60 protein-coding genes and 1 pseudogene (1 of these 61 only partly in view) are annotated in these 55257 nt (G+C 73.7%); 39 read left to right on the top strand and 22 right to left on the bottom strand.

What is annotated here, in order from left to right; translation table 11 throughout:
- The first annotated feature begins 89 nt into the window (after positions 1-89).
- The gene (locus tag OG344_RS24860) at positions 90-215 is read left to right on the top strand and encodes a hypothetical protein (RefSeq protein ID WP_327045692.1); all 126 of its coding nucleotides are present in this window, start codon (positions 90-92) and stop codon (positions 213-215) included.
- 385 nt (positions 216-600) lie between these two features.
- Here OG344_RS24860 and OG344_RS24855 read toward each other — a convergent pair whose 3' ends face one another.
- A complete protein-coding gene (locus OG344_RS24855; protein ID WP_405085147.1) occupies positions 601-795 on the bottom strand; it encodes a CsbD family protein in 195 nt (64 codons plus the stop codon).
- Between the two features lie 169 nt (positions 796-964).
- Here OG344_RS24855 and OG344_RS24850 point away from each other — a divergent pair, with 169 nt between their 5' ends.
- The 5 genes from OG344_RS24850 (at position 965) to OG344_RS24830 (ending at position 5186) form a co-directional block, all read left to right on the top strand.
- Positions 965-1420, top strand: coding sequence for an SPW repeat protein (locus tag OG344_RS24850; RefSeq protein WP_327045690.1), 456 nt, complete (start codon positions 965-967; stop codon positions 1418-1420).
- 122 nt (positions 1421-1542) lie between these two features.
- Positions 1543-2517: a glutathione S-transferase family protein gene (locus tag OG344_RS24845; RefSeq protein ID WP_405085146.1), complete on the top strand. Its 975-nt coding sequence runs from the start codon at positions 1543-1545 to the stop codon at positions 2515-2517.
- 206 nt (positions 2518-2723) lie between these two features.
- A complete protein-coding gene (locus tag OG344_RS24840; RefSeq protein ID WP_405085145.1) occupies positions 2724-3638 on the top strand; it encodes a TerC family protein in 915 nt (304 codons plus the stop codon).
- 76 nt (positions 3639-3714) lie between these two features.
- Entirely contained in the window at positions 3715-4542 is an 828-nt protein-coding gene (locus OG344_RS24835; RefSeq protein WP_405085144.1) for a metallophosphoesterase family protein, read from the top strand.
- Entirely contained in the window at positions 4539-5186 is a 648-nt protein-coding gene (locus OG344_RS24830; protein WP_405085143.1) for a 4'-phosphopantetheinyl transferase, read from the top strand. The genes OG344_RS24835 and OG344_RS24830 overlap by 4 nt, the downstream gene beginning before the upstream one ends.
- A gap of 10 nt (positions 5187-5196) precedes the next feature.
- Here OG344_RS24830 and OG344_RS24825 read toward each other — a convergent pair whose 3' ends face one another.
- The 3 genes from OG344_RS24825 to OG344_RS24815 all read right to left on the bottom strand — a co-directional run bounded on the left by OG344_RS24825 (position 5197) and on the right by OG344_RS24815 (position 7094).
- On the bottom strand, positions 5197-5667 hold the full coding sequence (locus OG344_RS24825; protein ID WP_405085142.1) for a DUF6194 family protein: 471 nt from the start codon (positions 5665-5667) through the stop codon (positions 5197-5199).
- A gap of 125 nt (positions 5668-5792) precedes the next feature.
- Positions 5793-6680 (bottom strand): universal stress protein, encoded by an 888-nt coding sequence (locus tag OG344_RS24820; RefSeq protein WP_405085141.1) that lies wholly within the window; start codon positions 6678-6680, stop codon positions 5793-5795.
- A 129-nt stretch (positions 6681-6809) separates the two neighbouring features.
- On the bottom strand, positions 6810-7094 hold the full coding sequence (locus OG344_RS24815; protein WP_405089168.1) for a cellulose binding domain-containing protein: 285 nt from the start codon (positions 7092-7094) through the stop codon (positions 6810-6812).
- 13 nt (positions 7095-7107) lie between these two features.
- Between OG344_RS24815 and OG344_RS24810 the strand changes: the two genes are divergently transcribed.
- Positions 7108-7299: a hypothetical protein gene (locus OG344_RS24810; RefSeq protein WP_405089167.1), complete on the top strand. Its 192-nt coding sequence runs from the start codon at positions 7108-7110 to the stop codon at positions 7297-7299.
- 1269 nt (positions 7300-8568) lie between these two features.
- Here OG344_RS24810 and OG344_RS24805 read toward each other — a convergent pair.
- Positions 8569-8778 (bottom strand): hypothetical protein, encoded by a 210-nt coding sequence (locus OG344_RS24805; RefSeq protein ID WP_204287436.1) that lies wholly within the window; start codon positions 8776-8778, stop codon positions 8569-8571.
- A 121-nt stretch (positions 8779-8899) separates the two neighbouring features.
- Positions 8900-9604 carry a hypothetical protein gene (locus OG344_RS24800; protein ID WP_405085140.1) on the bottom strand — a complete coding sequence of 235 codons (705 nt, stop codon included), beginning with the start codon at positions 9602-9604 and terminating at the stop codon, positions 8900-8902.
- Positions 9605-9621: 17 nt separating this feature from the next.
- Between OG344_RS24800 and OG344_RS24795 the strand changes: the two genes are divergently transcribed.
- Positions 9622-9789, top strand: coding sequence for a hypothetical protein (locus OG344_RS24795; RefSeq protein ID WP_165900726.1), 168 nt, complete (start codon positions 9622-9624; stop codon positions 9787-9789).
- On the opposite strand, the gene OG344_RS24790 is transcribed toward OG344_RS24795, so the two are convergent.
- Together OG344_RS24790 and OG344_RS24785 are read right to left on the bottom strand one after the other, a co-directional pair.
- Positions 9774-10538: a sulfite exporter TauE/SafE family protein gene (locus OG344_RS24790; protein ID WP_327045679.1), complete on the bottom strand. Its 765-nt coding sequence runs from the start codon at positions 10536-10538 to the stop codon at positions 9774-9776. The two genes, OG344_RS24795 and OG344_RS24790, sit on opposite strands and share 16 nt — an antisense overlap.
- A 37-nt stretch (positions 10539-10575) precedes the next feature.
- Entirely contained in the window at positions 10576-11019 is a 444-nt protein-coding gene (locus OG344_RS24785; RefSeq protein WP_405085139.1) for a protein-tyrosine phosphatase family protein, read from the bottom strand.
- Positions 11020-11333: 314 nt separating this feature from the next.
- On the opposite strand from OG344_RS24785, the gene OG344_RS24780 reads away from it, so the two are divergent.
- Positions 11334-12353: an alcohol dehydrogenase catalytic domain-containing protein gene (locus tag OG344_RS24780; protein ID WP_405085138.1), complete on the top strand. Its 1020-nt coding sequence runs from the start codon at positions 11334-11336 to the stop codon at positions 12351-12353.
- A gap of 94 nt (positions 12354-12447) precedes the next feature.
- Entirely contained in the window at positions 12448-12708 is a 261-nt protein-coding gene (locus tag OG344_RS24775; RefSeq protein ID WP_327045676.1) for a GntR family transcriptional regulator, read from the top strand.
- Here the strand turns inward: OG344_RS24775 and OG344_RS24770 are convergent.
- Positions 12705-13556 (bottom strand): helix-turn-helix transcriptional regulator, encoded by an 852-nt coding sequence (locus OG344_RS24770; RefSeq protein ID WP_327045675.1) that lies wholly within the window; start codon positions 13554-13556, stop codon positions 12705-12707. The two genes, OG344_RS24775 and OG344_RS24770, sit on opposite strands and share 4 nt — an antisense overlap.
- 113 nt (positions 13557-13669) lie before the next feature.
- Between OG344_RS24770 and OG344_RS24765 the strand changes: the two genes are divergently transcribed.
- The gene (locus OG344_RS24765) at positions 13670-14545 is read left to right on the top strand and encodes an NmrA/HSCARG family protein (protein WP_327045674.1); all 876 of its coding nucleotides are present in this window, start codon (positions 13670-13672) and stop codon (positions 14543-14545) included.
- A 42-nt stretch (positions 14546-14587) separates the two neighbouring features.
- Here the strand turns inward: OG344_RS24765 and OG344_RS24760 are convergent, their stop codons facing one another.
- From OG344_RS24760 to OG344_RS24750, 3 genes are read right to left on the bottom strand one after another with little or no spacing between them, the layout of a single operon-like run.
- Positions 14588-15181, bottom strand: coding sequence for a GNAT family N-acetyltransferase (locus OG344_RS24760; protein ID WP_405085137.1), 594 nt, complete (start codon positions 15179-15181; stop codon positions 14588-14590).
- Positions 15178-16650 (bottom strand): APC family permease, encoded by a 1473-nt coding sequence (locus OG344_RS24755; RefSeq protein ID WP_405085136.1) that lies wholly within the window; start codon positions 16648-16650, stop codon positions 15178-15180. The genes OG344_RS24760 and OG344_RS24755 overlap by 4 nt, the downstream gene beginning before the upstream one ends.
- A gap of 34 nt (positions 16651-16684) precedes the next feature.
- Positions 16685-17326, bottom strand: coding sequence for a GPP34 family phosphoprotein (locus OG344_RS24750; RefSeq protein ID WP_405085135.1), 642 nt, complete (start codon positions 17324-17326; stop codon positions 16685-16687).
- Positions 17327-17580: 254 nt separating this feature from the next.
- On the opposite strand from OG344_RS24750, the gene OG344_RS24745 reads away from it, so the two are divergent.
- Complete coding sequence (locus OG344_RS24745; protein ID WP_405085134.1) at positions 17581-18120, top strand: hypothetical protein; 540 nt, start codon at positions 17581-17583, stop codon at positions 18118-18120.
- 89 nt (positions 18121-18209) lie between these two features.
- On the opposite strand, the gene OG344_RS24740 is transcribed toward OG344_RS24745, so the two are convergent.
- On the bottom strand, positions 18210-19073 hold the full coding sequence (locus OG344_RS24740) for an SDR family oxidoreductase (protein WP_405085133.1): 864 nt from the start codon (positions 19071-19073) through the stop codon (positions 18210-18212).
- 135 nt (positions 19074-19208) lie between these two features.
- On the opposite strand from OG344_RS24740, the gene OG344_RS24735 reads away from it, so the two are divergent.
- From OG344_RS24735 to OG344_RS24705, 7 genes and pseudogenes are all read left to right on the top strand, one after another.
- Positions 19209-20885 carry a pentapeptide repeat-containing protein gene (locus OG344_RS24735; RefSeq protein WP_405085132.1) on the top strand — a complete coding sequence of 559 codons (1677 nt, stop codon included), beginning with the start codon at positions 19209-19211 and terminating at the stop codon, positions 20883-20885.
- Between the two features lie 29 nt (positions 20886-20914).
- A complete protein-coding gene (locus tag OG344_RS24730) occupies positions 20915-21799 on the top strand; it encodes an ABC transporter substrate-binding protein (protein WP_405085131.1) in 885 nt (294 codons plus the stop codon).
- Complete coding sequence (locus OG344_RS24725; protein WP_405085130.1) at positions 21790-22707, top strand: amino acid ABC transporter permease; 918 nt, start codon at positions 21790-21792, stop codon at positions 22705-22707. The genes OG344_RS24730 and OG344_RS24725 overlap by 10 nt, the downstream gene beginning before the upstream one ends.
- 29 nt (positions 22708-22736) lie before the next feature.
- Positions 22737-23489, top strand: a complete 753-nt coding sequence (locus tag OG344_RS24720; RefSeq protein ID WP_405089166.1) for an amino acid ABC transporter ATP-binding protein — start codon at positions 22737-22739, stop codon at positions 23487-23489.
- Positions 23486-25201 (top strand): amidohydrolase family protein, encoded by a 1716-nt coding sequence (locus tag OG344_RS24715; protein WP_405085129.1) that lies wholly within the window; start codon positions 23486-23488, stop codon positions 25199-25201. Before OG344_RS24720 ends, OG344_RS24715 begins: the two co-directional genes overlap by 4 nt.
- Entirely contained in the window at positions 25198-26100 is a 903-nt protein-coding gene (locus tag OG344_RS24710) for a serine hydrolase (protein ID WP_405085128.1), read from the top strand. Before OG344_RS24715 ends, OG344_RS24710 begins: the two co-directional genes overlap by 4 nt.
- A gap of 53 nt (positions 26101-26153) precedes the next feature.
- Positions 26154-27023 (top strand): annotated as a pseudogene (locus OG344_RS24705) (LysR family transcriptional regulator); the annotation flags it as partial.
- 93 nt (positions 27024-27116) lie between these two features.
- Here the strand turns inward: OG344_RS24705 and OG344_RS24700 are convergent.
- Positions 27117-27584, bottom strand: coding sequence for an SPW repeat protein (locus tag OG344_RS24700; RefSeq protein WP_405085127.1), 468 nt, complete (start codon positions 27582-27584; stop codon positions 27117-27119).
- Positions 27585-27796: 212 nt separating this feature from the next.
- Here OG344_RS24700 and OG344_RS24695 point away from each other — a divergent pair, with 212 nt between their 5' ends.
- A complete protein-coding gene (locus OG344_RS24695) occupies positions 27797-28651 on the top strand; it encodes a DMT family transporter (protein ID WP_405085126.1) in 855 nt (284 codons plus the stop codon).
- Here the strand turns inward: OG344_RS24695 and OG344_RS24690 are convergent.
- Positions 28584-29900: an MGDG synthase family glycosyltransferase gene (locus OG344_RS24690; RefSeq protein ID WP_405085125.1), complete on the bottom strand. Its 1317-nt coding sequence runs from the start codon at positions 29898-29900 to the stop codon at positions 28584-28586. The genes OG344_RS24695 and OG344_RS24690 overlap by 68 nt on opposite strands.
- 124 nt (positions 29901-30024) lie before the next feature.
- Between OG344_RS24690 and OG344_RS24685 the strand changes: the two genes are divergently transcribed.
- From OG344_RS24685 to hpnH, 7 genes are all read left to right on the top strand, one after another.
- Positions 30025-30735 carry a polysaccharide deacetylase family protein gene (locus OG344_RS24685; protein WP_405085124.1) on the top strand — a complete coding sequence of 237 codons (711 nt, stop codon included), beginning with the start codon at positions 30025-30027 and terminating at the stop codon, positions 30733-30735.
- Between the two features lie 208 nt (positions 30736-30943).
- Entirely contained in the window at positions 30944-31795 is an 852-nt protein-coding gene (gene hpnC / locus OG344_RS24680) for a squalene synthase HpnC (protein WP_405085123.1), read from the top strand.
- Positions 31770-32873 (top strand): phytoene/squalene synthase family protein, encoded by a 1104-nt coding sequence (locus OG344_RS24675; RefSeq protein WP_405085122.1) that lies wholly within the window; start codon positions 31770-31772, stop codon positions 32871-32873. The genes hpnC and OG344_RS24675 overlap by 26 nt, the downstream gene beginning before the upstream one ends.
- Positions 32870-34291 (top strand): hydroxysqualene dehydroxylase HpnE, encoded by a 1422-nt coding sequence (gene hpnE, locus OG344_RS24670; RefSeq protein WP_405085121.1) that lies wholly within the window; start codon positions 32870-32872, stop codon positions 34289-34291. The genes OG344_RS24675 and hpnE overlap by 4 nt, the downstream gene beginning before the upstream one ends.
- A complete protein-coding gene (gene shc / locus OG344_RS24665; protein WP_405085120.1) occupies positions 34288-36207 on the top strand; it encodes a squalene--hopene cyclase in 1920 nt (639 codons plus the stop codon). The genes hpnE and shc overlap by 4 nt, the downstream gene beginning before the upstream one ends.
- Positions 36204-37739: a 4-hydroxy-3-methylbut-2-enyl diphosphate reductase gene (gene ispH, locus OG344_RS24660; protein WP_405085119.1), complete on the top strand. Its 1536-nt coding sequence runs from the start codon at positions 36204-36206 to the stop codon at positions 37737-37739. The genes shc and ispH overlap by 4 nt, the downstream gene beginning before the upstream one ends.
- On the top strand, positions 37739-38743 hold the full coding sequence (gene hpnH / locus OG344_RS24655) for an adenosyl-hopene transferase HpnH (RefSeq protein ID WP_405085118.1): 1005 nt from the start codon (positions 37739-37741) through the stop codon (positions 38741-38743). The genes ispH and hpnH overlap by 1 nt, the downstream gene beginning before the upstream one ends.
- Here the strand turns inward: hpnH and OG344_RS24650 are convergent.
- On the bottom strand, positions 38740-39495 hold the full coding sequence (locus OG344_RS24650) for an SDR family NAD(P)-dependent oxidoreductase (RefSeq protein WP_405085117.1): 756 nt from the start codon (positions 39493-39495) through the stop codon (positions 38740-38742). The genes hpnH and OG344_RS24650 overlap by 4 nt on opposite strands.
- Before the next feature lie 213 nt (positions 39496-39708).
- Here OG344_RS24650 and OG344_RS24645 point away from each other — a divergent pair, with 213 nt between their 5' ends.
- From OG344_RS24645 to ligD, 6 genes are all read left to right on the top strand, one after another.
- Complete coding sequence (locus OG344_RS24645; RefSeq protein WP_405085116.1) at positions 39709-40257, top strand: hypothetical protein; 549 nt, start codon at positions 39709-39711, stop codon at positions 40255-40257.
- Positions 40254-40778 (top strand): hypothetical protein, encoded by a 525-nt coding sequence (locus OG344_RS24640; RefSeq protein ID WP_405085115.1) that lies wholly within the window; start codon positions 40254-40256, stop codon positions 40776-40778. The genes OG344_RS24645 and OG344_RS24640 overlap by 4 nt, the downstream gene beginning before the upstream one ends.
- A gap of 35 nt (positions 40779-40813) precedes the next feature.
- On the top strand, positions 40814-41518 hold the full coding sequence (locus tag OG344_RS24635) for a GDSL-type esterase/lipase family protein (protein ID WP_405085114.1): 705 nt from the start codon (positions 40814-40816) through the stop codon (positions 41516-41518).
- A 42-nt stretch (positions 41519-41560) separates the two neighbouring features.
- The gene (locus OG344_RS24630; RefSeq protein ID WP_405085113.1) at positions 41561-41794 is read left to right on the top strand and encodes a type II toxin-antitoxin system ParD family antitoxin; all 234 of its coding nucleotides are present in this window, start codon (positions 41561-41563) and stop codon (positions 41792-41794) included.
- Positions 41791-42240: a hypothetical protein gene (locus tag OG344_RS24625; protein ID WP_405085112.1), complete on the top strand. Its 450-nt coding sequence runs from the start codon at positions 41791-41793 to the stop codon at positions 42238-42240. Before OG344_RS24630 ends, OG344_RS24625 begins: the two co-directional genes overlap by 4 nt.
- A 66-nt stretch (positions 42241-42306) precedes the next feature.
- A complete protein-coding gene (gene ligD / locus OG344_RS24620) occupies positions 42307-43272 on the top strand; it encodes a non-homologous end-joining DNA ligase (protein WP_405085111.1) in 966 nt (321 codons plus the stop codon).
- A 47-nt stretch (positions 43273-43319) separates the two neighbouring features.
- Here the strand turns inward: ligD and OG344_RS24615 are convergent, their stop codons facing one another.
- Together OG344_RS24615 and OG344_RS24610 are read right to left on the bottom strand one after the other, a co-directional pair.
- A complete protein-coding gene (locus OG344_RS24615; RefSeq protein ID WP_405085110.1) occupies positions 43320-44450 on the bottom strand; it encodes a hypothetical protein in 1131 nt (376 codons plus the stop codon).
- A gap of 11 nt (positions 44451-44461) precedes the next feature.
- Entirely contained in the window at positions 44462-44695 is a 234-nt protein-coding gene (locus OG344_RS24610; RefSeq protein WP_405085109.1) for a hypothetical protein, read from the bottom strand.
- Positions 44696-44875: 180 nt separating this feature from the next.
- On the opposite strand from OG344_RS24610, the gene OG344_RS24605 reads away from it, so the two are divergent.
- Genes OG344_RS24605 through OG344_RS24595 form a run of 3 tightly spaced genes read left to right on the top strand, consistent with a single transcriptional unit; the run spans position 44876 to position 47950 of the window.
- On the top strand, positions 44876-46135 hold the full coding sequence (locus OG344_RS24605) for a sensor histidine kinase (RefSeq protein WP_405085108.1): 1260 nt from the start codon (positions 44876-44878) through the stop codon (positions 46133-46135).
- 8 nt (positions 46136-46143) lie between these two features.
- Positions 46144-46845, top strand: a complete 702-nt coding sequence (locus tag OG344_RS24600; protein WP_405085107.1) for a response regulator — start codon at positions 46144-46146, stop codon at positions 46843-46845.
- Between the two features lie 55 nt (positions 46846-46900).
- Positions 46901-47950, top strand: coding sequence for a glucose 1-dehydrogenase (locus OG344_RS24595; protein WP_405085106.1), 1050 nt, complete (start codon positions 46901-46903; stop codon positions 47948-47950).
- Between the two features lie 14 nt (positions 47951-47964).
- Here OG344_RS24595 and OG344_RS24590 read toward each other — a convergent pair whose 3' ends face one another.
- Positions 47965-49026: a polyprenyl synthetase family protein gene (locus tag OG344_RS24590; protein WP_405085105.1), complete on the bottom strand. Its 1062-nt coding sequence runs from the start codon at positions 49024-49026 to the stop codon at positions 47965-47967.
- An 81-nt stretch (positions 49027-49107) separates the two neighbouring features.
- Here OG344_RS24590 and OG344_RS24585 point away from each other — a divergent pair, with 81 nt between their 5' ends.
- Positions 49108-49278: a hypothetical protein gene (locus OG344_RS24585; RefSeq protein WP_405085104.1), complete on the top strand. Its 171-nt coding sequence runs from the start codon at positions 49108-49110 to the stop codon at positions 49276-49278.
- Positions 49279-49286: 8 nt separating this feature from the next.
- Here OG344_RS24585 and OG344_RS24580 read toward each other — a convergent pair whose 3' ends face one another.
- The 3 genes from OG344_RS24580 to OG344_RS24570 are packed head-to-tail and all read right to left on the bottom strand — an operon-like array spanning position 49287 to position 51720.
- Entirely contained in the window at positions 49287-50141 is an 855-nt protein-coding gene (locus OG344_RS24580) for an NAD-dependent protein deacetylase (protein WP_405089165.1), read from the bottom strand.
- A 52-nt stretch (positions 50142-50193) separates the two neighbouring features.
- Positions 50194-50844 (bottom strand): YceI family protein, encoded by a 651-nt coding sequence (locus tag OG344_RS24575; RefSeq protein ID WP_405085103.1) that lies wholly within the window; start codon positions 50842-50844, stop codon positions 50194-50196.
- A gap of 6 nt (positions 50845-50850) precedes the next feature.
- Positions 50851-51720 carry a universal stress protein gene (locus tag OG344_RS24570; RefSeq protein ID WP_405085102.1) on the bottom strand — a complete coding sequence of 290 codons (870 nt, stop codon included), beginning with the start codon at positions 51718-51720 and terminating at the stop codon, positions 50851-50853.
- Between the two features lie 853 nt (positions 51721-52573).
- Here OG344_RS24570 and OG344_RS24565 point away from each other — a divergent pair.
- Positions 52574-53191, top strand: coding sequence for a hypothetical protein (locus OG344_RS24565; protein ID WP_405085101.1), 618 nt, complete (start codon positions 52574-52576; stop codon positions 53189-53191).
- 404 nt (positions 53192-53595) lie between these two features.
- Positions 53596-55257 carry the 5' portion of a DUF222 domain-containing protein gene (locus OG344_RS24560; RefSeq protein ID WP_405085100.1) on the top strand. It continues 960 nt past the right edge of the window, so the window shows 1662 of its 2622 coding nt (coding positions 1-1662); its start codon is at positions 53596-53598; its stop codon lies off the right edge, out of view.

Here is a 55257-nt window from a genome sequence, read left to right as displayed (position 1 = left end):
TTCACCGAACAGTAACCTAAGCTATGCCTGTTTGGGAGGTTTATGGGTCAGTCTTCCATAGAAGCCGATTTGTCCTACTGAGGTGTGAAGTGACTGAGTTCCTCGCCGCCGTACTCTCCCGTGCGGCCCTCATGGTCCTGGAGGCGCTGCTCGTGCGCCTCATCCATGCCCTCGTGACGTCGTCCTTCCGCGTCACGATGCCACACGCGGCCTGATCCCGACGGCCTGATCCCGGCCTGATCCCACCCTGGCGGGCCCACTTCGCGCCGCCGGTGGTCCCGGGCGAGCCCTCCAGGCTCTCGCGCCGCCGTCCGCTCCCGCCGGCGACGACCGCCGCCGGGCCCTGAACAGCCGCTTCCCCACGGCCGAACTCACGCGGGGCCATCCCCGGGGGTTCTCACAGGGATCGTCTAGATCTCAGGGGGATATCTCGCAAGGTCGTCGCAGCCGCTCGCGGCGAACCCCGCGCACGGGGGACGAGAGCGCCGGTGGCGTCGCTCCGGCTCGGAGGTGCCTCTCTCGTCCCCGCACCGGTGACGGCCGCGAGCCCTCCCCCCCGGAGGGCCCGGCGCCCCGCCACCTCACGCACGCTCGCGCGGGTCAGTCCTTGAACGCGTCCTTGACCTTGCCGGCGGCGTCCTTCACCTTCTCGCCCGCCTGCTTCATGTGGCTCTTCGACTGGTCGGCCTGACCCTCGGCCTCGAGGCTCTCGTCGTCGGTGACCTTGCCGAGCCCCTCCTTGGCCTTCCCCGTGAGCTCTTCCGACTTGTTACGGAACTTGTCCTCCGTACCCATCTGGTTTCCCCTCTCGGTCGCGGAGCTGACGAACCCCCCTCTTTCCGCTGGTGGAGGGGCTAAACGCGTCCCGGCCGACTCTCAGCCGCCCAATCGGGAAAAAGGGACGAAACGGGCGTACGCTAGAAATGAGGACTACAGCACACACCTTTGAAGGGTGGTGTGAGGCATGACACACAGCGCCGACATCGGGACACATCCCGACATCATGCAGATGCGTGCCCGTTACGAGGCCGCCGCGGCGAATCCCGCCGCGCAGCTGGCCGATGGTCTGACGCTCCTGAGCGGGCTGTATCTGGCGCTTTCGCCCTGGATCATCGGATTCAGCGGCACGCGGACTCCGCTCGCGGTGAACAACCTCGTCACCGGTCTCGCCGTAGCGCTCCTGGCGATGGGATACAGCTCGGCGTTCGGGCGCACCTACGGAATCTCCTGGGTCGCCCCGCTACTCGGCATCTGGACCATCATCGCCCCCTGGGTCATCCGGGGAGGCATGGCGACCACCTCGACCATCATCAGCAACGTGGTCGTGGGCGCGCTCATCCTGCTGTTCGGACTGGCCACGATGCGGTTCGGCATGATGGAGCGCGAGCGGCCCGGCGGCTTCCGCACGCCGGCGCACTGAGCCGGCTTTGGGGCCGGCGACGCTGCAGGGTCGGCGACGCGTGGGCGCGGTTGTCGCAGGCGCCGGTTAGTCTCGTCCTGGGCCGAACGAGCGGCTGGGCCGAACGAGAGGACGACGCGCGCGTGACGACCACGGCTCCCGTCGCGAGTCCGGTGGACTTCGCGACCTACGGTGACTACACGCTGAAGGCGGCCACCAGGCCGGACGGGTCGTTCGCGCGGCCGCTGTACCGGTTCCGCGACCGCGTGACGGCCGACGGTGTCACGGCCGACGACGGCGGCTTTCCGGCCGAGTCCGGCCGCTACCACCTGTACGTCTCGCTGGCCTGCCCGTGGGCGCACCGCTCGGTGATCGTGCGGGCGCTTCTCGGGCTGGAGGACGTCGTGTCGATGTCCGTCGTCGATCCCGTGCGCGACGGGCGTGGCTGGGCGTTCCGCGAGGGCCCGGGGCACGGGCCCGACGTGCTCAACGGGTTCACCCTGCTCCGGGAGGCGTACGAGGCGACCGAGCCCGGCTACGACGGCCACGTCTCCGTCCCCGTGCTGTGGGACCGCCGCACCGGGCGGATCGTCAGCAACAACTTCCCCGACATCAGTCTCGACCTGGGCCAGGCGTTCGCCCGGTGGGCCCGGCCGGGCGTCGATCTCTACCCCGAGGGCCTGCGGGCCGACATCGACGCGCTCAACGAGCGCGTCTACGCCGACGTGAACAACGGCGTGTACAGGTGCGGCTTCGCCGAGAGCCAGGAGGCGTACGACACGGCGGTCACGGCGCTCTTCGCGGCGCTCGGCGAGCTCGACGAGCGCCTGGCCGGCCGCCGTTACCTGTTCGGCGACCGGATCACCGAGGCCGACGTGCGCCTCTGGGTCACGCTGGCCCGCTTCGACACGGTCTACGTGACCCACTTCAAGGCGAACATCCGCCGCCTCGCCGACCACCCCAACCTCTGGCGCTACGCCCGCGACCTCTACGCGAACCCCGCCTTCGGCGGCACGACGGACTTCGGCCACATCAAGCGCCACTACTACGGCACCCACCCCAAGATCAATCCGCTCCGCATCGTGCCCGCGGGACCGCTCGTCGACTGGTCGTCGTAGGCCGCCACGGCGACCGCTTTGACGTACCGACCTGTCTTCCCGAATAATCGGGCACAGTTCGAGGGGGAGTACCCGGCTTCCCGCAGCGTCGTCATCACGGCCGCCGACCTGAGGCGGCCCGGCGCGGGGGTCACCGCAGCATCCGGTGGCACGGGGAGACCGTCGACCGTCCGATTCCGCCATGTGGCGGTGATGGGGGTTGACGCATGCCCGTACCTCTGTGGGCCTGGGCCGCCGTTCTGGCGGTCATCCTTGTCATGCTGGCCGTCGACCTCTACGCCCATCGCAGCGCCCATGTCGTGCGGTTCCGCGAGGCGCTGGCCTGGTCGGGGGTGTGGATCGTCCTCGGCCTCGGCTTCGGGGCCGTCGTCTGGTTGACCTGGGGCCCGGAGGCGGGCGGCGAGTACCTCGCCGGTTACCTGATCGAGAAGTCGCTGGCCGTCGACAACGTGTTCGTGTTCGCCCTGCTGTTCTCCTTCTTCGCGGTCCCCCGCGAACTGGAGCACCGCGTGCTGTTCTTCGGCGTGCTCGGCGCGCTGGTCTTCCGAGCGGCGTTCATCGGCGCGGGCGCCGTGCTGCTCGGCCGCTTCCACTGGATCCTCTACCTCTTCGGCGCGTTCCTGCTCTACACGGGCGTGAAGATGGCCAGGCACGCCGCGATCGAGGTGAATCCCGACCGCAATCCGGTGCTGCGCGCCATGCGGCGGGTGATGCCCGTCACCGACGCCTTCCAGGGGTCGCGGTTCCTCGTCCGGCGGGACGACGGCCGGTGGGCCGCGACGCCGCTGCTGGCCGTGCTGGTCGCCGTCGAGACCACCGACATCGTCTTCGCCGTCGACTCGATCCCCGCGATCTTCGCGGTCACCTCCGAGCCGTTCCTGGTCTTCACCTCCAACGCCTTCGCGATCCTCGGGCTGCGGGCGATGTACTTCCTGCTCGCCGGGGCGATGCACCGGTTCGGCTATCTCAGGTACGGCCTCGCCGCGATCCTCGTGTTCGTGGGGGCGAAGATGCTCCTCGCCGACCTCTACGCGATCCCCGTCTGGCTGTCGCTGGTGGTGATCTTCGCCTGTCTCGCGATCTCCGTGGGGGCGAGCCACTACCGCGCGCGTAGGGGTTGATCGATCTTCCCCTGGCCCGCCGCCGATATGTACTCTCCTGTCCAGGGATGGGCGGGCGGCGGGAGGATTCGGCAACGTGACGGGCTTGTACGCGATCAGCGATCTGCACGTCGCCCACGACGAGAACCGCGAGATCGTCGAGAACCTGCACCCGGAGTCGGACGGCGACTGGCTCGTCGTGGCCGGCGATGTGGCGGAGACCCCCGCCGACATCGAATGGGCGCTGGCCACGCTGGCGCGGCGGTTCGCGAGGGTCGTCTGGGCGCCCGGCAACCACGAGCTGTGGACCACCGCGAGCGACCCGGTCCAGCTCCGGGGCGTCGCCCGATACGAGCGCCTCGTTCGGATCTGCCGTGACCTCGGGGTGCTCACGCCGGAGGATCCGTACGCGGTGTGGGAGAGCGAGGACGGGCCGGTCACGGTGGCCCCGCTGTTCCTCCTCTACGACTACACCTTCCGTCCCGACGGCACCGCGACCAAGGAGACGGCCCTGGCCCGGGCGTACGAGGCCGGCGTCGTGTGCACCGACGAGTATCTCCTGCACCCCGATCCGCACCCGACCCGCGACGCCTGGTGCGAGGCGCGGCTGGCCGAGACCGAGCGCCGCCTCGCCGCCGTCGGCGGCCCGGTCGTGCTGGTCAACCACTTCCCGCTGGTCCGGGAGCCGACCCGGATCCTGCGGTATCCCGAGTTCGCGCTGTGGTGCGGCACCGAGCGCACCGCCGACTGGCACGTACGCTACCGGGCCGCCGCCGTGGTCTACGGCCACCTGCACATCCCCCGGACGACCTGGCACGACGGCGTGCGCTTCGAGGAGGTCTCGCTGGGCTATCCGCGCGAGTGGCGCGGGCGCCCGGCCGGGCCCACGCGCCCGCGTCTGGTGCTCGCCGGAGCGGCCACGTGATCGCTGACATCCTGCCGGCGTGGGTGGCGTCGGCGGAGGAGTTCGGCGACGTCCCGGAGGAGACCCTCTTCCCGGAGGAGAGGCCGCTCGTCGAGCGGGTCGCCGACCGGCGACGGCGGGAGTTCGTCACCGGGCGCCACTGCGCCAGGCGCGCGCTCGCCGCGATCGGCGTGGCGCCCGTCGCGATCCCGCGCGGCGAGCGGGGCGCACCGGTCTGGCCGGTCGGCGTGGCCGGCAGCATCACGCACTGCTCGGGATACCGTGCGGCGGCGGTTGCCCCGGCGGAGGCGGCGCTGGCGATCGGCATCGACGCCGAGCCGCACGAGCACCTCCCCGAGGGCGTCCTCCCCCGGGTCGCCGCGCCCGCCGAGATCGCCGCGCTCACGGCGCTGCGCGACGCGGACGACGCGGTGTGCTGGGACGCGATCCTGTTCAGCGCCAAGGAGTCGGTCTACAAGGTCTGGTTCCCGCTGACCCGCAGATGGCTCGACTTCTCCGAGGCGGTGGTGGACATCGACCCCGAGGGCGGGTTCGGCGCCCGGCTTCTGGTCGCCGACCCCGCCGTCGGCACGATGGTCCTGCGGGGCCGGTGGACGGTGCGCGACGGCCACCTCGCCACCTCGATCACCCTCCCCCGGCGCTGACGACGCCCGCTCACGTACGCGGCCGGTGGCGGGCGGCCGCGCGGGCGTGCGCCGCCGTCAGGAGGGCGGGCACCCGGGGTGCGGTGGCCTCGCCGGGGTTGAGCACACAGACCCAGGACTGGGCGGCGTAGACCGGATGCGGCAGGATCCGGTCGTGCGCGCGGTAGTCCACCGTCTCGTGCCGTCCGGCGTGCGCGGCCGGTGGGTAGCCGAGCAGTTCCTCGAACGCGGCGCGGCCCACGGCGACGTTCAGCCGGAACACCCCGGGCCGGTCGAGGCCGGAGGCGGTGTCGAACCCCTCGTAGTCCTTGACCACGATCGTGGCGAAGGGCATCTGCCGGGCGGAGGGGTCGTCGCCGGGATCGTAGAAGAAGAAGGTGTCTCCCCACGCCGCCCGGGGAGCGCCGGTGCCCTCGGCGGCGGTGAAGGCGACGACACCCGGCAGGCCGGTCATGAAGTCGACGATGTCGTTCTCGGTCAAGGCGGGTCCCGTTTTCTCGGCGGCTGATTCCTCCTTGAATCGTCTCATTGAGCCGCCCTGTGAAACTTATGCCGATAAATCCCTGGATTCCGACGGACAACCTTCTACCCGCTGGGCAGGCCGGTTCAGGACCGGCGAGGCGGGCGCACCACCGCGACGGGACAGTGCGCGTGGTGCAGGACAGCCCGGCTGACCGAGCCGAGCACCGCCGAGCCGACGGCGCCGTGGCCCCGGGAGCCGACGACGAGCAGGTCCGCCTTCTCCCCCGCCTCCACGAGGACGGGCACCGGATGCGCGCAGACGGCCCGCATCTCGGCGTCCAGCTCCGGGTAGCGCTCCCGGTGCGCCGCCAGCATCTCCGCCACGTAGTCCTCCTGGGCCCTGCGCACCTCGTCGACGTCATAGGTGATCTCGGGCGCGAACGTGTGCACCGGAAGCTGCCACGCGTAGAGGACGAGCAGACGGCAGCCGCGCAGCCGCGCCTCCTCCGACGCGTAGGTCAGCGCGGCCTCCGCCTCCGCCGAGCCGTCGACGCCGGCGACGACCAGCCCGTGCGGCACCCGCAGCCCCTGGCGTACGACCACGACGGGAACGTCGACCTGACCGGCGAGGTGCATGCTGACCGAGCCGAGCAGCATGCCGGCGAACCCGCCGTGGCCCCGGTTCCCGACGACGATCTCCGCGGCCCCGGCGGCCTCCCGCCGCAGCGTCCTCGACGGGTCCCCCTCGACGAGATCGGGGACGACGCGGACGACGGGATGGATCTCGCGGACGGCCTGCACGGCGTCCTCCAGGATCCGCCGGCCGGCCCGCTCGAGCTGGTCCTCGACGCTGATGGGATAACGGGCGATCTCGTACGGCAGGCGGTCCACCGCGTGGACGATCCGCAGCGTCAGGCCCCTGCGCGCGGCGTCTCCCGCGGCCCACTCCACCGCCGCGGCAGCGGCGCGCGAGCCGTCGGTGCCCACGACGACGACAGGTTCGGACAGGGCGCCGGACAGGGGTTCGGACATGGCTCCTCCTTCGTGCCTGTCCTCATCCCACCGTCCGCGCGCCGCCCGGGGCAGGGCCGCTGGTCCCCTCCTCCCGGGACCTTCCGCCCTGCGTGGAAGGTCCCGGCGGAAGGTCCCGATGGAGGGAGATCAGGGACAGGTGAAGGCGGTCGGAACCGGCGAGGAGGACCCGGACGCCTGGAAGCCGAAGCTCGCCGACGCGCCGGGGGCGAGGGTCTGGCCCCAGGAGGGAGCCCGCGCCGTCCAGCGGGACCCGCTGGTGGTCACGGTCGCGCTCCAGCCGCTGACGAGGCTCACTCCGGCCGGCATGGTCCAGCCGACCGTCCAGTCGGGCCAGGTCGTCGTGCCGGTGTTCTTGACCGTGACGTTCGTGGTGAAACCCCCCTGCCACGAACTGGCCACCTGGTAGCTCACCTGGCACGTCCCGGTGCTCGCGGACGGGCTCGCCGACGGGCTCGCGGACGGGCTCGCCGACGGGGAGGCGGACGGCGACGGCGACGGCGACGGCGACCGGGACGGGGAGGCCGACGGAGACGGAGAGGGGGACGGAGACGCGGACGGCGAGGGAGACGGGGAAGCCGAGGGCGACGCGCTGGGCGAGGCCGTGGTCGTGGTGTAGCTCGCCTCGGTGTAGTCGGCGGCGCACTGCGTGCCGCACGACGTGGGCAGGCCGAAGCTGTAGACACGGCCGCCGTTCAGCGGCTGGTCGGCCGCGTCGCGCACGCGGATCTGGAACCGCGTCGCGCCCCGGCTGGTCCCGCTGATGAGGTACGACTGGCCCATGTCGGAGTTCATCTGGGCCGGCTGCCAGGCGCCGTCGGCGTAGTACTCCACCCCGTGGACGCCGTTGGGCAGGTGCGAGACCGCGATCGCGGTCCAGTAGGCCTGGGAGCCCTTGAGGAACCCGATGCGGATGTCGCCGGAGTAGTTCGGCGCGGAGATGAACGACCAGGTGACGCGGCGGTTGTTCCAGTGGTTCGGGTACATGTCCCCGACCGGCGCGCCGTTCTTCACGAACCTGTTGAGCGAGGGCTTCGACAGGTCGAGGTGGTAGCGGTCGTCGCGGCACCAGCCGTTGGAGTCGCCGCAGCTGTCGGCGACGATCATGGTCAGGGTGGCGCCGTTGTAGGCGTCGGAGACCCACGAGCCGTTCCGGCAGAACTGCGAGTTCTGGCCGCCGTCGTTGACGCCGGTGCAGAAGTCGGAGATCTGCACCCGGACGAAGCGGCCGCAGTTGAGCCCGTTGTTCCACAACCCGGTCTTGGACGCGTTGGCGCCGGTCAGCGGCCGGGGATAGAAGTTGTAGTCGCCGGGGGTGTCGTAGACGTTGAGGGCGACGAAGTCCTGCGAGTCGAGCTGGGATTGCGGCATCCCGCAGCCGCCGTACGGCGCGCCGAGGGCGTCGAAGTAGGTGGCGTTGCCGGTCACCGGCGCGGGCGGGTCGCCGACCGCGCCGGCCGGAGAGGCGGCGGGCCAGGCGGTCAGCAGCACCACGGCGACGGCGGCCGTCCAGATGCGGCGCCGGAGGCGCCGGATGCGACCTCGGACGGAGAATGCGCGGCCGGTCATCGGACTCCCTGCGCTCACGGTCGGGGCTCGGAACGCCGCGATCCTGGCGGCGGGCCGGTGCCGGGTCAAGGGCCGGTCACGACGGCCGCGGCGACGACCCCGGTGAGCTGCGTGCGAAGTCCACACCGTTTGGTAACTACCTGTAACTTTCATCACCCTCATGAGCCGATGACGTGCAGAAGCCGACTATCAGGGCAGAAGAGACGAAAGACTTCATGACCGGCGGGGAGCGGCCACATGACGGATTTCGCGGAGGAGATGGCGGTCGGCGGCGGCGGTCAGCGAGTACGGCCATCCGGAGGCCGACCGGCCGGCGCGCTCAGCGCGACTCGCGCAGCCTGGCGAGGTCGCTCTCCATCTTGGCGATGACCCGCTGGTAGCCCTCCCAGCCGCACAGCCGGAGCAGCTCCGACTTCATGCGCAGCGTCTCCTCCTGCACCGCCTCCGGTCCCTGCCGCCGGATCGCGTCGAGCGCGCTGCGCGCCCGGCTCTCCTGGTCGCTGGCGTCGGCGAGACCTTCGCGTCTCATATCAGGAGCAGGCATGGGACCTTTCCTCCGGGTCTGGACGAACGGTGCCTACACCTGACGCGCCTTGACGCCGGGAGGTTGACGGCCCGGCGAAATATTGGCCGCCGCGTTATCGGGCGCGTTATCGGAGCGGCCGGGCCTCCCCGCCGGGGACGTCGACCGCGATCTCGCCGCCCAGCCGGCGGCCGTCGTTCAGGGCCAGGTTGTCGCCGCTCCAGAACCTGCCGGGGTCGTACCAGTTGGGACGGCGGCCGCCCGGCAGCAGGCCCATCTCCTCGTACGTCACGGCGACGACCTCCGCGCAGTAGGCCGTCTCCAGCGTCCTTTCCCGCGCCGTGCGCCCCTCCTCGTCGCGTTTCCCACGGCGGAGCACAGGGAGGGGTACGGCGCGGAGCGAGGGCAGCCTCCCGCGCAGCCAGCGCCCCGCCAGGCGGGCGGTGGACGGGAACGGCGTGCCGTCCAGCCGGGCGATCGTCCGCAGGACGGCGTCCTCCATCTCCCGGCCCACCGGCGGCTCCAGTTGGCGCAGCCAGGCCCGCTGGCCGTACCTCGCCGCCCAGACGCACACCGCGTCACGCATGTCGTGCAGTTGCACGCCGCGCTGGTGGGTGCCCGACCACATGTCCGGCAGCGACCGGCCGAGCTCCGCGTGCCACATCAGCGGCGGCAGATCCTCGATGACGACGGCCATGCCCACGTGGTTGACCGGGCTGTTGGTGGTGACCTGGATGGCGCGGTCGGGCGCGCTGCGCCCCCGGAACACCCACACGTCACCGGTACGGACCAGTTCGAGTGCCTTGTCCAGGCTTATCCGCGTACGAGCCACGGCAGTAGCCTAGGCACATGCGGTGGTGGAAGATACTCGGCCTGGCGGCGTTCGCGGGCGTCGCGGCGACCGGCGTGGTGATCGCCCGTGCGGAGCGCCGGCGGCGCGCCTACACCCCGGAGGAGATCCGGACGCGGCTGCGCGCCCGGCACGCCGAGGCCGTCGCCGCTCAGCCGCTCCGGTAGGCGTCGACGCCGAGTTTGACGGCGACGGCGAGACCGCAGATCGCGGCGGCGAGGCGCAGCGAGTCGCCGGGCAGGCGGCGGGCGATGGCGGGGCCCAGCCAGCCGCCGAGGAGGAACCCCGCGGCGAGCGGCCCCACCGCGGCCCAGTCGACCGGGCCGAACAGTGCGAACCAGACGGCTGCGACGGCGTTGGCGAGCGCCCCCACGAGGTTCTTCACCGCGTTGACCCCCGCCGGGGAGCGGTCGAGCGCCGCGGCGAGCACCGCGAACATGATGATGCCCCCGGCCGCGCCGAAGTAGCCCGTGTAGACCGCGACGCAGAACACGGCGGCACGCAGCGCGAGGCCGTTCTCCCCGCCGAGGCTCACCTGTCCCGCTCGGGGCGGGCGCAGCAGCAACAGCAGCGAGGCGCCGCCGACCAGCCACGGAGCGACCATCTCGAACGTCCGCGCGGGCGTGACCAGCAGCAGGCCCGCGCCCGCCGCGCCGCCCAGCGCGGCGGAAAGCCCCAGACGGCCGACGACCGTGCGCTGGCCCGCCAGCTCCGGCCGCGAACCGGCCGCCGCGCCCAGTCCGGTGAACAGCAGCGCGACCGTGTTGGTGACGTTCGCGGCCAGCGGCGGCAGTCCGAAGGCCAGCAGGGCGGGATAGGACACGACCGAGGCCAGGCTCACCACCGTGCTGACCACCCCGGCCACCAGACCCACGGCGGCCAGCCCCAGCACGTCGACGAACACAGACGAACCCAACCATACGGACCCTCGTCGCCCGTCAGCGGCCTGCGAATCAGAGCGAGGGGAAGCGGAGCACCCAGCGGCGCTGCCAGGGCGTCTCGACGGCGCGCCGGTGATGGTTGGCCCGGGTCCAGGCCACGGCCTCGTGCGCGGGCAGGCCTGAGAGGATCGCCAGGCACGCGATGACGGTGCCGGTGCGCCCGACGCCTCCGCCGCAGGCCACCTCCAGCGTGCGGCCGGCGCGGGCGTGCCCGTGCAGCGCCCGGATGAGACCGGCCGCGCTCTCCCCGTCGCGGGGCAGCAGGAAGTCGGGCCAGTCGATCCACTCGTGCGCCCAGGTGATCCCCGAGTCGTGCCGGCGTCTCAGCCGGGGGCCGCCGAGATAGAGGCCGTGTTCGGGCGGGACGCCTTCGGGCGCGGGATACCTCAGGCCGCGCCCGCGGACCCGGGTGCCGTCGGGCAGCGTGACCGCGCCGGGGAGAGGGGTCTCAGACATGATCCCATCCTGCCCTGCCGACGGGCCGAGGAGCGCCGGCGAAGCCTCGTCCGCGTTTCGGCTGCCCGGCCACTGGACCCTGTACACCCTGTACACCCTGTTGACCTTGAGACCGCGGCACGGCGCCGGTCAAGCGGGCCGTCCCGGAGACCGCGCAGCGTGTGACCGTCGCGAGGGCCGGGCCCGGTGGAAGTGCCCGGCCCTCGGGCGTATCACCGCACACGCGGCTGCCGGGCCCGATCGCCGGGCTTACGATCGACGGGAAGACGATCTCAGGGAGCGGCGATGGCGTCGAGGGACGCGGGGGGCGGAGCGTGAGGGCCGCCCGGCTGCACAAGGTGGGCGACATCCGGCTGAATGACGAGCCGCCGCCCCTCCCCGGCCCGGGTGAGAGCCTGGTGCGGGTCACCGCGGTCGGCCTGTGCGGCTCCGACCTGCACTGGTACGCCGAAGGCGGCATCGGTGACGCGGTGCTGGACACGCCGCTCGTGGTGGGGCACGAGATCGCGGGAGTGATCGAGGGCGGCCCCCGGGACGGCACCCGGGTCGCGGTGGACCCCGCGATCCCGTGCGCCCGCTGCCCTGTCTGCGCCACGGGCCACGGCAACCTGTGCCCGGACGTCCGCTTCGCCGGGCACGGGACGCTCGACGGCGGCCTGCGGGAGCGGATGGCCTGGCCCGACGACCTGCTGCACCCGCTGCCCGCCGCCCTCTCCGACGCCGACGGCGCCATGCTCGAACCGCTGGGCGTCGCGATCCACACCGTTGACCTCGGGCACATCCCCCTGGGCTCGCCCGTCGCCGTCGTCGGCTGCGGGCCGATCGGCCTGCTCGTGATCCGGCTCGCCCGGCTCGCCGGGGCCGGCGCCGTCGTCGCCGTCGACCCGCTGCCGCACCGCCGCGCCGCCGCCCTGAGGTACGGAGCCGACCTCGCGCTGTCGCCGGAGACCGCGGAGCCCGGCGTGTGGCGGGAGGTCGACGGCCCGGCGGGCCTCGGCGTGCGGGTGGCGTTCGAGGTGGCGGGCGACGACGACGCCGTACGCCTGGCCATGACCGCGGTCAGGCCCGGCGGCCGGGTGGTGCTGGCCGGCATCCCCGACGAGGACCGCACCTGCTTCCCCGCGTCGCTCGCCCGGCGCAAGGGCCTGACGATCGCCCTCGTCCGGCGGATGAACCTCACCTATCCCCGGGCGATCCGGCTGGCCGCGGACGGGCTGGTCGACCTGTCGGCGCTGGTCACCGAGCGGTTCCCGCTCACGGCCACGGCGGAGGCGTTCACCGCCGCCGTCTCGCGGCGCGGGCTCAAGGTCCTGGTCGAGCCCGGCCGCCACTGAGCCACCACTCAGCCACCATTGAGCCGCCACTGAGCCGCGGCCGGCCTCGACACACGGGAGGATTGGACCGCCGGCCGCCGGGCAGGGCCATGACGTGGCTGTCACCGACGATTCCGGCGAGCAGGTCCCGGCGTACCGGCGGCTCGCGGCGATGCTGCGCGAGGAGATCGTACGCGGCCGGATCGAGCCCGACCGTCCCCTCCCGCCGGAGGATCTCCTGGTGCGCGAGCACGGGTGCAGCCCCGGCGACGTACGCCGCGCCGTCGAGGTGCTGAGCGGCGAGGGCCTCGTCTACACGATCGAGGGGCAGGGCGCCTACGTCTCCACCCGCGCCGAGGAGACCGGCGGCGGCTAGCCCAGGGTGCCGTCGGTCCGGTGAAGGAGCGAGGCGACCCGCCTGCGGGCGTCCTCGCCCACGGGCACCTGAAGCACCAGCACGAGATCGGGGCGCCCCATCGGGCGCATCTTGAATATCTCCAGGTCCAGCCGCCCGATCTCGGGGTGGTCGATCCCGACCGTGGCCGGCCGGAAGCGGCGCACCGGACAGTCGGCCCACCATTCGCGGAACTCCCGGCTGACCTCGCCGAGCTCCTCCACCAGCGCCGCGAGCCGCGGGTCGCCCGGCCGGCGTCCCATCGCGGCGCGGAACTGGCTGATCACGGCGCGGGCCGCGGGCTCCCAGTCGACCATCCGGGCGCGGTTCGCGGCGTCGGTGAACATCATCCACAGCAGGTTCCGCCGGCCCGGCGGGAACGTCAGCGGATCGAGGCGGAGCAGCGTGTAGGAGGTGTTCCAGGCCACGTAGTCGAAGCACGCGTCGTAGAGGGAGGCGGCGTTCGGGGCGGCGGCGTCGACCAGGCGCGCCAGCCGGGCCGCCGCCTGCTCCCCGCCGGGAGCCGGTGTGTCGGGCGGGGCCAGGCCGGCGAGGTCGCGCAGGTGGTGGTGTTCGTCGGGGTCGAGCCGCAGCGCGCGGGCCAGCGCGTCGATCACCTGAGCCGACGCCGAGATGTCCCGCCCCTGCTCCAGGTAGGTGTACCAGGTGACGCCGACGCCCGAGAGCTCGGCGACCTCCTCGCGCCGCAGTCCGGGGGTGCGGCGCAGGGCCGGATCGCCTTCCGGCAGCCCGACGTCGGCGGGCCGCAGGCGGGCCCGCTGGGCGCGCAGGAACGCGCCCAGCTCGGCCCTGCGGTCCGACTCCCTCATGCGGCGACGGGGCGCGTGACTGGCAGCACGAGTGCCAGGACCGCCGGACGCCGCCTCGTTATCGTGACGGCCATGATCCTTCACAGGGCGAGTCTCCCAGGGAGGCGGGTGTCATGAGTGATCGCGTACTGGTGATCGGCGCCACCGGGCGGCAGGGCGGCGCCACCGCCCGCGAACTGCTCGCCCGCGGGCGGACCGTGCGCGCCCTGGTGCGCGACCCCGGCTCCCCCGCCGCGGTGTCCCTGCGGGAGGCGGGGGCCGAGCTCGCGGCGGGTGACCTGGACGACGAGGCGTCGCTGCGCCAGGCCATGCGGGACGCCGAAGGGGTCTTCCTGGCGCTGACCATGATGCAGGGGCCGAGGATCACCGCCGAGGGCGCCGCCGCCGAGGAACGGCGGGGGCTGACGGTGGTCCGGCTCGCCGCCGAGGCGGGCCTCGGGCACCTGGTGTACAGCTCGCTCCCCGGCACCGACGCCGCCTCCGGCATCCCCCACTTCGAGAGCAAGGCGCGGATCGAGCGCGAGATCCACGCGCTCGGGCTCCCGGCGACGATCCTGCGCCCGGTCTCCTTCATGGAGAACTACCTCACCTACAGCCGTCCCTCCGTGGAGGACGGCACCCTGGTCCTGCGCCTGCCCGCACGGCCCACCACGCCGATGCAACTGATCTCCGTCCGGGACATCGGGGTCTTCACCGCCCTGGCCTTCGAGCGGCCCGGCGGGTACGTCGGCCGGACCGTCGACATCGGCGCGGACGAGCTGACCCCGCCGGAGATCGCCGCGGCGTTCGGCCGGGCGGGCGGCCTGCCGGCCCGCTACGAGCGGATCCCGATCGAGCAGGTGCGCGCGTTCGACGAGCATCTGGCCCGGATGTTCGAGTTCTTCGACGAGCACCCGGCCGACGGCGTCGATCTGAAGGCCCTGCGGGCCGAGCATCCCGGCCTGACGACCTTCGAGACCTGGCTGCGCGCCACCGGCTGGAGGCCGTGAGGCGCGGGGCGTCACCGGCGGCCGGAATGCCACGCCGTACGGCTATCCCGCGGGCGGCCGGGGCTCGCGCCACATGGGATACATGACCGGGCCGCCGGGCAGCCGGACCAGTTCCGGCATGTCCACGTAGCCGTGGCGGCGGTAGAGCCGCCGGCTCGCCTCGCTGCTCGCCTCCAGGTAGGCGGGCGCCCCCTCGGCGTCGAGCTTGCGATGATGCTCCTCCAGCAGCATGCTGCCGAGGCCGCGGCCGGTCCTCCCCCGCTCCAGGGCGATGAAGTTCAGGAAGTGGTGCGGCTCACGCGGGTGGAGCTTTTCCAGCAGCTCGCCCAGGGCGTGGTAGCGTTCCGCGTTCTCCCCGGTGAAGGCGTCGATCGCCGCTCGCTCGCCGGGGATCTCCGGGAACGGCGCGGTGAACCAGACGGCCACCCCGGCCAGCTCGCCCTCTTCGTGGATGCCGTAGACGTCGCCGTGCACCATCGCGTGCGCGGCGTACATGGTGAAGAACCTCCGCTGGAGGGGCAGGCGGTCCTCCTCGCGCGGGACGAGCCACGCGGTGATCGCGTCGACGTGGAAGGTCTCCGCGATCAGGTGACCGGTCGCCTCCGCGTCCGTCATCCGCGTGATCACCGCGCTCACCGGGGGCCTCCCGCAGCGGCCTGGGCGCCGAGGCCGATGCCGGCGTACACCTCGGGCCGGGTCGCCTTGATCACCCGGGCCCACACGACGCCGAAGATCACCGCGACGACGTAGATGCCGGGCAGGATCCACCTCATCGGCGAGTCGGGCGCGACCCCGAGGACCGTGTCGAAGTTGACCAGCGTCAGCCCGATGATCACGACCAGCGCCACGATCGACAGGGCCGGCGCGAAGCGCGTCCGCCAGGCCGTCTCTTCGCGGGGGTCGCGGGAGAAGAACACGATCACCGAGATCGAGGTGACGGTGAGCAGGGTCAGCAGCCCGAGGCCGCCGAAGGTGCCGAAGGTGAAGAACAGCTTCGTGACCGGGTCGAGTCCCGCGACGGCGTAGACGACGATCACGATCAGGCCGAGCACGGTCTGCAGCAGCGACCCGGCGATCGGGGCGGCGGTGCGGGCCGAGGTGCGCCCGAACACCGAGGGCAGCACGTTCTCCCGGCCCAGGGCGAAGATGTACCGCGCCGTGGTGTTGTGGAAGGCGATCATGCAGGCGATGCTGCTGGTCACGAACAGCACCGAGCCGATCGTCGCGACGGTGCCGCCCAGGTGCTCGCTCGCCTGGCCGAAGATGAGCGCAGGACCCTGCTCCGTCGCCGCCTTGACGATCCCGTCCGGCCCGGTCGGCACCGTCTGGGCCCAGGCGGAGACCGAGTAGAGGATGGCGATGACCGCGATGCCCAGGTAGGTCGCGAGGGGCACGGTGCGGTGGCGGTCCTTGGACTCCTCGGCGAAGACGACCGACGACTCGATGCCGGCGAAGCCCGCGACGACGGTGGCGAGCGCGGCGCCCACGCCGGGCACGAACAGCGCCCCGGGGCTGAAGCCCTCGAAGCTGATGCCGTTCCGCGCGCCGCCGAACAGGTCGCCCAGGTCGAACAGCAGGACGACGGCGATCTCGCTGACCAGCAGAACCGACAGGATCCGGCCGTTGATGTCGATCCGCAGCAGCCCGAGCAGGCCGGTCAGCGCCCAGGCCACCAGCGCGATGACCCACCAGGGCGGCGAACCGCCGAACCAGTCCAGGAGCAGCGGCTCGGCCGCCGACCCGATGATGCCGTACAGGCCGAGTTGCAGCGCGTTGTAGGCGAGCAGCGCCACCCACGCCGTCACCACGCCCTGCGTGCGGCCGAGACCCTGCGCGGCGTAGGCGTAGAAGGCGCCGGCGTTCACCACGTGCCTGGCCATGGTCACGTAGCCGACGGCGAAGAGCGAGAAGACCGCGCCCAGCAGCAGGAACGCCAGCGGCACGCCGATCACGCCCGTCACCGCGTACGCCGTGGGGACCGAGCCCGCGACGACCATCAGCGGCGCCGCCGCGGAGATGACGAAGAACACGATGGACGGCACACCGAGCCGGTCCTGGGCAAGCGCGGCGGAGACGGCGCTCGGCCGTTGCTCTGTCAGAGACACCTGGAACTCCGTGAAAAGGTTGGGGACGGGGTGGTCACCGGCGGCTGAGGACGGCCTGCCCTACGGCGACCTTGGTCTGGGCGACGAGTCTCTGCATCGGGGCCGGGAGCATGGCGATCGCGGCGGCCACGAAGCGGGGATCGTGTTCCGACAGCACCCGCTGGGCGCAGCCGGCGGCGTCCAGCAGGCCCAGGAGGACGCGGTCCCGAGGGGCCGGCGGCGTGCGGCGCTGGACGGCGAGGTTCAGGCGGGCGAGCGGCCACCCGGCCGTGCTCATGTCCGCCGGGGCCGGAGGCTGTTGTTTCAGCAGGTGCCTGACCGGTGGTTTGAGCAGCTTCGCGGCGATCATCCGGGCGGTCACCTCGGCGTCGGCCGTGCGGGCGAGGAACAGCAGCCACGTGCTCACCGGATGGTACGGCTCGGCGGTGACGAGGCCGAGCACCTTTCTGGTGAAGGCGTCACCGCTGTCCTCCCCGGCCGTCGCGAGGACGCGTTCGGGGTTCGACGTGAGATCCAGGGTCACCCGCTCGTCGAGAATCAGCTCGGCGAGGACGCCGCCGGCCAGTGCCAGCCCCGCGAGCCGTGAATGCAGGTGTGGATGCCCCGTCGCATTGTCGTGCAGGACGAAATACAAGTCATCGACAAGAGACGGGCTCGAAAGATCGCTTTCAGCCACGGTCGGCGATGATATAGGCGCTTTGTTTCATTTGTCATCGCCCGGGAATCATAAAGATGCGAATGGGACCGCGTTTTCCCATCACGACGCGAATTATGCCAACCGAAACCCGCTTTTGGGTTTATGGGAGAACGTCGTGCCCCTCGGCCGCGGAATCCTCACCGGAGCAGTGCGTTCACGAGGACCGTGAGCAGTATCAACGCGACGATCGAGATGATGATCATGAGGAGGCATCCCGTGGGCATCGAGGGCCTATGATCACCAAGGACGACAGGGGCGCGGTGGTCCTGGCCCGCGCCCACGGCCTCTTCACGCTCGCGGGCGGGCTGTGGCCGCTGCTGCACCCGACGAGCTTCGACAAGGTGTTCGGCCCTACGACCGACCGCCGGCTGCGACGCACCGTCGCGGGCCTGCTGGTGGGGATCGGCTGGACCCAGGTGCGCGCCGCGGGCACGCCCGAAGGCGCCGGGCAGGCGCGCCGTCTCGGCATGGCCACCGCCGCGACGCTTCTCACCGCCGACCTGCTCCGCGTGCCCACCGGCCGCATCAGGCCGGCCTTTCTGCTCGACGCGGCGGCCCACGCGCTGTGGCTGCGCGCCTGGCGGGCCGGCGCCGTACGGCCCGAGCCCCGGGCGGGCGGCCGCACGAGGTCGGTCGTCGCCGCGGCGGCGGCCCTCGCGGCCGGGTGTGCCACCGGCGGCGCGCTGGCCTCGCGGGTGCTGCGGCGCCCGCCGGAGCAGGAGGTGTCCGAACTGACCCGGGCCCGCTACCTCCGCCATCCCGCCGCGAGGTGACGCCTCCCTCCACCGGGTTACATCTCCCGGCAACGGGTAAAGCGAACAGCAGTTCGATATTGGGAGGGACGATGGACCTCTCGCCCGGTTTATCCGGGTAGCGTCTCGCCGCCGATCGGCGCGAGGACCTCACCCGTGTAGTAGGACGAGAGCCGGTTCGCCGCGAAGAACACGTACGACGGGGCGATCTCGTCCGGGTCGGCCGGGCGGCCCATCGGCACCTGATCGCCGAACTTCTCCACCTTCTCCTCGGGGAAGGTGGCCGGGATGAGCGGCGTCCAGACCGGGCCCGGGGCCACCGCGTTGATCCTGATGCCCCGGTCGACCAGCACCTGGGCCATCGCGTAGGTGAACGCGTTGACGGCGCCCTTGGTCGCGGAGTAGTCGATCAGCTGCTTGTTGCCGCGCAGCCCGTTGATCGACGAGGTGTTCACGATCGACCCGCCCTCGGGCATGTGCCGTAGCGCGGCCTTCGTCACCCGGAAGTAGCTGTGGATGTTGACGGCGAAGGTGTGCTCCCACTGCTCGTCGGACAACTCCTCCAAGCTCTGCACGGGAGTCTGCGTGGCCACGTTGTTGACCAGCACGTCGATGCCGCCGAGTTCGCGTACGGCGCGCTCGACGACCTCCCCGCAGTGGCGGGAATCGGCGAGGTCACCCGGGATAAGCACGCAGCGGCGGCCCTCCTGCTCCACCAGCTTCCTGGTGTGCTCGGCGTCCTCGTGCTCGGTCAGGTAGGCGATCGCGACGTCCGCCCCCTCCTTGGCGAACGCCACGGCGACGGCCCGGCCGATGCCGGAGTCTCCCCCGGTCACGAGGGCCCGCTTCCCGGCCAGCAGGTCGCGTCCGGTGTAGTCGCGCATCTCGTCCCTCGGCTCGGGGCTCATCTCGCCCGTACGACCGGGATACGACTGTGTCTGCGGTGGCGGTGTGGAGTTCGACTGCTCAGACATGCACCCCGCGTACCCCTGCCCGGCCAGGGCAAACGATCGGGCGCGGCGGCCGCGACGGTCGCCCGGCGGATACACTCTGTTACCTATCCATCACGCTTTAGCGTCCCGAGATGGGACATCGTGTATGACGTTGACATGACATCCCGGCCGAAGATCGCCCTCGTGGACGTCGTCTGGAGAACGTGCGACGCCTCCCCCGGGTGCCCGGGCATCGCCCGCGAACCGTACGGCCGGTGCCTGGCGCACCTGACGCCCGCCGAGACCCGCGCCGTCCTGCGGGGCCTCGCCCCCGGCCAGGCGCTCGACCTGCGCGGCACCACCCTGCCGGAGGACCTGCTCACCCGCCTGCTCGACCGGCTGGAGCGCCGCGTCGGGCGGGCCAGGTTCGACCACGTGGTCTTCCCCGATCCGGCCCGCTTCGGCGAGGTCGCCTTCCTGGGGGACGCGACCTTCGACCACGCCCGGTTCGACCGGCTCGCCTCCTTCTACGGCGCCCGGTTCCTGCGCAACGTCTCCTTCCGCGCGGCCCGGTTCGCGCGTGAGCTGTCCCTGCACGAGGCGCGGGTGCGCGGCCACGCCGCCTTCGACCACGCGACGATCCGCGGCGACGCCCTGTTCGGCGCCGCGCGCTTCGGCGGCGACCTGCCCGCCGGGGACACGCCCGCCGGGGACGCACACGCCTGCGCCCCGCTCCCCGGCACACCATCCCCCGGCACCATGGCGGTCCGGGCCACACCCACCGTCTCGTTCCCGGGCGTACCGAACGTCTCGTTCGAAGGGACGCAGTTCCGCGGGTTCGCGGCGTTCGACGCGGCGGTGTTCGCCGGGGCCGTCGCCTTCCGCGGCGCTCGTTTCCACCGGGCCGTCTCCTTCCGCGGCGCCGTCTGCGCGGCGACCGCCGCCTTCGAGGGGGCGCGGTTCCAGGCCGCCGCCTACCTGGGCCCGATGCGGGTCGGGCGGCGGCTGTCCCTCGCGGGCGTACGGGCCGGGGCGGCGCTGCACGTGGAGACCGGCGGGTGCCGGGTGATCCTCAGGACCGCGGACGTCGCCGGGCCGCTCGTCGCGCGCCTGTCCGACGCCGACCTCGACCTGCGGGACGCGATCCTCGGCGGGACGTCGGCGGTCACCCGGCGCGCCGGCCGGCTGCGGGTGACCTCGCTCGACGGCCTCGACGCCGGGGCGCTCACGCTCACCGGAGCCGACCTGCGCGGGTGCGGCCTCGGCGGGCTGCGCCGCCCGGAACGCCTGCGGCTGCGGGAGTGCCTGTTCGCGGCGACGCCGGGCGGGATGCGGCTGCGGCTGGGCTGGCCGCCGGTCCGGTGGTGGAGCCGCCGCCGGATCCTCGCCGACGAGCACCTGTTGCGCGGCTGGGACCCGGCGGGACCGCCAGGACCGCCGGGGCCGCCGGGGCCGGAGGGATCGCCGGACGCCGCCCGGCTGGCCGTCCTGTACGAGCGGCTGCGGCCGGGCGTGGACGACGCCAGGACCGCCGCCGACTTCGCGTTCGGCGCCATGGACATGCGACGGCTCGGCAGCTCCCGCGGCCGGGCCAGGCTGCTGCTCTCGATCCACTGGATAGCCTCCGGCTACGGCCTGCGGACGGGCCGCGCCGTCGGGTGGCTGACGCTGGTGACGGCCCTCGCCGCGGGCGCCGTCTGCTGGACGGCCGGAGCCCGTCCGGCGCGGCAGCCGGTCGGGCAGCGCCCCCAGGTGGCGGTGGTCCGCCACGCGGCGCGAGCATCGAGAACGTCGATGCTCAGAGGCGCAAGCGTTCACGATCCTTACGAGAGCGACCTCCTGTCGTCAGCATAAGCTCAATCGTTCGCGAAACAGGAGGTTCCATGACAAAGCGCCTATCTGTGGCCATAGTCGGCGCGCTGGTGGTGTCGGCGCTCGCCGGCGGCTGCGGGCGTTCGTCGTCGGGAACCGCCGCGGGCGACAACGCGGCGGCGACGGCGAACAAGACCGCGAAGGAACTGGTCCCGGAGGACGTGCGCACGACCGGCACGCTGCGGGTCGCCACCTCCGAGGGCTACCCGCCGATGGAGATGTACAAGGAGGGCACCCAGGAGCTCACCGGGGTCGACCCCGACCTCGGCGCGGCCATCGCGGCCAAGCTGGGGCTGAAGTTCTCGATCACCAACGCCGCCTTCGACGGGCTCATCCCGGGCCTGCAGGGCGGGCGCTGGGACATCGTGATGTCCTCGATGAGCGACACCGAGGAGCGGCGCGCGGCCGTCGACTTCGTCGACTACTTCAACGCCGGCGGCGCGATCATGGTGAAGAAGGGCAACCCCGAGGGCATCAAGAACCTCGATGACCTGTGCGGCCGCACGGTCGTGCTGGCCAAGGGCAGCTCCAACCTCGCCATCGGCGAGAAGCAGAACGAGAAGTGCGCCACCAAGATGAAGATCATGCAGAGCGAGGACGCGCCCACCGGCCTGCTCTCGATCGACTCAGGGCGCGCCACCGCGACCATCGTCGACTACCCCGTGGCCGTCATGTACGCCAAGGACACCGGCAAGTACGACGTGCTGTCCGAGCAGTACGACGCCGGGCCGTGGGGCATCGCGATCGACAAGCGCAAGGCAGCGCTGCGCGACGCGGTCGCCAAGGCCATGGAGGAGCTTCAGGCCGACGGCGGCTACAAGGCCGTGCTGGACACCTACGGCGTGACGGCCAACGCCGTCGACGGCGTGCTGGTCAACACCCAGCCGTGGAAGTGACCCAGGAGAAGGCCCCCGCCGCCGAACTGCCGATCGACGCCGTGCGCCCCGCGCGGCCCGGCCGGTGGCTCGGCGCGGCGGCCGCCCTGCTCTTCCTCGTGTGGCTGGCCTACACGGTCGTCGTCAACGAGAACCTGCACTGGGACGTCATCGTCGCCTACCTGGCCGACGGCAGGATCCTCGGCGGCCTGTGGGTGACCATCCAGCTCACCGTGCTGTCCATGGCCATCGGCCTCGTGCTGGGCGTGCTCGCCGCCGTCATGCAGCTGTCGGACAACCCCGTGCTGCGCGGCACCTCCGCGCTCTACACGTGGTTCTTCCGCGGCACGCCACTGCTGGTGCAGCTGATCTTCTGGTTCAACATCGGGCTGGTCTTCCCCACCTTCGCGATCGGCGTCCCGTTCGGCGGGCCCAAGCTGGTCGAATGGTCGGCGAACGAGATCATCACACCGTTCACCGCGGCGCTGCTCGGCCTGGCGATCAACGAGGGCGCGTACATGGCGGAGATCGTCCGCGCCGGCATCCGCTCGGTGGACCCCGGCCAGCGGGAGGCCGCCGAGTCGCTCGGCATGTCGCACCGGCAGGTGCTGCGCCGCGTGGTGCTGCCCCAGGCCATGCGGGTGATCATCCCGCCGACCGGCAACCAGTTCATCTCCATGCTGAAGACCACGTCGATGGTCTCGGTCATCGCCGGGGCCGAGCTGCTCACCGTGGCGCAGCGCATCTACCTCGGCAACTTCGAGGTCATCGCGATGCTCGTCGTCGCGTCGATCTGGTACGTCGTGCTCACCACGATCGCGACCGTCGGCCAGCACTTCGTCGAGAAGCGGTTCGAGCGCGGCCACGTGCGGCTGTCCTCCCGCGTACGCCGCAACCTGCGGCCCCTGACGCCCAAGGAGCCCTCGTGAGCACCCCCGGCCAGCCGCCCGGCCAGCAGATGGTGCGGATCCGCGCCGTACGTAAGCGGTTCGGCCCGCTGGAGGTGCTCAAGGGCATCGACCTCGACGTCCCCGCCGGCTCGGTGGTGTGCGTCGTCGGGCCGTCCGGGTCGGGCAAGTCGACGCTGCTGCGCTGTGTCAACCGCCTGGAGACGATCGACTCCGGCCGCATCTGGGTGAACGGCGAGCTGATGGGCTACGCCGAGCGCGGCGGGCGGCTGCACGCGCTGCGCCCGGCCGAGCTGTCCCGCCAGCAGCGCGGCATCGGCATGGTGTTCCAGCGGTTCCATCTGTTCCCGCACCGCACCGCGATCGAGAACGTCATGGAGGGGCCGGTCACCGTGCTCCGCACGTCCGCCGCGCGGGCCCGGCGGCAGGCGGCGGAACTGCTGGAGCGGGTCGGCCTGGCCGACCGCGCGCACCACTACCCCGCGCAGCTGTCGGGGGGCCAGCAGCAGCGCGTGGCGATCGCCCGCAGCCTGGCCATGCGGCCCAGCCTGATGCTGTTCGACGAGCCGACCAGCGCGCTCGACCCCGAGCTCGTGCAGGAGGTGCTCGCCGTCATGCGGGACCTCGCGGCCAGCGGCATGACGATGATGGTCGTCACCCACGAGATGAGCTTCGCCCGCGAGGTCGGCGACCAGCTCGTCTTCATGGACGACGGCGTCATTGTGGAGCGGGGTGACCCCCGCGAGGTGCTCGCGGCGCCCCGGCACGACCGGCTGCGCGCCTTCCTGGGACAGGTCCTGTGACGGGGACGCCTCGCTTCGACCTTCTCGTCCGGGGCGGGCTGGTGGTCGACGGCACCGGCCGCCCGGCCCGGCCCGCCGACGTCGGGGTCTCCGGCGGGCGGCTGACCGTGCTGCCCCCCGGCTCATCGTCGGGCTCATCGTCGGGCTCATCGTCGGGCTCGTCGCCGGGCTCTGGGGCCGGCGCCGCCGAGGTGCTCGACGCCCGCGGGCGGGTCGTCTCCCCCGGCTTCGTCGACGTCCACACGCACTCCGACGGCGTCGCCCTGCTCGGCCCGCGCGGCGATGACAGGTCCGGCAGTGCTTCCGGCAGTGCTTCCGGCAGTGCTTCCGGCAGTGCTTCCGGGCGCGAGCTGGTGCGGGCCTCGGTGCTGCAGGGGGTCACCACCGAGATCTGCGGCAACTGCGGGTCGAGCCTGTTCCCGGCGCTGCCGGAGCGGCTGCCCGCGATGCGGGCCGAGACCCGGATCGCCTTCGGCGGCGACGTCGGCGCGTACGCCGACTTCGCGGGGTTCGCCGCCGCGCACGCCGGAGTGCCCCGGGCCAACCACCTGGCCTCGCTCGTCGGCCACGGCACCCTCCGGGCGGGCGTGCTCGGCCCGGTGGACCGGCCCGCCCGGCCCGCCGAGCTGCGCGCGATGTGCGCGCTGCTCGACGCGTCCCTGGCGCAGGGCGCGGCCGGCCTGTCCACCGGCCTCATCTACACCCCCGGCTCGTACGCCGGCACCGCCGAGGTGGTGGCGCTGGCGGAGGTGGCCGCCCGGCACGGCAAGCCGTACGTGACGCACCTGCGCGACGAGATGTCGCGGGTGGAGGAGGCGCTGGAGGAGGCGATCGAGATCTCCCGGCGCAGCGGCGCGGCGCTGCACGTGTCGCACCACAAGACGGCCGGGCGGTACGCCTGGGGCCGCACCGAGCGCACGCTGCCGCGACTCGCGGAGCTGCGCGCGGGCGGCATGGACGTCACCTGCGACGTCTACCCCTACACGGCGGGCAGCACGGCGCTGGCCGCGATGCTGCCGCCGTGGGCGAACGACGGCGGGCTGCGCGCCCTGACCGCGCGGCTCGGCGACCCCGCCCAGCGCGACCGGATGCGCCGGGCCATCGCCGAGGGCGTGCCCGGCTGGGAGAACACGGTCGGCAACGGCGGCTGGGACCGGATCTCGGTGGCCTGCGCGCCCCGTCATCCGCGGGCCGAGGGCGCGACGATCGCCGACCTCGCCGCCGCCGCGGGCGCCGACCCGCTCGACGTGGCCGCCGACCTGCTGGTCGCCGAGGACGGCGAGGTGACGATCATCAGTCATTCCATGATCGAGGATGACGTGCGCCGGGTGCTGGCCGCGCCGTACGCGATGATCGGCTCCGACGGCGTGCCGAAGCCCGGCGGGCGCCCGCACCCGCGCTGGGCCGGGACCTTCCCCCGGGTGCTCGGCCGGTACGTACGCGAGCTCGGGCTGCTCGGCCTGGAGGAGGCGGTGCACAAGATGACCGGGATGGCGGCGGCGCGCTTCGGGCTGACCGGGCGGGGCGTGATCCGCGACGGCGCGCACGCCGACCTGGTGGTGTTCGACCCGGCGGCGGTGGCCGACCTGGCCACCTTCACCGAGCCGCTGCTGCCGCCCGCGGGCGTCGGCGCGGTGGTGGTCGGCGGAGCGGTCGTCGTGCGCGACGGCGAGGAGACGGGCGCCCGCCCGGGACGGGTGCTGGCGCTGTGAACGTCGGAGACGCGGTGAACACCGGGGACGCGATCGCCGGAGACGGGGGCGGGCTCCCCCGCGACGCCGGGCCGGGAGACGTCTCCGGCCCCGCGCGCGGCTCACTGGCGGAGCTGGCGGCGTCCTGTCCGGGCACGCTGGCCGTGTGCGTGCCGGGCCTGCTCGGGGTGAACGAGGACGCGGTGCTGCCGCTCGCCAGCACGGGCAAGGTGCTGCTGCTCGCCGCGCTCGCGCGGGACGTCGCGGCCGGCGCGGTCGACCCGGCCGAGCCGGTCGGGCTGCTCGACGAGGACTACGCGGGGGGTTCTGGCCTGCTCACCGAGCTGTCGGCCCGCCGCTGGAGCATCGGCGACCTCGCCGTGCTGACCGCGTCCGTCAGCGACAACACGGCGACGAACGCGCTGCTGCGGCGGCTCGGGCTCGCCCGGGTGGACGCCGCGGCCGCCGCGCTCGGGCTGACCGGGACCCGCGTCCACGACAGGATCCGGGAGCCGCGGCTGCCCGCGCACCCGCCCGCGTTCGCCACCGGGACGGCCCGCGAGCTCGCCGGCCTCATGCGGTCCGTGGCGTACGGCCGGGAGCCGTGGCAGCGGCTGCTGCTCGGCTGGATGGCCTGCAACACCGACCGGGGCCTGGTCCCGGCGCTGCTGCCGCACGAGCCGGAGGACCGCGAGCCGCCTCGCGTGCTGCCGTACGCCGCCGGGGTGTGGGTGGCGAACAAGACCGGCACGGACGCCGGGACGCGGGCCGACGTCGGCGTGATCGCGGCGGCCCGGTGGGAGGGCTACGCGGTGCTCGCGCACGGGCCGGAAGGCTCCGAGCAGGCCCTCGTGCGGGCCGTGCGGCAGGCCGGCCTCGCCGTGGCCGCCACCGTCGCCGCCACCGTGGCCGCCACCTGACGGGCGCTGCCGCTCGGGCGTGACCAGCGCGGACGCGGCCCGATACTGGGGGCATGCTCAGCAGCCACCGCCTCAGGGTGCTCCTGGAGGTCTTCAGGACCGGGAGCATCGCCGGAGCCGCCAAGGCCCTTCGCCTGTCGCCGTCCGCCGTCTCGCACCAGCTCGCCCGGCTGGAGGAGGAGGCGGGGGTCGGGCTGGTGGAGCGGGCCGCGCACAGCCTGCGGCTGACCGCCGCGGGCCGCCGCCTGGCCGGGCGGGCCCAGGAGGTGCTCGATCTCATCGAGTCCGCCGAGAAGGACCTGCTCGCGCAGGCGCGGGCGGACGCCGGGCAGCTCCGGATCGGGTTCTTCGCCTCGGCGGGCTACCGGCTGCTGCCGATGGCGCTGTCGTCGTTCACGGCCCGCCACCCCGGCGTCGATCTCGACCTCGTGCTCGGGCAGCCGCACGAGCTGCTGACCGACGTGGAGCGAGGTGAGCTGGACGTGCTGGTCGTGTTCGAGCACGCGCTCGACCCGTGGAAGGCGCCGAAGGGCGTGGAGGTCGTCCACCTCTTCGACGAGCCGCAGCTCCTGGTCATGCCGCTCGGCCACCCCGCCGGGCACCGGCCCCGCGTGCGGCTGGCCGACCTCGCCGGCGATCCGTGGATCACCACCTTCGGTACCGACACCCCGGTGTCGGTGCTGGAGCGGGCCAGCGCCCTGGAGGGCTTCACCCCCGCGATCCGCTGCCGCAGCGACCACTACGAGGTGACGCTCGGCCTGGTGCGGGCCGGGCTGGGAGTGGCCCTGGTGCCGAGCCTCGGCGTGCAGGGCGCGGCGGGCGTCCAGGTGTGCCAGGTGGAGGGCCACCGGCTCTACCGCCGGGTCGGCGCCGCGATCCGGCCGACCAATCCCAATCCCGCCCTGCGCGCCTTCGTCGGCTATCTCAGGGACGCCTCGGCCCGCCTCAGCGTGACGCTCCGCCAGGGCACGCCCGAGCGGCCCGCCGCGCGGAGCGGCGGGCCGCCGGACGGCCGGTCACCAGTTGCCGAGCCGGTGCCCGCTCCGCTCGCCCCGCTCGTGCCGTCGGTACACCTGCGCCATGCCCAGCGCGGCGGCGCCGAGCGCGAAGATCACGATGCCGGTCACGACGTTGTTCCAGATGGTGCCGGTGGTGGCCTCGCCTCCCCCGCGCACCACCCAGGGCGAGACCAGCGCCCACACGCCGAGTAGCGGGATCAGCCACCCCATGCCGTAGGTGCGTCCGAAGGCGGACGCGAGCCCGAGTGCCAGGGCACTGACCACGAGGCCGGTGATCAGATTGCTGACGGTCAGCCCGGGGAAGCGAAAGAACCCGACGATCCAGGGCGAGAGGGCCAGGTAGAGACCCGCCAGGAAGGACAGCCCTTCCAGTACCTGAGCGGGAGCCGTCGAACCCGCCCGGTCGTAGGTCTGGCGCAGTTCGGCGATGTCGGGGTGACGCTCGATGCCGGTAGGTCCAACCATGACTGGTCCCGCCTTTCCTGCTGGTTGCGTTTGCGCGGACGGCCATACCCGCATAAATCCACACATTCTCCATATTCCGTAATATCTCGCCGATTGTTTGTTATTTAGGCGATAAATTGCCTTCAGGGTATTCGTAGGGAGATAGCGGCAGATACGGCCGGGGAGGGTACCGGTGAGGTCCGGCCGAGGGCGCGGAGACGGGGAGGGGGGCCATGATCGCTGTTGTCCTGGCGGTGCTCGCCGCGGCGGCCAACGCCGTCGCGTCGGTGCTGCAGCGCCGGGCCGCCCGCGGCATGCCCCCCGGCGAGGCGTTCCGGCTGGGGCTGATCCTGCACCTGCTGCACAGTTCCGCCTGGCTGGGCGGCATCGGGGCGCTGATCGCCGGGTTCCTGCTGCAGGCCGCCGCACTCTCGTCCGGCGGCCTAGCCCTCGTGCAGCCCCTGCTCGTCGCGGAGCTGCCGATCACGATGCTGGTGGCGGGCTGGATGTTCCGGATCCGCGTCTCGCCGATGACGTGGCTGGCCGTCGCGGCGCTGACGGCGGGGCTGGCCGGGTTCCTCGGGGCGGCCTCCCCCACTCCGGGCGACCGCCTGCCGGGCGTGCTGGGCTGGACGATCTCGGCGGGCGTGACCGCCGGGCTGGTGGCCGGCTGCGTGGCGGTCGCGATCGCCTCCGGCGGCGCCACCCGCGCCGTGCTGCTCGGGGTCTCCGCCGGGCTCGGGTTCGCCTACACCGCCGTGCTGATGAAACGCACCGTCGAGGTGCTGCCCGACGGGTTGCGGTCCCTGTCCGGCGCCTGGTCGCTGTACGCCATGGTGGCCGCCGGACTGTGCAGTCTGTTCCTGCTGCAGAACGCCCTGCACAGCGGGCCCCTCGTCGCCGTGCAGCCGGCGCTGACCGTGACCGACCCCGTCGCCAGCACGGTGTACGGCGTGGCCCTCTTCGGCGAGGGCATCCGCACCGGCCCGTGGGTGCTGCCCGAGCTGACGGGCATGGCCCTCATCCTGTACGGCAGCGTGCTGCTGTCGCGGCACGCGCCGCTGCGGGAGAGCGTCGGGACACCGTGACGGCCGCGCCGTCCGGGCGCGCGAAGCGGAGCAGCAGGGCCTCCGCCGGTTCCGCGGTGAACAGCGCCGCCGCGCGGGTGGTCAGCGCGGCGCGGGCGGGCGAGCCGGGGGCGAGCCGGTCGAGCTCCCGGAGCAGCCCGGCGGGCCGGCGGACGTGGACGCTCACCCCGGCCCGGGCCATCGCGAGCACCCCGTCCCGGCCGTGGCCGGGGATCGGCAGGCAGGTCACGACGGGCACCCCGGCGGCGAACGCCTCCCGGCAGGTCAGCCCGGCGGCGTTGTCCACCAGCGCGTAGGCCCCGGCGAGCAGGCCGGGCAAGTCGTCGCGCCAGCCGAGGGCGAGGCCCGCCGGCTCTGTCGCATCCGCCCCGGCGAACAGCCGCGTCAGGCGGCGGCGCAGCCGCTCGCCCCGCCCGCACAGCACGACGGGCACATACCGCCCGGTCCCCGGCTCGCTCTCCGGCCCCCTCTCCGGCCCCCTCTCCGGCCCGTCTCCGGGTCCGGGGCGGCCCCCATATCCGGAGCGGCCCCCATATCTGGGGCGGCACAGGGCGCGGGCCGTCCGCACGACCCGGCCGACTCCCCACGCGCCCGCGCCGACCAGCACGATCCGGTCGCCGTCGGGCAGTCCCAGCTGGCCGTGGACACTTCCCCCCGGCGCCCCTTCCGGCGCCCCCTGGGCGGCGAACCCGGGCCGCACGATCGGGGCGTACCGGAAGGCCGGGCGGCCGGTGGCGGCCGTCACGGCGAGGGCGGTGGCCGCGTCGGGGCACAGGTACCGGTCGTTGCCCCCGTGCAGCCAGAGGCGGTGCGCAGCGAAGTCGGTCAGCACGACCACGCTGGGGACCGCCAGCCGCCCCCGGGACCGCAGGTGCCCGGCGGCCTGGGCGGCGACGTGGAAGACCGGCACCAGCAGCGAGGGCCGCAGGCGGCGCACCACCCTGTTCAGCCCGGCCGCCGCCACGACCGTCAGCGGCGAGATCCGGCGAGCCCGCCCGGAGGGGGCCCGCCGCGACGCGAAGAAGATCCGGTAGACGAGGGCGTACAGCCACGGAGCCCGGAGCATCACGGTGCGGTACCACCAGCGCAGGGCCGAGCCCAGCCGCAGCGGCAGCAGGGCGAGCACGTCCACGACCGCCACCCGGACGCCCATGGCGGCGAGGCGGCGGGCCAGTTCGGCGGCCACGCCGTCGTGACCGGCCCCCATCGACGCGCTGACGATCAGCACCTTCGCCGCCGGCGGTGTCATGGGCCCCTCCCAGGGAGTGGACGACGCGGCGAGGCGCCGGATGCCGTCTCCTGCTCTCGTTCCCGGCCCGGCGGCTCCAGACACCGAGGCATATACAGATACAGACAGGGTGATAATGGACCCGATGAGACGTCGCGTGGCCGTCGCCGGGGCGGCGCTGCTGCCCGTCGCGGCGCACGTCGCGCCGGGCGCGACCTGGCTGCCCGCCGTCCGCCGCCTGCTGCCCGCCCTCGCGGGCGAGGGGCGTCCCGGGCACGTCGCGCTGACCTTCGACGACGGGCCCGATCCCCGATCGACCCCGCTGTTCCTCGACGAACTCGCCCGGCTGGGCTGCCGGGCGACGTTCTTCATGCTCGGCGAGATGCTCGACCGTCATCCCGGTCTCGGGCGGAGCGTCGCGCGGGCCGGGCACGAGGTGGCCGTGCACGGCTGGCACCACGTGAACGCCCTGACCACGCGGCCAGGCCGGATCGCGGCGGAGATGGGCCGCGCCGCGCGCCTCGTCGCCGAGGTCACCGGCGCGCGGCCCGCCTGGTACCGCCCGCCGTACGGCGTGCTCAGTGCCGAGGCGCTGCTGGCGGCGCGGCGGCACGGCCTGCGCCCGGTGCTGTGGACGGCGTGGGGCGAGGACTGGACGCGGCGGGCCACGCCGGAGTCGGTGCTGCGGACCCTGGCGCCCGGCCTGCGCGGTGGCGCCACGCTGCTGCTGCACGACAGCGACCACGCCTCCGCCCCCGGGTCGTGGCGCTCGGCGCTCGGCGCGCTGCCCGAGGTGGCCGGCCGCTGCCGCGCCGCCGGACTGCGGATCGGGCCGCTCGGCGCCCACCTCCTGTGATGCTTCGGCAGAGCTTTACCGGCGGCCGGAAGCGCCAACGGCGGGCAACGGGTCCGTCCGGCCGCGACGCCTCCTCCCGGCGTTTCTTTGGCCCGCCTTTCTCTCCGCCCTCCTCCGTGTACGCCGGGTTGCCCATCAGGTCACCCGCGCAAAGCCGCCGCCCGATCTGTCGGGTTTTGGGGGGATTTTCGATGGAGATTCTCCTAACATGTCCGCAGCGGACGTACGCGACGCCGCGCGCCGGGAGAACTTCCCGGTGGCCTCCCGGCTGCTCCCGCGCGGGTACCGCCGCGACCTCATGGCGGTGTACGGGTTCGCCCGATACGTGGACGACGCCGGCGACGAGGCGGACCCCGCGGAGCGGCCCGCCCTGCTCGACGCAGTGGAGGCCGATCTCGGCCGCCTGTACGCGGGCGGCGTCCCGCGCCTGCCGGCCGTACGCGCGCTGACGCCGCTGGTCGCCCGCCGGGCCGTGCCGAGCGCTCCGTTCCTGCACCTGGTCGAGGCCAACCGGCGCGACCAGGTGGTGCGGCGCTACGACACGTTCGCCCAGCTGCTGGGCTACTGCGAGCTGTCGGCCAACCCGGTCGGCCGGATCGTGCTGCACGTGTTCGGGCTGGCGACGCCCGAGCGGGCGCGGCTGTCCGACCTCGTCTGCTCGGCGCTCCAGGTGATCGAGCACTGCCAGGACGTGGCCGAGGACCACGCCCGCGGCCGCGTCTACCTCCCGGCGGAGGACCTGCGCAGGTTCGGCGTCGGGGAGGCCGACCTGGCCGCACCGCACGCCTCCCCGCGGCTGCGCCGGGTGATCGCCCTGCAGGCCCGCCGCGCGGCCACCCTGCTCGACGAGGGGATGCCGCTGCTGGAGACCCTGCGCGGGTTCGCGCGCACGGCGGTGGCCGGTTACGTCGCGGGTGGCCGGGCGCAACTCGTGGCGCTCGAACGCCGCCGGCACGACGTGCTGGGCGGCGCCCCGCGTGCCCGCCGCCACGCGGTGCTGCGCGAGTGGGTGCGGGTGCTGAAGGAGGTGGACGGTGACGGTTCCCGGCGCGATCCCTGATCCCGTCCCCGAGCCCCTGGCCGGCGCGGCGTCGGACCTTCCGGCCGGGCGGGTGCCGGGGCCGATGCCGGTGTCGATGCCGGGGCCGGCTCCGGGGCCGATGCCGGTGTCGCGGGCCTACGGGCACTGCGAGCACGTCGTCCGCACCCGGGCGCGGAACTTCGCGTACGGCATCCGCCTGCTGCCCCCGCCGAAGCGGCGCGCGCTCAGCACCGTCTACGCCCTCGCCCGGCGGATCGACGACGTCGGCGACGAGGCCGGTCCCGTGGCCGAACGACTGGAGCGGCTGGAGCAGGAGCGCAGGCGGCTGCGCGCCCTCACGGCCCTGCCTGAATCCCCGGGGCCCGGCCTCACGGCCATCGGGCCGGTGCCCGCCGACGTGACGGCCGATCCCGTGATGGTGGCGCTGGGCGACGCCGCGGCGCGCTTCCCCCTTCCCCTTGATGCGTTCGAGGAGCTCATCGACGGGTGCGCCGCCGACGTCGCCGGGGCGCGATACCGATGCCACGACGACCTGGTCGGCTACTGCCGGCAGGTGGCCGGGTCGATCGGGCGGCTGTCCCTCGGAGTGTTCGGCCTGGCCGACGGCGCGCTCGCGAGTGACGGCGCGCGGGTGCTGCGGCGCGCGGCGGGCCGGGCGGACGCCCTCGGCGTGGCGCTGCAGCTCACGAACATCCTCAGGGATCTGCGGGAGGACCGCTGCGCCGACCGGATCTACCTGCCCGCCGACGACCTGCGCAGGTTCGGCTGCACGCTCGGGCTGGACGCGAGGGGAAGCTTCACGGACCCGCCCGAGCGGCTGGCCGGGCTGATCCGGTTCGAGGCCGCGCGGGCGCTCGGCTGGTACGCCGAGGGCATGCGGCTGATCCCGCTGCTCGACCGGCGCAGCGCCGCCTGCACCGCGGCGATGGCCGGCATCTACCGGCGCCTTCTGGGCCGGATCGCCGCCGACCCGGCCCGGGTCCTGGCCGGGCGGCTGTCCCTCGCGCCGTGGGTCAAGGCGATGGTCGCGGCACGCGCCCTCACGGGCGCGGCGCAGGGAGAGTCACAGGGACCTTCACAGGGAGAGCCCCGATGACCGGCCTCCCGCACAACCCGGACGGCCCGGACGGCCTGGGCGGCCCCGGCGGCCCCGGCGGCGCGGTCCCGCCCGTGGCGGTGATCGGCGGCGGCCTCGCCGGGATCGCCGCGACCCTGGCCGTCGCGGAGGCCGGGTGGCCGGTGACCCTGTACGAGGCGCGGCCCCGGCTCGGCGGGGCCACCCACTCCTTCGCCCGCGGCGGCCTGACCGCCGACAACGGCCAGCACGTCTTCCTGCGCTGCTGCACGGCGTACCTCGGCCTGCTCGACCGGCTCGGCGGGACCGGGCGGGTGCGCCTGCAGGAGCGCTTCGACGTGCGGGTGCTGACCCCGCACGGCGAGCGGGGGCGGCTGCGCCGGTCCTCGCTGCCCGGGCCGTTCCACCTGCTCCCCGCGCTCGCGCGCTACCGGCTGCTGTCCCCCGCCGACCGCCTGCGGGCGGTGCGCGGCGCGCTGGCGCTGCGCGGGCTCGACCCGGCCGCGCCCGCGCTGGACCGGGCCGCGCTCGGCGGCTGGCTGGCCGCCCGGGGCCAGCGGGAGACCGTGCGGCGCGCCCTGTGGGACCTGTTCGCGGTGGCCGCGCTCAACATCGCCGCCGACGAGGCGGCGCTCGGGCCCGCGGCCATGGTGTTCCGTACGGCCCTGCTCGGCCGCGCCGACGCCGCGGACATCGGCGTGCCGTCCGTGCCGCTCGGGGAACTGCACGGCGGCGCGGCGCTGACCGCCATCGCACGGGCCGGCGGCACGGTGCGGATGCCGGCGAAGGCCGAGGCGATCCTGCCGGCCCCACCCGGCCTGCCGGGGCCGTCGGTCTTCGTCGGCGGCGCGCGGGTGGAGACCTCCGCCGTCGTCGTCGCCGTACCCCACGGGCAGGCCGCGCGGCTCGTGCCGGCCGAGGCGGCACCGGACCGCGACGCGTGGGCGGGGCTCGGGGCGAGCCCGATCGTCAACGTGCACGTCGTCTACGACCGGCCGGTCACCAGCCTGCCGTTCGCCGCGGCCGTCGGCTCTCCGGTGCAGTGGATCTTCGACCGGACGGCGGCGGGCGGGCTGACCCGGGGGCAGTACCTGACAGTGTCGGTGTCGGCGGCCCGGCACTGGATCGACGTGCCCACGGCCGCGATGCGCGCGGTGTTCGTGCCGGAGCTGGAACGGCTGCTCCCGGCCACGCGGACGGTGCGGCTGCTCGACTTCTTCATCACCAGGGAACGGCGGGCGACCTTCCGCCAGGGCCCGGGGAGCGGCGGGCTGCGCCCCGGCGCGGCCACCCGGTGGCCGGGGCTGTTCCTGGCCGGCGCCTGGACCGGCACCGGCTGGCCCGACACGATGGAGGGCGCCGTGCGCAGCGGCCTGGAGGCGGCCCGCCTGGTGGTGCGGCACCTCCGGCACGACAGGCGAATGGAGCGGGCCCGATGACCGCGCTGGTCACCGCCGCGTCGCGCGCCGCGATCGCGCTGGAGGCGGCCCGCGACCACCTGCTCGCCCTGCAGTCGCCGGAGGGCTGGTGGAAGGGCGAGCTCCAGACCAACGTGACCATGGACGCCGAGGACCTCCTGCTCCGCGAGTTCCTCGGCGTCCGGACCGGCGCGGAGACGGCCGAGGCCGCCCGGTGGATCAGGTCGCAGCAGCAGGCGGGCGGCGGCTGGGCCAACTTCCACGACGGCCCGGCCGACCTGTCCACCACCGTCGAGGCGTACGTCGCGCTGCGGCTCGCGGGCGACCCGCCGTCCGCGCCGCACCTGCGCGCCGCCGCGGACCTCGTCCGCGATCTGGGCGGCGTCGAGTCGGCCCGGGTCTTCACCCGCATCTGGCTCGCGCTGTTCGGTCTGTGGCGGTGGGAGGACCTGCCGGTGATCCCCCCGGAGATCGTGTTCCTGCCCCCGTGGTGCCCGCTGAACGTGTACGACTGGGCCTGCTGGGCGCGGCAGACGATCGTGCCGCTGACGATCGTCACCGCGCACCGGCCGGTCCGGCCGCTGCCGTTCGGCCTCGCGGAACTGCGCACCGGGCGGCGCCCGCGACGAGCCGCGCGTACGGGCCCGGACACGGTCGTGGACACGGTCGTGGACACGGCGTTCGCGGCGCTCGACCACGCGCTGCACCGCTACGAACGGCGGGCGCTCGCCGGGCTCCGCCGCGCCGCGCTCCGGCGGGCGGCCGAGTGGGTCGTCGCCCGGCAGGAGGCCGACGGGTCGTGGGGCGGCATCCAGCCGCCCTGGGTCTACTCGCTGATCGCGCTGCACCTCTCCGGGTACGACGCCGCCCATCCCGTCATGCGCCGGGGGCTGGCCGGGCTGGACCGGTTCACGATCAGGGAGGACGGCACGCGCAGGCTGGAGGCGTGCCAGTCGCCGGTCTGGGACACCGCCCTCGCCGTGATCGCGCTCCTGGACGCCGGTCTGCCGCGCGAGCACCCGGCGCTGGACCGGGCGGGTGAGTGGCTGCTCCGCGAGGAGATCCGGGGGCCCGGCGACTGGGCCGTGCGGCGCCCGGGGCTCGCGCCCGGCGGCTGGGCGTTCGAGTTCGACAACGACGGCTATCCCGACGTCGACGACACGGCGGAGGTGATCCTCGCGCTGGGCCGGTGGGGCCGTCCGGCCGCCCGGGACGCCGTACGGCGGGGGCTGCGCTGGATGGCCGGGATGGCCTCCCGCGACGGCGGCTTCGCCGCGTTCGACGCCGACAACACGCGCGCGCTGTGCCTGCGGCTGCCGTTCTGCGACTTCGGCGCGGTCATCGACCCGCCGTCGGCCGACGTGACGGCGCACGTGGTCGAGGCGCTCGCCGCCGAGGGCGAGGCCCGCTCCCCCGCCGTACGGCGGGCCGTGACGTGGCTGCTGCGGGCGCAGGAGCCCGGCGGCTCGTGGTTCGGCAGGTGGGGGGCGAACCACGTGTACGGCACCGGGGCGGTGCTGCCCGCCCTCGCCGCCGCCGGGGTGCCGCCCGCCGCCCCCTGCGTACGGCGCGCGGTCGCCTGGCTGGAGGCCCACCAGCACCCCGGCGGCGGCTGGGGCGAGGACATGCGCTCCTACCGCGACCCCGCCTGGATCGGGCGGGGCGAGCCGACCGCCTCGCAGACGGCCTGGGCGCTCATCGGCCTGCTGGCCGCCGGAGAGCGGGGCCCGGCGGTCGAGCGCGGCGTGGCGTGGCTGGCCGGCACGCAGCGCCCGGACGGCACCTGGGACGAGCCGCACTACACCGGGACCGGCTTCCCCGGCGACTTCTTCATCAACTACCACCTCTACCGGCTCGTGTTCCCGGTCAGCGCGCTCGGCCGCTACCTGCGGGCCGGGGAGGGCACGCGGGAGGGGACGCGAGAGGGGACGCCATGACGGATCTGATCGTGTGCACCGCGCTGGGCATGGAGGCCCGGGCCGTGACCCGGGGGCTGCGGCCGATGCGGGAGCGTCCCCGCGTCCGGGTCGTCCGGGTCGGCATGGGGCCGGACCGGGCGGCGCGCGCGGCGGCCCTGCTCCCGCCCGCCGGCGCCCTCGCCGTCACCGGCTTCGCGGGCGCCCTGGACGACGGGCTGCGTCCCGGGGACGTGCTCGTCGCCACCGAGATCCGCTCAGGGGACCGCGTGTGGCCGTGCCCCTCCGCCCCGCTGCTCGCCGGCGAGCTGACCCGCGCCGGGCTGCGCGCCGTCACCGGCCCGCTCGTGACCTACCCTCGCATCGTGTCCGGCCGCGACCGCCGCGCGCTGGCCGCCGAGGGGGCGGCCGCGGTCGACATGGAGAGCGCGCCGCTGGCCGCCGCCGCCCGGGGGCGGCCCTTCGCCGCCGTACGCGTGATCGTGGACACCCCCGCCGCCCCCCTGCTGAGCCTCGCGACGATGGGCGGCGCGGTGGCGGCGTGCCGCACGCTCACCCGGATCGGCCCGGTGCTGGCGCGGTGGGCGGCGGCCGCGGGCCCCCGGCGGGTGCTGCTCGCCTCCCCCCGCTCGTTCTGCGCGGGGGTCGAGCGGGCCGTCGAGATCGTGGAGCGGGCGCTCGTCCGGTACGGCCCGCCGGTGTACGTGCGCAAGCAGATCGTGCACAACGCCCACGTCGTACGGGGCCTGGAGCGGCGCGGGGCGGTGTTCGTGGACGAGCTGGCCGAGGTGCCCGACGTGCCCGGGGGCGCGGTGACCGTGTTCTCCGCGCACGGGGTGTCGCCCGCCGTGCGGGAGGAGGCCGGGCGGCGCGGCCTGCGGGTGGTCGACGCGACGTGCCCGCTGGTCGCGAAGGTCCACGCGGAGGCCCGCCGGTTCGCCGCCCGCGGCGACCTCGTCGTGCTGATCGGCCACGCCGGGCACGAGGAGGTCGAGGGCGTGCTCGGCGAGATGCCCGGCACGGGGGTGCTGGCCGAGGACGAGGCCGGGGTGGAGTCCCTGCCCGCGTCGCTCGCCGAGGGGCACCGGGTCGCCTGCCTGACGCAGACCACGCTGGCCGCCGACGAGGCCGAGGAGGTCGCGGCGGCGGTCCTGCGGCGCTTCCCCGGGGCGGAGGGGCCGCGAAGCGACGACATCTGCTACGCGACGACCAACCGGCAGCGCGCGGTGCGGGCGGTGGCCGCCGAGGCCGGGCTGGTCCTGGTCGTCGGGTCGGCGAACTCGTCCAACGCACGGCGGCTGACGGAGGTCGCCGCCCGCTCCGGTCGTGATGGAGCCCCGCTCGCCCGCCTGGTCGACGGCCCCGGCGACATCGCGCTGGAGTGGCTGCGCGGCGCCCGGACGGTCGGGCTGACCGCGAGCGCGTCCACTCCCGACTCGCTGGTGGACGCCGTCGTGGCGGCCCTCGGCGGGCTCGGGCCGCTTGAGGTGGAGGAACTGCGGGTGACCGAGGAGAACGTCGAGTTCACACTGCCGAAGGAGGTGCGGCCCTGATGCCGATGCCCTTACGTCAGAGCCTTCGCGTCGGCGGGTACGTCCTGCGCCAGCGGTTGCGGCGGCGCAGGCGGTTCCCGCTGCTGGTCGAGCTTGAGCCGTTGTTCGCCTGCAACCTCGCGTGCGCGGGCTGCGGGAAGATCCAGCACCCGGCCGGCGTGCTCAGGCAGCGCATGCCGGTCGGCCAGGCGGTCGCCGCCGTCGAGGAGTGCGGCGCCCCGATGGTGTCCATCGCCGGCGGGGAGCCGCTCATGCACCCCCAGATCGCGGAGATGGTCCGGGCGCTGGTGGCCCGGCGGAAGTACGTCTTCCTGTGCACCAACGCCCTGCTGATCCCGCGCAAGATCGACCAGTTCGCGCCCTCGCCGTACTTCGCCTGGGCGGTGCACATCGACGGGCTGCGCGAGCGGCACGACGCGTCGGTGTGCAAGGAGGGCGTGTTCGACCAGGCGGTCGCGGCGGTGCGGGAGTGCCGGCGGCGCGGCTTCCGCGTCACCACCAACACCACCTTCTTCGCCGGGGACAGCCCGCGCACGGTGATCGAGGTGCTCGACTACCTCAACGACGACCTGCGGGTCGACCAGATGATGATCTCGCCGGGGTACGCGTACGAGAAGGCGCCCGACCAGGACTGCTTCCTCGGGGTGCGGCAGACCCGCGAGCTGTTCCGCGCGGCCTTCGCCGGAGGCAACCGCGGGCGCTGGCGACTGAACCACTCGCCGCTCTACCTGGACTTCCTGGAGGGGAGGATCGACTTCCCCTGCACGGCCTGGGCCATCCCGTCGTACTCGGTCTTCGGCTGGCAGCGGCCCTGCTACCTGATGGCGGACGGGTACGCCGGGACCTACCGGGAGCTGGCCGACGAGACCGACTGGAGCGCCTACGGGCGGGGCCGCGACCCGCGCTGCGCCAACTGCATGGCGCACTGCGGCTACGAGCCGACGGCGGTCTTCGCCACCATCGGCTCGCTGCGCGAGTCCCTGCGTGCCCTGCGGAGCCCCTAGCCGAAGCGGCGGGCGAGGGCGCGGAACGGGCCGGGCGCGGCGCCGTGCAGGCGGGCGGGCAGCCGCAGCCAGGCCGGCACGTACACCTCGGCGCGGCCGCGCTCGACGGCGGCCGCGACGGCCCGCGCCACCCGCTCCGGCGGCACGGGCGCGGGCCGGCGGCGCGCGTACGGCGTGCCGCGCCGCGCGAAGAACGGCGTGTCGACCACTCCGGGCACCACGGTGGTCACCCCGATCCCGGGCAGCTCGTAGCGCAGGCTCTCGGCGAAGGCCAGCAGGCCCGCCTTGGTCGCGGCGTACACCGCCTCCTCCGGGACCCCCACCACCCCCGCGATCGAGGCGACGAAGACGAGGTGCCCGCGCCCGCGCTCGATCATCGCGGGCAGCAGCAGCCGGGTGAGCCGCACGTTGGCCGTCAGGTTGACCGCGATCAGGCGTTCCGCCGTGCCGCCCGGCATCCGCGTCAGCGGCCCGCTCCAGCCCTCACCCGCGTTCGCGACCAGCACGTCCACCGGCCCGGCGCGGGCGGCCAGGTGCTCGGCCCCGTCATGGGCCCCGTCATGGGCCCCGTCATGGGCGAGGTCGGCGGGGACGACCTCGCCGCCGGTCCGGGCGGCGACGGCGGCGAGCGCCTCCCGGTCGCGCCCGGAGAGCACCAGGCGGGCGCGGCGGGCCCACAGTTCGAGCGCGATCGCCGTGCCGATCCCCGACGACGCGCCCGTGACGAGCACCCGTGCCCCCGCGAGCCGCATCCGTCCTCCCCCCTCTGGGGGCTGTACCCGCGGACACGGCATGGCATGACGGAAGAAAACGTGGCACGCCGGGAGAAGCGGCCCGCGGCCGACGGATCGCACCATGGGACGGCAAGGGCTCGCGATCCGTGCCGGGCCCTCAGGTCACAGGGTCTCCCGGATCGAGGTTCTCGCATGACGAACGTAGCGGCTTCCGCCTTAGGCTCTCCCGGCATGCTGCCGGCGCTCAACACCCGCCACCACCGCGCCGCCCTCGGGGTCTTCGCCTTCGTCGTCGTGGCCCACTGGGCCGAGCACATCGCCCAGGCGGTACAGGTCTACGTGCTCGGCTGGCGCCTGCCCGAAGCGCGCGGCGTGCTCGGCCTGCCGTTCCCGTGGCTGGTGACGTCCGAATGGATGCACTACGGCTACGCGCTGCTGATGCTGGCCGGCCTGATCATGCTGCGGCGTGGTTTCACGGGCCGTGCCCGCACCTGGTGGAACGTCGCGCTCGGCATCCAGGTCTGGCACCACTTCGAGCACCTGCTGCTCCTCGTGCAGGCGATGACCGGGAACCACCTGCTGGGCAAGCCGGTGCCGACCAGCATCATCCAGCTTCTGGTGCCGCGCATGGAGCTGCACCTGTTCTACAACACGCTTGTCACGATCCCGATGGTGGTCGCGATGATCCTGCACCTCCGTCCCACCACCGCCGAGCGGGCCGCGATGCGCTGCTCCTGCGCCCCGCGCCTCGCGGCGCACCCACGAGAGGCCACGGCGTGACGACGGACCCCGGGCCGCGCCGCGGCTCCCCCGCCTTCACCGCCGCGCTCACGCTTTTCGCGCTCTTCCTGCTCTTCCTGACCGTGCCCGGCATCGGACCGGCCGTACGGGCCGCCCGCGCGGACGGCGTCCCCGGCACCTTCACCGCCCGCTCGGTCGACTGCGTCCGGCACCCCGGCCACGAGTCCTGCACCTGGAACGGCGACTTCCGCTCCGACGACGGCGCCGTACGGCGCGACGGCGTCGAGCTGTACGGCGCCGACCGCGACATGCTGCGAGAGGGGCAGGAGACCCGGGCCGTGGACGTGGGGCGGCCGAGCCGGGTCTACGGCCCCGGTGGTTCCATGGAATGGGTGTTCACCGCGCTGCTGCTGCTCGCCGCGGCCGGCATCCTGCTCGTCGCGTACGGCGGGCCGGTGCGGCACCTGCTCCGCGCCCGCAGCCGCAGCCACACCAGCGCCCAGACCAGCGCCCACACCAGGGCGCCGGACTCCGGAGGAGTGCCATCCCACAGCCGATAACGCGGCCGACGACGTGCCCGGCCACCATCATGGTGGTGGGCGACTCGCTCAGCCACGGCTCGGACGGCGACTACACATGGCGATACCGGCTCGCCCGCCACTTCGCCGCGCGGGGCGCGCCGGTGTGCTTCACCGGGCCGTGGACGGGCACCCGCGCCCCGCCCCGTGCGCACCGCGCCCCGCCTCACCCGCACCGCTCTCCGCCTCACGCGCACAGCTCCCCGGTGGGCGGCTGCCGCCCGGGGATCGGCTTCCCCGGCGACCGGCACTACGCCCGCTGGGGCCGCCTCATGGAGGAGGCCAGGCGGAACATCGCGGACGCCGTCGCCGCGCACCGGCCCGGCCACCTCCTGGTGGCGCTCGGCTTCAACGACCTGGCCTGGGGCGTGAGCGGCCCCGACCGCCTGCTCGCCCACGTCGCGGAGTTCGTGGGCCTGGCCCGCGCCGCGCGGCCGGACCTGCGGTTCCTCGTGGCCGACGTGGTCCATCGCACGCCGCTGCCCTCCCTGCCGCATCTGCCGGGGATCACCGAGGCGTACAACGCCCGCCTGCCCGGCCTCCTGGCCGCGCTGTCCACGCCGCGCTCCCCCGTGGTCCCCGTGGGCCTGGCCGCCGTCTACGACCCGTACGCCGACACCTACGACGGCCTGCATCCCGGCGTCGCCGGCGAGTTCACGATCGCGAAGGCCTTCGCGGACGCGTTCTTCCCCGACCTTGTCACCGGGCGGCGCTTTCCGTGAACCGGTGGACCATCGACGGTATGACTGAGTAGCCTTCCGAGTATGACCAAGAAGATTACGATCTCTTTGCCGGACGAACTGGCCGACGAGGCGCAGGCGTCCGGCAACGCCTCGGCCTACATCGCCGCGGCGCTGCGCGAGCGGCGGCGCGTCCAGGGCGACCTGGCCATCATGGCCGACTTATGGGGGCCGGGCTGGCAGGACGGCATCTCCGACGACGACAGCGTCCGCGCGGCCCGCCTCATGGGCGGGGACGCCAAGGCGGACGCCGCGTGACCGACCCCGTCCCACCGCTCGGCGTCCTGTCCGGCCACGTGCTGGACCTCGACGCCGTCGTCCACCTGATCGAGGGCAAGAGCATGTACGGCAGGGCGGTCGTGCGGCAGTCCTCCGCGCACGGCGTCACCCTCCTCGTTCCCGCGCTCGCCGTCCAGGTCCTCTCGCTGGGCCCTATACAGCCCCGCCTCGAACGCTTCCTGCGCATGTCGATGGTCGTCACCGGCGCGCTGTCGCCCGACGACGCCGTCGAGGGCGGGCCGTACGCGCAGGCGATCAGGGCGAGCCTGCGCCGGCACCGGCCCGCGGCGTCCGACGCGGGCCTGGCCGACGTGCTCGTGGCCGCCCACGCCGTCGTCCACGCCACCCGCCGCGACTGGCGGATCATCACCCCGTCCCCCTACCTGTACGAGGGCCTTGACGTCCGTTTGGAGATTCTTCCCTAGACGTTCAATCTCTACGTCTACGCAGGTCAGTGGGTATCCAGGAACCGGCCGGGGTACCAGCGGGGCATGGCCGCCCTTCCGGCGTACGCGCCGATGATGGCTCGGCTCGGGCCGCTGCCCGAGCCGCAGGGCGACTACGCGCACGAGATGAAGTGGGACGGGGTCCGCGCCCTCGGCTACGTCGAGGACGGGACGCTCCGGCTGGTCTCCCGCAACGGCAGGGACATCACCCCCGCCTATCCCGAGATCGCCGGGCTGGCCGGCGCGACCGGCGGGCAGTCGACCGTGCTCGACGGGGAGATCGTCGCCTTCGACGAACGGGGCAGACCGTCGTTCGAGGCGCTCCAGCCGCGGATGCATCAGCGCGACCCGCTCAGGATCAGGCATCTGGTGGTCACCACTCCCGTGACGTACCTGCTGTTCGACGTGCTGCACGCCGGCGCCGGCACCATGATCGGCGCGCCCTACACGGAACGGCGGCGCGTCCTTGAGGATCTCGTGCGCGCCGGGAGCCACTGGGCCGTCCCGCCCTACTACTCCGGCGGCGGGGAGCAGGCGCTGGCCGACTCCCGCCGCCTGGGGCTGGAGGGCGTCGTCGCCAAACGGCTCGTCTCCGCCTACCTGCCCGGCCGCCGCTCCCCCGACTGGGTGAAGGTCAAGAACGTCCGTACCCAGGAGGTCGTGGTCGGCGGCTGGCGGCCCGGGGAGGGCCGCCGCGCCGACACGATCGGCTCGCTGCTGCTGGGCGTGAACGACGGCGGCCTGCTCCGGTACGCCGGGAGTGTCGGCACCGGCTTCACCGACGAGGCGCTGCGGCGGCTCGCCGAGCGCCTGGCGCCGCTGCGGCGGGACACGCCCCCGTTCTCCGGCATCACCCGCGAGGAGGCCAGGGGGTGCCGGTGGGTGGAGCCGGTGCTGGTCGGCGAGGTGCAGTTCGCCGAGTGGACCGGCGAGGGACGGCTGCGCCATCCCTCCTGGCGGGGCCTGCGCGACGACAAGGACCCCGGCGAGGTCGTCCGCGCGCAGGGATGAGCGCAGGGATGAGCGCAGGGACGGGCGGCGGGGTGACACGCCCCGGTTCATCCGCCCTCGCCCGCGCCGCCGCGCCGCCGTGTGGCGAGCACGCCGAGCAGCACCGCGCCGGTGAGGAAGGCGACGTTGTGCGCATACTTCGCGACCGGCGCGACATCGCCCAGCGGCACCACGAAGAACCCGACGATCGTGCGCGCGGTCAGGGCTCCGGCGGCGAGCGCGGCGACGTGGCGTCCGGTCCACTCCGGCGAGCGGGCCGGCCGGTCGGCCACGGCGGCGGTCAGGGCCAGCAGGGCGAGCCCGGCCGCGACCCCGGCCCAGGTCGCGGGCAGGAGGTCGAACCCGAGGCCCGCCACCAGGCCGGCCGCCGCGACGGCGATCGGCCGGGGCGGGCGCCGTGACGCCGCGGAAGGGCCGGGAAGCACAGGAGGGTCGGGAAGCACAGCAGGATCAGGAAGCACAGCCGCGCTGGTCATAGGGTCGGGAAGCACAGGAGGGTCGGGAAGCACAGGCCGGCGCCGGACGGCGGGGACAAGCGCGAGGAGCGCCAGCAGCGCGGCGACGGCCAGCGCGCCCCCGATCTGGGCCGCCGAGGCGTGGTCGGGCTCGGTCCGCAGATGGTCGCGCAGCACCAGCGTCGCCGCCGCGAGGTACAGCGCCGCGGTGACGACCAGCCCGGGCGCGCGCAGCCATGGCGTACGCGACAGCCTGGGCGTACGCAGCCAGGGTGTAGGCAGCCGGGGCGCCAGCGCCTCGGTCAGCGCGATCGGCGCGCCGAAGCTCCAGATCGCGTGGCCCGCGACGAAGGCCAGCGCGGTGTGGGCCGCCAGCCCCAGGGGCTCGACGTACGTCGGACGGATCATCTCCTCCCAGTACGGGATGTCCCGGTAGCCCTCGCTGAACAGGGACTGGTCGACGACAGCCGCCTGCAGCACGCCGAAGGCGGCAGCGAGGGCGAGGATCCCCGGCCAGCGCATCCCCAGCCGGCGGGCCGTCTCGCGGATCAGCAACGCGGGCGCGCCGTACAACGGGCTGAAGATCATCAGGCTGGCGGCCAGCACGAACGGATCGCCGGTGCTGTCGTCGTAACCGGCGAGGTACTCGGCGCAGATCGGCGACAGCACCACCAGTCCGGCCGCGAGCGACCAGCGGGCCCGGCGCGCGTCAGGCGTTCTCATCACGTTCCTCATCACGCCTCCTCATCACGTCTCGAAGCGGCGGCGAACACGACGACGCCGACGACCGCGACGAGCAGGTTCGCGTACACCTCGTAGCCGGTCAGGAAGGCGAGGCGCGGGATGACCTGCCGGTTGAAGACGTTGAGGATCGCTCCGCAGAAGGGCTGAACGGCCAGGTGGTCGATGGTTCCGCTGATTCCCGCGGCGACCAGGAACGCCCCGGCGAGCTGGATGGCCTTGCGCATGACGCCGACGCTAGGGACCGGCGAGGCCACCGGGCATCGGGCGTCGGCATCCTTCCGTCCGGCGAAGGTCGCCGGCGCGCGGCGTGCCCTCCGACCAAAGTCGGACGCCCCCCGACCTCGGTATCGACTTCGCGGCGCCGCGTGGGCGCGCCTCCCCGCAGGACGTACGCTGCGGGGCATATGAACCCCTCCGCCGCCGCCCCCCGGCACCGGCGAACCCGGCGCGACCGGCTCGTGGACACGACGATGTTCCTGCTCGCCGCGGCGTTCGCGTTCCTCATGTCGGCGGACCGCCTCGGCACCGCGCCGCTGCCGCCCGGGTGGCTGTTCCCCCTCGACCAGGTCGCGGGCGCGCTCGGCTGCGCCGCGCTGTGGCTGCGCCGACGATGGCCGGTCGGGCTCGCGGTGACGCTCGTCGCGCTGTCGGCCGTCTTCGAGATGGTCGCGGGCCCGATGCTGGCCGCGCTCTTCTCGGTGGCGGTCCACCGGCGTCCCCGGATCTCCGGGGGGGTGTTCGCGTTCAGCGTGCTGGCCGCGGTCGTGTTCACGTGGCTGCGTCCCGAACCGGGCATGCCGCCGCTCGCGACGTTGATGCTGGGCCTGGCCCTGCAGGGCGCGGCGGCCGGCTGGGGGTTGTTCGTCCACCACCGGCGCCGCCTGGTGCTGGCGCAGCGCGACCGCGCGGCCCGGATGGAGACGGAGGCGAGACTGCGGGCCGAGCAGGCGCAGCACCTGGTCCGCGAGGCCCTCGCCCGGGAGATGCACGACGTGCTCGGGCACCGGTTGTCCCTGCTGAGCGTGCACGCGGGAGCGCTGGAGTTCAACCCCGGCGCCGACCCCGCCGACGTCGCCCGCGCGGCCCGGGTCATCAGGGAGAGCGCGCACCAGGCGTTGCAGGACCTGCGCGAGGTGATCGGCGTGCTGCGCGCCCCCTCCGGCGGCACATCCGGCGACCCGTACGGCGACCCGTACGGCGACCCGCACGGAGAGGAGGCCGCGACCACGCGGCCCGGCCCGCCGGGCCTGGCCGATCTGGACCGGCTGCTGGCGGAGTCGGGCGAGGCCGGCATGCGGGTGCGGCTGCGCGACGAACTCGGCGGACGGCCCCGGGAGACCGTCCCGGGCCGGACGGGTCACACCGCGTACCGCGTCGTGCAGGAGGCGCTCACCAACGCGCGCAGGCACGCGCCGGGGGCGGAGGTCCGCCTGCGACTGGCGGGGGCGCCCGGCGAGGGCCTGACGATCGAGGTGGTCAACGACACCCCCGCCGCAGGCCGGCCGGAGACCGGAGGCGGCGGAGGCAGCGGTCACGGGCTCGCCGGCCTGGCCGAGCGCGTCACCCTGGCCGGAGGACGGCTGGAGCACGGGCCCGTGCGCCGGGACGGCGGCACCGGCCCGGGTGGCTGGCACGTGCGGGCCTGGCTACCGTGGCCCGCATAATGGCGCGCATGATCTCGCCCGGCCCCGCACCCACAGGCGTGCCCATCGGCGTGCTCATCGCCGACGACGACCCCCTCGTCCGGGCCGGCCTCGTGATGATGCTCGGCGGCGCGGCGGACCTCCGCGTCGTCGCCGAGGCGGGAGACGGCGCGGAGGTCCTGCCGCTGACCCGCCTGCACCACCCCGACGTGGTGCTGATGGACATCCGGATGCCCGTCATGGACGGCCTGGCCGCGACCGAGGCGCTGCGCGCCCGCGACGGCGCGCCCGAGGTGATCGTGCTGACCACCTTCGACGCCGACGAGCACGTGCTGCGCGCCCTGCGCGCGGGGGCCGCCGGGTTCCTGCTGAAGGACACCCCGCCGCACGAGATCGTCGAGGCCGTCCGCCGGGTGGCCCGCGGCCACCCGGTGCTGTCCCCGGCGGTGACCCGGCGGCTCATCGCCCGGGTGGCCGGGTCGGGCCGGGACCTGCGGCGGACCCGGGCGCAGGAGCGCCTGGCGCCGCTGAACGACCGGGAACGGGAGATCGCCGTGGCGGTCGGGCAGGGCAGGCCGAACGCCGAGATCGCCGCGCTGCTCCACCTCAGCCTCCCGACCGTGAAAACGCACGTGTCGAGCATCCTCGCCAAGCTCGGGCTGGGCAACCGCGTGCAGATCGCACTGCTGGTCCACGACGCCGGACTGCTCGACGACGTCCCGGGGGGCTGAGCACATTTTCCCTGCCCTTGGTGCTCTCCCCACCAGCCCGGGGAAGGAGTGCGTCATGCGCGCGCTCACCGTCGTCCCGCGCCGGGCCGGCTCGCTGGCGCTGACCGAGATGCCCGACCCCGTGCCCGGAACCGGTGAGCTCCTCGTCGAGAGCGTCGCCGTCGGCGTGTGCGGCACCGACAGGGAGGTCGTCGCCGGCGACTACGGCTGGGCCCCGCCGGGCCGGGAGCGGCTGGTCATCGGGCACGAGTCCCTCGGCCGCGTACGGCAGGCCCCCGCCGGTTCCGGCTTCTCCCCCGGCGACCTCGTCGTGGGCCTGGTGCGCTACCCGGATCCGGTGCCGTGCGTTGCCTGCGCTCACGGTGAGCCCGACATGTGCCGCAACGGGCGATACACCATGCGGGGGCTGAAGGAACTCGACGGCTACGCGAGCGAGGCGTGGTGCGTGGAGACGGCCTGCGCCGTACGGCTCGACTCGGGCCTCGGCGAGACGGGCGTGCTGCTGCAGCCGGCGTCGGTGGTCGCCAAGGCCTGGGAGCAGATCGAGAAGGTCGGCAGACGGTCCTGGTTCGAGCCGCGCCGGGTGCTGGTCACCGGCGCGGGACCGTTCGGCCTGCTCGCCGCGCTGCTCGGGGTCCAGCGTGGTCTCGACGTGCACGTGTTCGACTTCGTCAAGAGCGGGCCCAAACCGGCGCTGGTCGCCGATCTCGGCGCGACCTACCACACGGGCTGGATCGAGGACGTGGTGACGGCGCTCCGGCCGGACGTGGTCGTCGAGGCCTGCGGCGCGGCCGAGGTCTTCACCGGCGCCCTCTCCGCGATCGGTCCGTACGGGATCGTCTGCCTGACCGGGGTCACCCCCGGCTCCCGCCGGATCACCGTGGACGTGGGCACGCTCAACCGCGAGATGGTCCTGGAGAACGCCGTCGTCATCGGGACGATCGACTCGAACCTGCGCCACTTCACCGCGGCGGCCGGCGCCCTCGCCGTGTCGAACCGCGACTGGCTCGCCCGGCTGATCTCGCGGCGGATGCCCCTGCACCGATACGCGGGGGCGTACGACAGGCGGGATGACGACGTGAAGGTCGTGCTCACCTTCGGCTGAGCGCGCCGAGCAGGTCAGTGATCGCGGTCGGCGGCCAGCCGGGCCAGTGCCTCCAGCCCCGCGGTCGCCTCCGGCGTCAGCCCCGCCGCCCGCAGCGACTCCAGCGCCTCGGCCAGCAGGCCGTCCACCCTGGCGAGGCTCCAGGCACGACCGCCCGCCTCCTCCACCAGTCGCGCCGTCCGCGCCAGATCGGGCTCCGCGAGGGGACGGCGGTACAGGGCGGCGAGCGCGGCGCCCGCCGGGGTGCCCGAGGTCAGCGCGGCGACGACCGGCAGGGACTTCTTCCGGTTGCGCAGGTCGGAATGAACCGGTTTGCCGGTGACCGCCGGATCGCCCCAGATGCCGAGCAGGTCGTCCAGGATCTGGAAGGCCAGTCCCACGCGTTCGCCGAACTCTTCCAGCAGCACGGACTGACTCGGGGTGGCGCCGCCGTACGACGCGCCGAGGGCGCAGGCGCACCCGAAGAGGGCCGCGGTCTTGCCCTCCGCCATCCGCACGCACTCCTCCAGGCCCACCTCGGCGCGTTCCTCGAAGTCGAGATCGGCGCTCTGGCCGTCCAGCAGCGACTGGACGCGCCCGGCCAGCACCGGCACGCCGTCCGGCCCGCCGTCGGTTCCGGTGGCGAGCACGGCGAAGGCCAGCGCCAGCAGCGAGTCGCCGGCCAGGATCGCCTGGGCGCGCCCGAACACGGCCCAGGCGGTGGGCCGGTGCCGGCGGACCCGGTCGCCGTCCATCACGTCGTCGTGGATCAGCGAGAAGTTGTGCACCAGTTCCACCGCGACGGCGGCGGGCAGCGCCGCCGGCGGCTCTCCCCCGGCGCCCTCCGCCGCCAGCAGCGTGAACGCCGGCCGCAGCGCCTTGCCAACCGCTGCGCCACCCACTGCGCCACCCGCTGGGCCACCCCCGCCGCCGGCCGGCCGCCCCCGGGCGTCCCACCAGCCGAAGTGGTAGCCGGCCACGCGGCGCATCGACGGCGGCAACGTCCCCACCGCGCGGCGCAGCGCGGGATCGAGCAGGTCGCGCGTACGGGCGAGCACGTCCGCGGCGCACGGACGCGCCGCCACCGGTTCCGTCATGCTCCCACCGCCTCTGGCTCGGGTGCGTCGTCAGGCAGGCCGGGGCCTGTCGGCGTACCCGATCGCGGAGGTCCACTAACGTTGGGCGACGCGCACGAGATGCTCCGGCGGCCGCTGGGCCGCAGCCGCCTCCAGGTCACCCCGATGGGTCTCGGGCTCGCCGCGAGCGGCCAGGGCGTCGCCGTCGGCCTGTCCACCACCGGGCCCGCGCAGGCCGGCACGATCGGCAGGGCGGTCGCGACGCTCTTCTAGGCCAGCTTCTAGGCCAGGTCTCCCAGGAGGGTGGTCAGGGCCGGACCGAGCGGGACGTCGAAGGTCATCAGCGCCTCGCCGTCGCCCCGGGTCGGCCCCTGGTTGATGATCGCGACGGGGATCGAGCGGGCGGCGGCATGCCGTACGAACCGATAACCGGACATCACGGTCAGCGATGACCCCAGGACCAGCAGCAGGCCGGCCCGCTCGGTCAGCGCGTAACACTCCTGCACCCGCGACGGCGGGACGTTCTCGCCGAAGAACACCACGTCGGGTTTGAGCACGCCGCCGCAGCCCTCGCAGTCGACCGTACGGAACGTCTCGATCTCGGCGGTGGTCAGCACGGCGTCGCCGTCGGGATTGATCAGAGCGGTGCGGGAGTGCCAGCCGGGGTTCTCCGCCCGCAGTCGCCGGTCCAGTTCGTGGCGGGCGCCGCGGTGGCCGCAGCCCAGGCAGCGGACCCGGTGCAGGCTGCCGTGCAGTTCGATCACCCCGTGCGCGCCGGCCTCCTCGTGCAGGCCGTCCACGTTCTGGGTGATGACCCCGGCGACGAGCCCGCGGCGCTGCAGTTCGGCGACCGCGCGGTGACCGGCGTTGGGGGCGGCGTCGACGATGTGCCGCCAGCCGAGGTGGCTGCGGGCCCAGTAGCGCCGGCGGGCGGAGGCGCTGCTCACGAAGGTGTGATAGGTCATCGGGTCGGCTCTGCGCCTGCGTCCGGTCTCGCCGCGGTAGTCCGGGATGCCGGACTCGGTGGACAGGCCGGCCCCGCTGAGCACCACAACGTCGCCGTCCGCCACGAGATCGGCCAGCATGCTCCACCGCTCGGCGGTCTGCTCGCCGGTCTGCTCGGCGGTCTGCTTGATGGCTTGCGCCGTTTGAAGCCGGTTCACCCCTCCATGGTGCCCGATCGGCGCCTCAGCCCGGCACGAGCCGTACGTCGAAGATCACTTCGACCTCGTCGCGCAGCCTGAGCGCGCCGAAGAACGCGGAGTAGGGGCGGATGCCCCACTCCGACTGCACGACGGTGGCCCGGCCGCGTGCCCGCCCGCCGGCGAAGGCTCCGTCGACCGCGACCGGCCGGGTGACGCCCGCGATGGTCAGGTCGCCCTCGACGCGGAACGCTTCGGGGTCGCCCTCGACCCGCGTCGACCGGAACGTGATCGTGGGATGCCGGTCCGGCATGAGGACCTTCTCCCGCATGTTCTTCTCGATCTCGACCCGGTCGGAGTCGGTGAGCGGCTTGACCCCGCCCGTGCCCTCCCTGACCCGCATCGAGGCCGTCTCGGCCTCCAGCGAGACCCGGGAGGCCGCCGGGTCGCCCGGCGTCACCACCGCCTCGCCCCGCCATCTGGTGACCTCGATCGTCAGGTCATGCCCGGCCTTCGCACCGAGACCGGCGCGGCCGGTGAGGACCAGCAGCCGCCCCGACCTGGGCCCCAGCGCGTACGTGCCCGCCTCGACGTCCATGTCATTGGCATTCCCACGCTCTCGCCCGGCGATGTCGCCGCAGTTGGCGGGACTCGGCGTGATCTGGCACCAGGCCGCCGCCTTTACGATGTAGATCAAATGGGCTCAACGCTTTCCTTCCGGGAGCCGTACGACCGCGACCGGGCAGTGCGCGCGGTGCAGCACGGCGTGGCTGACCGAGCCGAGCAGCGCGCCGCGCACGCCGCCCAGCCCCCTCGACCCGACGACGACGAGGTCGGCGACGAGCGACGCCTCGGCGAGCGCGGGGACCGGGTGCCCGAAGACCGCCGACTCGACGAGTGGGACGTCCGGGTGCTTCTCGCGCCACGGCGCCAGCCGCAGCCGGGCCGAGCGCGACTCCTCGTCGAAGACCTCGTGCATCGTCGCGGTGTAGCCGGAGGCGAAGGGGGCGAAGATCGGCGCCTCCCACGCGTACACGGCGTGCACCCGGGCCCGGCGCGCCCGGGCCTCCTCGAAGGCGAACTCCAGCGCGGCCTCCGAGTGAGGCGATCCGTCGAAACCGACGACGACCTCGTGATACTCGTCGCGGTGCGGTCTGCGTACGGCCACGACGGGGACCAGGGCGTGCCCGGTGAGGCCGAGGCCGACCGACCCGAGGACCAGGCCGGAGAAGCCGCCCGCCCCCCGGCTGCCGACCACGAGCGCGTCGGCCCCGGCCGACGCGGCGCGCAACGTCTCCACGACCGTCCCCTCGGCGAGTTCCGTCGTCACTTCCAGGTCCGGGGCGACCTGGCGCGCACGCTCGGCGGCCGCGGCGAGCACCCCCTCGCAGAACTCGCCGTACGAGTCGGCGAACCCCTCCACGGCGTGGAACGGGTACTGGTGCGCCCACGGCTCGCGGACATGGACGATCCGCAGGGCGGCCCCCCTGCGCCGCGCGTCGTCCGCCGCCCACTCCAGCGCCGCCGTCGCGGGCTTCGATCCGTCGACGGCGGCGACGACCAGTCCGGTCATGGTCCGTTTCCTCCCTGTGCTCAGCGGCTCGCGACGTTCTGTGCTCGCGACGTTCTGTGCTCGCGACGTTCTGTGCTCGCGGTGTTCTGTGCTCGGGGTTGGCGTGCGGCTCGCGGCGCGGGGACACCACTCCCAGCGACCATCGCACCGTGTGAGCTGCCCGTCCCGCAGCGGTCGAAAGTCCCATCACCCCGGGACTTCCGCCGCCTGCCGCGCCTCCTTGGCGGTAGGGCCGCCCGACATCGCGAACTCCATGGATCGAGAGCCTTTCGGCGGGCATGCTCTCTGTCAGGAAACGTCTCTGGCGGGAGCGAGCATCGTGCCTGGCGGAATGCCGTGTGGTGACAGGACCAACGCAACTCACCGGTCGCGGAGCGGAGCGCGCCCGGGCACGCCCCTATCCGGCTCACCCCCGTCAGACTCGCCCCCGTCAGGCCCGCCCGAGTCCGGCCCGGTGCTGCCCCCCGGTCAGGTCCTCCACCGTCTACCCGCCGCAGGCAGGGCCACGTCTGGCGAGCCGTTCGGCCCCGGCCGCATCCTCCGCCGGGCCCTGCGCCGGCCGCTCGGGGCTGGCGCACCTCCGTCCGATGGGCCCCCTGCGCCCAGTCGAAGCCTCCGCCGGGCGCCCGCCGTACCGGCCGCGGCGCTGCCCACAGCGCTGGCCACAGCGCTGGCCGCGCTTGGGTTCCTTGCGGCGGCGTGCGGTACGGGCTCCGGGTCGTCCCCGGCCGCCACGTTCGCCGCTGCGTCCTCGGGCCCGTCGTCCGGCTCGTCGTTCGCGGTGCCCCCGGCGACCGGCCCCGGAACGCCGGCTCCCTCCCCAGCCCTCGCCACCTCTTCCGGCGGGCCCCTGGTGGCAGGGCGTTACCAGCCGCTGTGGCCGTTCACCGACGAGAAGCAGGTGCGCGACTGGCAGGAGAGCTACCGGGCGGGCGGGCACCAGCCCTGGCATCTTGACGCCGGACAGACCGCGCTGGCCTTCACCCAGGGCTACCTCGGCTTCAAGGGCATCGACCAACTGGTCGACAGCAAGGTCGACGGCGTGCACGCCCGCGTCTCCGTCGGCATCCGCGGCGAGGGCGGCGGTCGTCCCGGCATCGCCGCCGTCATCCACCTCGTGAAGTTCGGCACAGGCACGGACGCCCCTTGGGAGGTGGTGGGCACCGACGACACCACCTTCTCCCTCACCACTCCCCGGTACGGCAGCTCGGTCTCCTCGCCCGTAAAGGCAGGTGGCAAGATCACCGGTGTGGACGAGAGCATCCGGGTGCAGGCGCGCGGGGCCGGTAGAACGAGCCCACTGGGCGAGCGCTGCTGCGTCTCCGCGGGAGGGGAGACCAGCCCTTGGTCCGCCACCCTTGACTTCCGTGCCGCCCCGGGGCAGACGGTCACCATCGTCGCGAGCACCGGCGGCCACATCGCCGACGTCGAACGGTTCGCCGTGACCGGCGTGCGCGCTACAGCGCGATAGGAACTCCCGGCGGCAACTCGGTGATCCCTTGAAACACTTGCGCGACTGCTCGTCACGGTCTCGTCGCAGTCCCGCCGCAGCCCTTACCGCTCTCGGACGCCCCCACCGCGCCCCTCCCCGCACCATGACCCGACCCTCCCCGCACCATGACCCTCCCCGCACCATGACCCTCCCCGCACCATGACCGTCTCAGCGCCTGTCGCTCGTTACACGCGCCCCCTCGACTCGCTGCCTACATGCTCGCCACATAAGCGGTTTCTTCATGCTCTGACGCCTTTGCCTAGTGGTCCTCGCCTTAGGGCACAAGTCGGCGATATCCCCCTCTCAACCTGTAGCTCCAATTAAAGTCGGCAGCCATTTGCTTGACACACGCTGAGAGTGAGAGAATTCAGACAGGCATTCGAATGCGCATGAGGAGGTGGAGCGTGGAATTCCCCGTAAGCGATTCCGATCGCCTCCAGCGTTCGAACCTCCCCGACAACTGGCGGGACCAGCTCATCAGCAGATCGCCGCTCTGGGCACCCGAACGTTCAGCCGACAATACGACCGATTTCCCCTCTATCGCCGTTTCCGGCATATCCGGTGCTCAGCGCTACTCTTCTCCGCGCAGATTCGCAGATTCCGTCTTCTCTGAAGACAGCTCGCACATCGGCAGAATGGACAACTCGCACAGCCCGGCAAGTGAGCGAGCCAGCAGCACCGTGCGTCGCATCCCCGAAACGGATCGATCCCGCGCAGAAGCGGGCAGCACCATCGAGATGTGCGCCGCCGAAAAGCCCAACCCCTCGGCAGACCGCGGGCATGCTCCGGGCGGTACACCCAGCTGTGCACCTGGCGGTGCCTTGGGCGATGTTCCCGAAGATGCGTCTGTCGGCGTATCCAGCGCTGGCCGGAGCGATGCGGGCCAGAGCCCCAATGCAGGACCGGGTGACGCCAGCCATGGTCGGGATGCCGGCCACGGCGACGCGCAGCCTGAACAGGGTGCCTTTGGTGCTGGGTCATCCTCGTGGGTGGCGGTGGCGGCTCTTGTCGAGGCGGCTCGGGTGGTGGCATTGGTGCCGGTGCCTGAGGACGCGGGTGTGTGTCTGGCCGAGGCGGAGGAGTTGCTTGCGGTCCGTGATCGGATCACGTCGGCGTTGGCGGCCCGGGTGGGTCGTGTTCACCGGGCGGGGGAGGCGAAGGGTCATGGCCATGCGTCCACGAAGTTGTGGTTGCGGTCTGCCGGGGGGATGACCCCTGCGGGGGCCGGCCGGTTGGTGACGGTGAGCGTGGAGTTGGATCGTCTGCCGCAGGTCCGCCGCCTGTTCGCGGAGGGTGGTCTGGCGGAGGGGGTCGTGGAGGCGATCTGCACCGCCACCTCTGGGCTGACCGATGACCAGGCGGCGACGGCTGAGCGGATTCTGTTGGAGTTGGCGAACTCGGCGGGTGCGGCGGAGGTGGCCAAGGCGGGGCGGTATCTGCGCGCGGTACTGGACCCCGACGGGCACGAGAAGGACGAGCAGGCCGACTTCGACCGCCGGTTCTTTAGGGTACGCAGGCGGAGGAACGGCGGACTGGAGGGCGAGTTCTACCTGCCGGTGGAGGCCGCCGCGCGGTTGCAGCACATGCTGGACGTCTACGCCAAGCCCAAGGCGGAGGGTGATGACCGGCCGTTGAGTGTGCGGAACGCCGACGCGTTGATCGCGTTCCTGGAGAACAAGATCGTCACTGAGCTTCTGGTGCTGGTCAACGCCGAGTCTCTCCCCGACGACCCTCCGAGTGGCACTCCCTGCGACGAGGGTGAGCCCACCGTCGACGACGGCGAGCCCACCATTGAGGAGCCCGCCGACGGAGAGCCAGAGCCCGCCGACGAGCAGTCGGAGGGTGCGGAGCCGGGCACACGGCCACCGGCCGTCAGCCCCGAACGCACAGCCACCAGCCCCGAACGCACAGCCACTGTGCCCCCGGGGGGCGGTGATCACTCAGCCCACGAGGACGGCTGCTCGACCGTCGCGCCCTCCGCAGGAGACGACACCTCCCCTGCCGCGCCCAGTGCCGCCTCCCATGCCCCCTGCCGTGCCGCCTCC

Source organism: Microbispora sp. NBC_01389, assembly GCF_045040095.1.
GTDB lineage: Bacteria > Actinomycetota > Actinomycetes > Streptosporangiales > Streptosporangiaceae > Microbispora.
This window is presented reverse-complemented; position numbering and strand designations above follow the sequence as displayed.

Excerpts from the sequence above, each read along its gene's own strand:
- OG344_RS24855 (WP_405085147.1), bottom strand. The coding sequence starts at position 795 with ATGGGTACGGAGGACAAGTTCCGTAACAAGTCGGAAGAGCTCACGGGG.
- OG344_RS24850 (WP_327045690.1), top strand. The coding sequence starts at position 965 with ATGACACACAGCGCCGACATCGGGACACATCCCGACATCATGCAGATG.
- OG344_RS24840 (WP_405085145.1), top strand. The coding sequence starts at position 2,724 with ATGCCCGTACCTCTGTGGGCCTGGGCCGCCGTTCTGGCGGTCATCCTT.
- OG344_RS24820 (WP_405085141.1), bottom strand. The coding sequence starts at position 6,680 with ATGTCCGAACCCCTGTCCGGCGCCCTGTCCGAACCTGTCGTCGTCGTG.
- OG344_RS24805 (WP_204287436.1), bottom strand. The coding sequence starts at position 8,778 with ATGAGACGCGAAGGTCTCGCCGACGCCAGCGACCAGGAGAGCCGGGCG.
- OG344_RS24795 (WP_165900726.1), top strand. The coding sequence starts at position 9,622 with ATGCGGTGGTGGAAGATACTCGGCCTGGCGGCGTTCGCGGGCGTCGCG.
- OG344_RS24785 (WP_405085139.1), bottom strand. The coding sequence starts at position 11,019 with ATGTCTGAGACCCCTCTCCCCGGCGCGGTCACGCTGCCCGACGGCACC.
- OG344_RS24770 (WP_327045675.1), bottom strand. The coding sequence starts at position 13,556 with ATGAGGGAGTCGGACCGCAGGGCCGAGCTGGGCGCGTTCCTGCGCGCC.
- OG344_RS24765 (WP_327045674.1), top strand. The coding sequence starts at position 13,670 with ATGAGTGATCGCGTACTGGTGATCGGCGCCACCGGGCGGCAGGGCGGC.
- OG344_RS24745 (WP_405085134.1), top strand. The coding sequence starts at position 17,581 with ATGATCACCAAGGACGACAGGGGCGCGGTGGTCCTGGCCCGCGCCCAC.
- OG344_RS24740 (WP_405085133.1), bottom strand. The coding sequence starts at position 19,073 with ATGTCTGAGCAGTCGAACTCCACACCGCCACCGCAGACACAGTCGTAT.
- OG344_RS24735 (WP_405085132.1), top strand. The coding sequence starts at position 19,209 with ATGACATCCCGGCCGAAGATCGCCCTCGTGGACGTCGTCTGGAGAACG.
- OG344_RS24730 (WP_405085131.1), top strand. The coding sequence starts at position 20,915 with ATGACAAAGCGCCTATCTGTGGCCATAGTCGGCGCGCTGGTGGTGTCG.
- OG344_RS24720 (WP_405089166.1), top strand. The coding sequence starts at position 22,737 with ATGGTGCGGATCCGCGCCGTACGTAAGCGGTTCGGCCCGCTGGAGGTG.
- OG344_RS24700 (WP_405085127.1), bottom strand. The coding sequence starts at position 27,584 with ATGGTTGGACCTACCGGCATCGAGCGTCACCCCGACATCGCCGAACTG.
- OG344_RS24695 (WP_405085126.1), top strand. The coding sequence starts at position 27,797 with ATGATCGCTGTTGTCCTGGCGGTGCTCGCCGCGGCGGCCAACGCCGTC.
- OG344_RS24690 (WP_405085125.1), bottom strand. The coding sequence starts at position 29,900 with ATGACACCGCCGGCGGCGAAGGTGCTGATCGTCAGCGCGTCGATGGGG.
- OG344_RS24685 (WP_405085124.1), top strand. The coding sequence starts at position 30,025 with ATGAGACGTCGCGTGGCCGTCGCCGGGGCGGCGCTGCTGCCCGTCGCG.
- hpnC (WP_405085123.1), top strand. The coding sequence starts at position 30,944 with ATGTCCGCAGCGGACGTACGCGACGCCGCGCGCCGGGAGAACTTCCCG.
- hpnE (WP_405085121.1), top strand. The coding sequence starts at position 32,870 with ATGACCGGCCTCCCGCACAACCCGGACGGCCCGGACGGCCTGGGCGGC.
- shc (WP_405085120.1), top strand. The coding sequence starts at position 34,288 with ATGACCGCGCTGGTCACCGCCGCGTCGCGCGCCGCGATCGCGCTGGAG.
- ispH (WP_405085119.1), top strand. The coding sequence starts at position 36,204 with ATGACGGATCTGATCGTGTGCACCGCGCTGGGCATGGAGGCCCGGGCC.
- hpnH (WP_405085118.1), top strand. The coding sequence starts at position 37,739 with ATGCCGATGCCCTTACGTCAGAGCCTTCGCGTCGGCGGGTACGTCCTG.
- OG344_RS24650 (WP_405085117.1), bottom strand. The coding sequence starts at position 39,495 with ATGCGGCTCGCGGGGGCACGGGTGCTCGTCACGGGCGCGTCGTCGGGG.
- OG344_RS24645 (WP_405085116.1), top strand. The coding sequence starts at position 39,709 with ATGCTGCCGGCGCTCAACACCCGCCACCACCGCGCCGCCCTCGGGGTC.
- OG344_RS24630 (WP_405085113.1), top strand. The coding sequence starts at position 41,561 with ATGACCAAGAAGATTACGATCTCTTTGCCGGACGAACTGGCCGACGAG.
- ligD (WP_405085111.1), top strand. The coding sequence starts at position 42,307 with ATGGCCGCCCTTCCGGCGTACGCGCCGATGATGGCTCGGCTCGGGCCG.
- OG344_RS24615 (WP_405085110.1), bottom strand. The coding sequence starts at position 44,450 with ATGAGAACGCCTGACGCGCGCCGGGCCCGCTGGTCGCTCGCGGCCGGA.
- OG344_RS24610 (WP_405085109.1), bottom strand. The coding sequence starts at position 44,695 with ATGCGCAAGGCCATCCAGCTCGCCGGGGCGTTCCTGGTCGCCGCGGGA.
- OG344_RS24605 (WP_405085108.1), top strand. The coding sequence starts at position 44,876 with ATGAACCCCTCCGCCGCCGCCCCCCGGCACCGGCGAACCCGGCGCGAC.
- OG344_RS24600 (WP_405085107.1), top strand. The coding sequence starts at position 46,144 with ATGATCTCGCCCGGCCCCGCACCCACAGGCGTGCCCATCGGCGTGCTC.
- OG344_RS24595 (WP_405085106.1), top strand. The coding sequence starts at position 46,901 with ATGCGCGCGCTCACCGTCGTCCCGCGCCGGGCCGGCTCGCTGGCGCTG.
- OG344_RS24590 (WP_405085105.1), bottom strand. The coding sequence starts at position 49,026 with ATGACGGAACCGGTGGCGGCGCGTCCGTGCGCCGCGGACGTGCTCGCC.
- OG344_RS24570 (WP_405085102.1), bottom strand. The coding sequence starts at position 51,720 with ATGACCGGACTGGTCGTCGCCGCCGTCGACGGATCGAAGCCCGCGACG.